The sequence below is a fragment of the Acinetobacter sp. 766875 genome (assembly GCF_000582055.1).
Taxonomy (GTDB): Bacteria; Pseudomonadota; Gammaproteobacteria; order Pseudomonadales; family Moraxellaceae; genus Acinetobacter; species Acinetobacter nosocomialis.
Genome location: NZ_JEXX01000012.1, coordinates 1 through 57,671, shown reverse-complemented (window position 1 = coordinate 57,671; position 57,671 = coordinate 1). Strand labels below are relative to the sequence as shown.

Annotated in this window: 52 protein-coding genes and 5 tRNA genes (1 of these 57 running past the window's edge); 18 read left to right on the top strand and 39 right to left on the bottom strand. The window is 39.4% G+C overall.

What is annotated here, in order from left to right; all coding sequences use genetic code 11:
- From J576_RS11725 to ispH, 6 genes are all read right to left on the bottom strand, one after another.
- On the bottom strand, positions 1 to 448 hold the start of the coding sequence (locus tag J576_RS11725) for a pilus assembly protein (protein WP_002051641.1). It extends 3,230 nt beyond the left edge of the window; 448 of the gene's 3,678 nt are visible here — the first part of the coding sequence; it begins with the start codon at positions 446 to 448; the stop codon falls past the left edge of the window.
- Positions 449 to 463: 15 nt separating this feature from the next.
- Positions 464 to 1,246 carry a pilus assembly PilX family protein gene (locus tag J576_RS11720; protein WP_002051645.1) on the bottom strand — a complete coding sequence of 261 codons (783 nt, stop codon included), beginning with the start codon at positions 1,244 to 1,246 and terminating at the stop codon, positions 464 to 466.
- Positions 1,243 to 2,280, bottom strand: a complete 1,038-nt coding sequence (locus J576_RS11715; protein ID WP_002051737.1) for a PilW family protein — start codon at positions 2,278 to 2,280, stop codon at positions 1,243 to 1,245. Before J576_RS11715 ends, J576_RS11720 begins: the two co-directional genes overlap by 4 nt.
- 1 nt (position 2,281) lies before the next feature.
- Positions 2,282 to 2,782, bottom strand: a complete 501-nt coding sequence (gene pilV, locus J576_RS11710) for a type IV pilus modification protein PilV (protein WP_002051742.1) — start codon at positions 2,780 to 2,782, stop codon at positions 2,282 to 2,284.
- Positions 2,779 to 3,228, bottom strand: coding sequence for a GspH/FimT family pseudopilin (locus tag J576_RS11705; protein ID WP_025467929.1), 450 nt, complete (start codon positions 3,226 to 3,228; stop codon positions 2,779 to 2,781). The genes pilV and J576_RS11705 overlap by 4 nt, the downstream gene beginning before the upstream one ends.
- Positions 3,229 to 3,396: 168 nt before the next feature.
- Positions 3,397 to 4,347: a 4-hydroxy-3-methylbut-2-enyl diphosphate reductase gene (gene ispH, locus J576_RS11700; protein ID WP_002051768.1), complete on the bottom strand. Its 951-nt coding sequence runs from the start codon at positions 4,345 to 4,347 to the stop codon at positions 3,397 to 3,399.
- Positions 4,348 to 4,469: 122 nt separating this feature from the next.
- Between ispH and gmk the strand changes: the two genes are divergently transcribed.
- From gmk to bfr, 7 genes are all read left to right on the top strand, one after another.
- Complete coding sequence (gene gmk / locus J576_RS11695) at positions 4,470 to 5,099, top strand: guanylate kinase (RefSeq protein WP_002051739.1); 630 nt, start codon at positions 4,470 to 4,472, stop codon at positions 5,097 to 5,099.
- A 72-nt stretch (positions 5,100 to 5,171) separates the two neighbouring features.
- Positions 5,172 to 5,450 carry a DNA-directed RNA polymerase subunit omega gene (gene rpoZ / locus J576_RS11690; protein ID WP_000135049.1) on the top strand — a complete coding sequence of 93 codons (279 nt, stop codon included), beginning with the start codon at positions 5,172 to 5,174 and terminating at the stop codon, positions 5,448 to 5,450.
- Positions 5,451 to 5,488: 38 nt separating this feature from the next.
- Entirely contained in the window at positions 5,489 to 5,620 is a 132-nt protein-coding gene (locus J576_RS20080) for a hypothetical protein (protein ID WP_102990545.1), read from the top strand.
- Between the two features lie 39 nt (positions 5,621 to 5,659).
- Entirely contained in the window at positions 5,660 to 7,765 is a 2,106-nt protein-coding gene (locus J576_RS11685) for a RelA/SpoT family protein (protein WP_002051757.1), read from the top strand.
- A 121-nt stretch (positions 7,766 to 7,886) separates the two neighbouring features.
- The gene (ridA, locus tag J576_RS11680) at positions 7,887 to 8,270 is read left to right on the top strand and encodes a deaminase RidA (protein WP_002051728.1); all 384 of its coding nucleotides are present in this window, start codon (positions 7,887 to 7,889) and stop codon (positions 8,268 to 8,270) included.
- Positions 8,271 to 8,489: 219 nt separating this feature from the next.
- Positions 8,490 to 8,684, top strand: a complete 195-nt coding sequence (locus J576_RS11675; protein WP_000289091.1) for a bacterioferritin-associated ferredoxin — start codon at positions 8,490 to 8,492, stop codon at positions 8,682 to 8,684.
- A gap of 244 nt (positions 8,685 to 8,928) precedes the next feature.
- Positions 8,929 to 9,393 (top strand): heteropolymeric bacterioferritin subunit Bfr, encoded by a 465-nt coding sequence (gene bfr / locus J576_RS11670; protein WP_000678123.1) that lies wholly within the window; start codon positions 8,929 to 8,931, stop codon positions 9,391 to 9,393.
- A gap of 42 nt (positions 9,394 to 9,435) precedes the next feature.
- Here bfr and J576_RS11665 read toward each other — a convergent pair whose 3' ends face one another.
- The 18 genes from J576_RS11665 to J576_RS11580 all read right to left on the bottom strand — a co-directional run bounded on the left by J576_RS11665 (position 9,436) and on the right by J576_RS11580 (position 30,683).
- Positions 9,436 to 11,064, bottom strand: a complete 1,629-nt coding sequence (locus J576_RS11665; RefSeq protein ID WP_002051695.1) for a PglL family O-oligosaccharyltransferase — start codon at positions 11,062 to 11,064, stop codon at positions 9,436 to 9,438.
- 98 nt (positions 11,065 to 11,162) lie between these two features.
- The gene (gene tfpZ / locus J576_RS11660) at positions 11,163 to 11,897 is read right to left on the bottom strand and encodes a TfpX/TfpZ family type IV pilin accessory protein (protein WP_002051776.1); all 735 of its coding nucleotides are present in this window, start codon (positions 11,895 to 11,897) and stop codon (positions 11,163 to 11,165) included.
- 28 nt (positions 11,898 to 11,925) lie between these two features.
- Positions 11,926 to 12,150 (bottom strand): hypothetical protein, encoded by a 225-nt coding sequence (locus tag J576_RS11655; protein ID WP_002051650.1) that lies wholly within the window; start codon positions 12,148 to 12,150, stop codon positions 11,926 to 11,928.
- A 101-nt stretch (positions 12,151 to 12,251) separates the two neighbouring features.
- A complete protein-coding gene (locus J576_RS11650; RefSeq protein WP_002051636.1) occupies positions 12,252 to 12,725 on the bottom strand; it encodes a pilin in 474 nt (157 codons plus the stop codon).
- A 339-nt stretch (positions 12,726 to 13,064) separates the two neighbouring features.
- On the bottom strand, positions 13,065 to 13,625 hold the full coding sequence (locus J576_RS11645) for a TPM domain-containing protein (RefSeq protein WP_002051657.1): 561 nt from the start codon (positions 13,623 to 13,625) through the stop codon (positions 13,065 to 13,067).
- Complete coding sequence (locus tag J576_RS11640; RefSeq protein WP_002051721.1) at positions 13,619 to 14,701, bottom strand: TPM domain-containing protein; 1,083 nt, start codon at positions 14,699 to 14,701, stop codon at positions 13,619 to 13,621. The genes J576_RS11645 and J576_RS11640 overlap by 7 nt, the downstream gene beginning before the upstream one ends.
- 21 nt (positions 14,702 to 14,722) lie before the next feature.
- Positions 14,723 to 15,313 carry a LemA family protein gene (locus tag J576_RS11635; protein WP_002051712.1) on the bottom strand — a complete coding sequence of 197 codons (591 nt, stop codon included), beginning with the start codon at positions 15,311 to 15,313 and terminating at the stop codon, positions 14,723 to 14,725.
- 133 nt (positions 15,314 to 15,446) lie between these two features.
- Complete coding sequence (locus J576_RS11630) at positions 15,447 to 16,334, bottom strand: metal-dependent hydrolase (protein WP_002051771.1); 888 nt, start codon at positions 16,332 to 16,334, stop codon at positions 15,447 to 15,449.
- 173 nt (positions 16,335 to 16,507) lie between these two features.
- On the bottom strand, positions 16,508 to 17,929 hold the full coding sequence (locus tag J576_RS11625; RefSeq protein ID WP_002051782.1) for a glutamate synthase subunit beta: 1,422 nt from the start codon (positions 17,927 to 17,929) through the stop codon (positions 16,508 to 16,510).
- Between the two features lie 69 nt (positions 17,930 to 17,998).
- Positions 17,999 to 22,474, bottom strand: a complete 4,476-nt coding sequence (gltB, locus tag J576_RS11620) for a glutamate synthase large subunit (RefSeq protein ID WP_002051753.1) — start codon at positions 22,472 to 22,474, stop codon at positions 17,999 to 18,001.
- Between the two features lie 462 nt (positions 22,475 to 22,936).
- Entirely contained in the window at positions 22,937 to 23,812 is an 876-nt protein-coding gene (locus J576_RS11615) for a hypothetical protein (protein ID WP_002051731.1), read from the bottom strand.
- Between the two features lie 15 nt (positions 23,813 to 23,827).
- Positions 23,828 to 24,910 (bottom strand): 3-dehydroquinate synthase, encoded by a 1,083-nt coding sequence (aroB, locus tag J576_RS11610; protein ID WP_002051763.1) that lies wholly within the window; start codon positions 24,908 to 24,910, stop codon positions 23,828 to 23,830.
- A 28-nt stretch (positions 24,911 to 24,938) separates the two neighbouring features.
- On the bottom strand, positions 24,939 to 25,508 hold the full coding sequence (gene aroK / locus J576_RS11605) for a shikimate kinase AroK (protein ID WP_002051689.1): 570 nt from the start codon (positions 25,506 to 25,508) through the stop codon (positions 24,939 to 24,941).
- Between the two features lie 11 nt (positions 25,509 to 25,519).
- Entirely contained in the window at positions 25,520 to 27,643 is a 2,124-nt protein-coding gene (locus tag J576_RS11600) for a type IV pilus secretin PilQ (RefSeq protein WP_002051690.1), read from the bottom strand.
- Between the two features lie 62 nt (positions 27,644 to 27,705).
- The gene (locus J576_RS11595) at positions 27,706 to 28,233 is read right to left on the bottom strand and encodes a pilus assembly protein PilP (protein WP_006582542.1); all 528 of its coding nucleotides are present in this window, start codon (positions 28,231 to 28,233) and stop codon (positions 27,706 to 27,708) included.
- A gap of 10 nt (positions 28,234 to 28,243) precedes the next feature.
- Positions 28,244 to 28,984 carry a type IV pilus inner membrane component PilO gene (locus tag J576_RS11590; protein WP_002051671.1) on the bottom strand — a complete coding sequence of 247 codons (741 nt, stop codon included), beginning with the start codon at positions 28,982 to 28,984 and terminating at the stop codon, positions 28,244 to 28,246.
- Positions 28,981 to 29,625: a PilN domain-containing protein gene (locus tag J576_RS11585; protein ID WP_002051643.1), complete on the bottom strand. Its 645-nt coding sequence runs from the start codon at positions 29,623 to 29,625 to the stop codon at positions 28,981 to 28,983. The genes J576_RS11590 and J576_RS11585 overlap by 4 nt, the downstream gene beginning before the upstream one ends.
- Positions 29,625 to 30,683, bottom strand: coding sequence for a pilus assembly protein PilM (locus J576_RS11580; protein WP_004711654.1), 1,059 nt, complete (start codon positions 30,681 to 30,683; stop codon positions 29,625 to 29,627). The genes J576_RS11585 and J576_RS11580 overlap by 1 nt, the downstream gene beginning before the upstream one ends.
- A gap of 162 nt (positions 30,684 to 30,845) precedes the next feature.
- On the opposite strand from J576_RS11580, the gene ponA reads away from it, so the two are divergent.
- Positions 30,846 to 33,404, top strand: coding sequence for a penicillin-binding protein PBP1a (gene ponA / locus J576_RS11575; protein ID WP_025467931.1), 2,559 nt, complete (start codon positions 30,846 to 30,848; stop codon positions 33,402 to 33,404).
- Positions 33,405 to 33,421: 17 nt separating this feature from the next.
- On the opposite strand, the gene J576_RS11570 is transcribed toward ponA, so the two are convergent.
- The 9 genes from J576_RS11570 to J576_RS11530 all read right to left on the bottom strand — a co-directional run bounded on the left by J576_RS11570 (position 33,422) and on the right by J576_RS11530 (position 42,995).
- Positions 33,422 to 34,246 (bottom strand): putative RNA methyltransferase, encoded by an 825-nt coding sequence (locus tag J576_RS11570; RefSeq protein ID WP_147520483.1) that lies wholly within the window; start codon positions 34,244 to 34,246, stop codon positions 33,422 to 33,424.
- A gap of 2 nt (positions 34,247 to 34,248) precedes the next feature.
- Positions 34,249 to 34,581 carry a DUF7709 family protein gene (locus J576_RS11565; RefSeq protein WP_002051722.1) on the bottom strand — a complete coding sequence of 111 codons (333 nt, stop codon included), beginning with the start codon at positions 34,579 to 34,581 and terminating at the stop codon, positions 34,249 to 34,251.
- A gap of 60 nt (positions 34,582 to 34,641) precedes the next feature.
- A complete protein-coding gene (mraY, locus tag J576_RS11560; protein ID WP_002051726.1) occupies positions 34,642 to 35,760 on the bottom strand; it encodes a phospho-N-acetylmuramoyl-pentapeptide-transferase in 1,119 nt (372 codons plus the stop codon).
- Positions 35,761 to 37,161 carry a UDP-N-acetylmuramoyl-tripeptide--D-alanyl-D-alanine ligase gene (locus tag J576_RS11555; RefSeq protein WP_002051714.1) on the bottom strand — a complete coding sequence of 467 codons (1,401 nt, stop codon included), beginning with the start codon at positions 37,159 to 37,161 and terminating at the stop codon, positions 35,761 to 35,763.
- Between the two features lie 8 nt (positions 37,162 to 37,169).
- Complete coding sequence (locus tag J576_RS11550) at positions 37,170 to 38,669, bottom strand: UDP-N-acetylmuramoyl-L-alanyl-D-glutamate--2,6-diaminopimelate ligase (RefSeq protein WP_002051729.1); 1,500 nt, start codon at positions 38,667 to 38,669, stop codon at positions 37,170 to 37,172.
- 3 nt (positions 38,670 to 38,672) lie between these two features.
- The gene (gene ftsI, locus J576_RS11545) at positions 38,673 to 40,505 is read right to left on the bottom strand and encodes a penicillin-binding protein PBP3 (RefSeq protein WP_002051677.1); all 1,833 of its coding nucleotides are present in this window, start codon (positions 40,503 to 40,505) and stop codon (positions 38,673 to 38,675) included.
- A gap of 11 nt (positions 40,506 to 40,516) precedes the next feature.
- Entirely contained in the window at positions 40,517 to 40,849 is a 333-nt protein-coding gene (gene ftsL / locus J576_RS11540; protein ID WP_002051754.1) for a cell division protein FtsL, read from the bottom strand.
- On the bottom strand, positions 40,849 to 41,772 hold the full coding sequence (rsmH, locus tag J576_RS11535; protein WP_002051672.1) for a 16S rRNA (cytosine(1402)-N(4))-methyltransferase RsmH: 924 nt from the start codon (positions 41,770 to 41,772) through the stop codon (positions 40,849 to 40,851). The genes ftsL and rsmH overlap by 1 nt, the downstream gene beginning before the upstream one ends.
- Before the next feature lie 221 nt (positions 41,773 to 41,993).
- Positions 41,994 to 42,995 (bottom strand): sulfate ABC transporter substrate-binding protein, encoded by a 1,002-nt coding sequence (locus tag J576_RS11530; RefSeq protein WP_002051662.1) that lies wholly within the window; start codon positions 42,993 to 42,995, stop codon positions 41,994 to 41,996.
- Positions 42,996 to 43,395: 400 nt separating this feature from the next.
- Between J576_RS11530 and J576_RS11525 the strand changes: the two genes are divergently transcribed.
- The 9 genes from J576_RS11525 to J576_RS11485 all read left to right on the top strand — a co-directional run bounded on the left by J576_RS11525 (position 43,396) and on the right by J576_RS11485 (position 48,644).
- Positions 43,396 to 43,695, top strand: a complete 300-nt coding sequence (locus tag J576_RS11525; RefSeq protein WP_002051642.1) for a hypothetical protein — start codon at positions 43,396 to 43,398, stop codon at positions 43,693 to 43,695.
- Positions 43,696 to 43,812: 117 nt separating this feature from the next.
- Entirely contained in the window at positions 43,813 to 45,321 is a 1,509-nt protein-coding gene (gene gltX / locus J576_RS11520; RefSeq protein ID WP_002051704.1) for a glutamate--tRNA ligase, read from the top strand.
- A 57-nt stretch (positions 45,322 to 45,378) separates the two neighbouring features.
- Positions 45,379 to 45,454, top strand: a tRNA-Ala gene (locus tag J576_RS11515).
- 25 nt (positions 45,455 to 45,479) lie between these two features.
- Positions 45,480 to 45,555, top strand: a tRNA-Glu gene (locus J576_RS11510).
- A gap of 131 nt (positions 45,556 to 45,686) precedes the next feature.
- A complete protein-coding gene (locus tag J576_RS11505) occupies positions 45,687 to 47,105 on the top strand; it encodes an amino acid permease (protein WP_002051693.1) in 1,419 nt (472 codons plus the stop codon).
- Positions 47,106 to 47,221: 116 nt separating this feature from the next.
- Positions 47,222 to 48,106 carry a lipase family protein gene (locus tag J576_RS11500; protein ID WP_081400986.1) on the top strand — a complete coding sequence of 295 codons (885 nt, stop codon included), beginning with the start codon at positions 47,222 to 47,224 and terminating at the stop codon, positions 48,104 to 48,106.
- 134 nt (positions 48,107 to 48,240) lie between these two features.
- Positions 48,241 to 48,316 (top strand) — tRNA-Glu (locus tag J576_RS11495).
- An 88-nt stretch (positions 48,317 to 48,404) separates the two neighbouring features.
- Positions 48,405 to 48,480: transfer RNA gene (locus J576_RS11490), tRNA-Glu, on the top strand.
- 88 nt (positions 48,481 to 48,568) lie between these two features.
- Positions 48,569 to 48,644 (top strand) — tRNA-Glu (locus J576_RS11485).
- Positions 48,645 to 48,736: 92 nt separating this feature from the next.
- Here J576_RS11485 and J576_RS11480 read toward each other — a convergent pair.
- Positions 48,737 to 49,684, bottom strand: a complete 948-nt coding sequence (locus tag J576_RS11480; RefSeq protein ID WP_033855603.1) for a hypothetical protein — start codon at positions 49,682 to 49,684, stop codon at positions 48,737 to 48,739.
- Positions 49,685 to 49,957: 273 nt separating this feature from the next.
- Between J576_RS11480 and J576_RS11475 the strand changes: the two genes are divergently transcribed.
- Entirely contained in the window at positions 49,958 to 50,296 is a 339-nt protein-coding gene (locus tag J576_RS11475; protein WP_002051673.1) for a zinc-ribbon domain-containing protein, read from the top strand.
- A 19-nt stretch (positions 50,297 to 50,315) separates the two neighbouring features.
- Here J576_RS11475 and J576_RS11470 read toward each other — a convergent pair whose 3' ends face one another.
- The 5 genes from J576_RS11470 to J576_RS11450 all read right to left on the bottom strand — a co-directional run bounded on the left by J576_RS11470 (position 50,316) and on the right by J576_RS11450 (position 57,622).
- Positions 50,316 to 51,272: a cation diffusion facilitator family transporter gene (locus J576_RS11470; protein ID WP_002051646.1), complete on the bottom strand. Its 957-nt coding sequence runs from the start codon at positions 51,270 to 51,272 to the stop codon at positions 50,316 to 50,318.
- Between the two features lie 131 nt (positions 51,273 to 51,403).
- Positions 51,404 to 54,562, bottom strand: a complete 3,159-nt coding sequence (locus J576_RS11465) for an efflux RND transporter permease subunit (RefSeq protein WP_002051755.1) — start codon at positions 54,560 to 54,562, stop codon at positions 51,404 to 51,406.
- The gene (locus tag J576_RS11460) at positions 54,552 to 55,760 is read right to left on the bottom strand and encodes an efflux RND transporter periplasmic adaptor subunit (protein ID WP_002051734.1); all 1,209 of its coding nucleotides are present in this window, start codon (positions 55,758 to 55,760) and stop codon (positions 54,552 to 54,554) included. Before J576_RS11460 ends, J576_RS11465 begins: the two co-directional genes overlap by 11 nt.
- Entirely contained in the window at positions 55,760 to 57,169 is a 1,410-nt protein-coding gene (locus tag J576_RS11455) for a TolC family protein (protein WP_002051750.1), read from the bottom strand. The genes J576_RS11460 and J576_RS11455 overlap by 1 nt, the downstream gene beginning before the upstream one ends.
- 57 nt (positions 57,170 to 57,226) lie before the next feature.
- Entirely contained in the window at positions 57,227 to 57,622 is a 396-nt protein-coding gene (locus J576_RS11450) for a cation efflux protein, CzcI-like (RefSeq protein ID WP_002050593.1), read from the bottom strand.
- Positions 57,623 to 57,671 lie beyond the last annotated feature (49 nt).

The following is a 57,671-nucleotide window of genomic DNA, read 5'->3' as shown; positions in this document are numbered from 1 at the left end:
TACTATAGTTTGCAGACATTGAGGTCAAACCACTAGTAGAAGGTGCGCTCTTTAACCTAGTTGTACAATCACTTTGCGAACTCGAATTACCACAGCTATACCAAGATGACCCATACTTCATATAATAATAAGTTGGAGCAGTTGCAGTGCAATAATAGCGCTTATATTCGGCAACACCATTACTAGACAACACATTACTATAACCTGTCTGCACAACATTACTGGGGATATCACAGGCACTAGCATCATTTTGAAGCTGTGGATATCCCATAGAACCTGAAATATCCAATACAAACATTAAAGTAATATCACCAGCTTTTGCTTTTTGATAAATATCAATATCACTGGCCTGACTTACACTACTCGCTACTAACCCAGTGCATAAAGCAGCTACTGCACTTGTTAGAAGTTTTGAATTATATGAAAAAATTAAGTCTTTCTTATCCATTATTATTTTCCCCAATTAATTAAAATCTTGTGCAATAGTGTATTCAGTAACGTTCGTAGTAAATGGGACATTTAAGCTGGTTAAGCACTCTGCTACTGATTTTAAAGGATTATCTAAGACGGATTTATTAGTAACATCTGGCGCTGCCGTTCCATCTGGGAGTGTCACTTCACTCATGTGTTGTTGTAGACACTTATTAATATCAGCACGATTAACACTACTTAAACTTGGCATTAATGACACAGCAAATACTTTAACTCGTTTCGCCTCTTGGACTTGTCCTTCTTTTTCATCAAGGCCACGAGTTCGAGCATAAAAAGGGTCATCTTCCCCCACAGTGGAGAATTTGACTGCAACCTGGGTCATGACTGCCTTACGACCACTGGTAAACCAGTTATTCTTTGTATCAACTGCATCACAGTATCCATCTGTACCTAAAGCATTATTAGTAGGTGCACTATTTCCATCCACCCACTGCATTAAACTTGCACGACCAATATTGAAAAAGTCACTTTGATCTCCGCGATAACAAAAAACTAATTCTTTATTTTTGTCATTTGCATTGCTGATATAACCAAATAAACCTGTCGCACTTAAGCTTTGAATTAGGTTGGTTGGATTCTCGAGCTGAAAAAAAGAAGCATCCGAATTTTGCAATATCAATTGTTGCACTTGACTATTTGTTGCTATATTTAGATTAATCAATCCCTTACGAATTGCTATTGTTCCAATAATCATAATTGCGACTAAAAAAATAAGTACAACAATTAAGGCTGAACCACCCTGCTTCAGTTTCATTCACCACGCTCCCCGATTACATTACGTAAAGCGATGGTTTGTGATATCACTTGCCGCACATATTTTTTTGTAGAATTTGTAGGCTTTTTAACTATAATCGTTTGATCCAATACTGAAAATTTTTGATCATCTTTAATTGCTACTTCTGCACCGACTGGTTGCAATGAACGAGTTAATAATCCAATTTGTACCGAAACAATACGTGGACGAGGAGCTGTTAAACTCAAATAATCATGTATTGAAATATAACGTCGCCCTGAACTCCCCTGAACATTCAGTAAAACTCGGAAATAATCTACGCGTTTCATTATAATTTCACCCGCATCCCCATAACGTGTGATAGCAGTTGGATTACCCGTTAATGGGTAATAACCGGCATCACAAGCTAGTGCTAAGGGTTGATTGGGTTCATCAGTAGTGTTATTAGCATCTTTACGTAGAAAATATCGTTCAACTATAACTTGGCGTCCACTTGCAAGAGGAAAATTCAAATTGTTTCCTTCGCAATCTGTACCACCTATATATTCATCGTCAGCTTGAGTTGCTGTACCTTTTGTATCAATTGTATATTGCGGTACATATTGAATAACGAGTTGATCACTGGCAATATCACTTCCATTACTTTGGACGTTTGATGCTCCAGTCCAAGTATTACCACTACCAACACTATCGCCTTGACTGCGTGAAAGTAAATTAGTACTGGCTGTTACACCAACAATGGTTTTATAAAGATTACTAAGAGGCTCATTAGCAGCATCTTTAGCTGAGTTAACTGCAGAGGTTAAGACAATACCGCCGTACGCAGTTTGATCATTAATAACTGCTTTAGGATTATTTAAATTCGCAAGGCGAATATCTTGGGTTAAATAGTTAAGCCCAAAATTAGCATTATCCTGTACATCGGAAACACCTATCTGCATTGATAAACTTTTTTGACTAGACAAAAACAATAATATTGCAGCGGCTGTAATTATCAGACCTAAAGCTAACGAAAGTATGAGTTCGATTAATGTAAACCCCTGATTTTTTTTCATTTTAATAGGCCTCCATAATCACACATGTTGAATTATTGTTATATGAAGTATCTTGAGTACAATCTCCTACACCAGGACCATTCGTTGCACTAGTATCTCCCCATGCAATATAAATACATTGACGATTGTTAGTTTGGGGACAGGCAATCATATTCATAGTCATACCATAAGAAGATGCACTTTTTACAACCTGAGCAACATCAAAATCAGCTAGCTCTGTATCAGTACAATTGTTTTGAAAGCAATTTTTAGCGTAGTCTGTTTGTTTACTGGCATCTTGAAGTTGCTGGTTATATATAGTTAAAGAATTACGATTAACTCTCATACGCTCGGCAAGATCGCGCGCTAATGTAATTGCTTGTACCCGTGATGTACTTTCTGCACTTGCTTCTAACGCTCTATACTGCAGAGCAATAAAGCCTAAAATACCAATTGCCAAAATCAGCAAAGCAACTAGAATTTCAATCATCCCCATACCACGCTGGTGTCCAAGGCTCTTCATGAACATGTCCCCATTGTGATTGACTGAATTGATCCCATTCTTGAAACATTAATAATTTTTGATTTATTACCAGATGCCGTATTACAAATTTCAAAAGTTGTATCTCCGGTTGCATCTTTTACCAAACCGGACATTAAAAATACTATAGAAGTATTAGATCCCGTTTTTAATTGAGCTTTTCCGCTTGGTACCCAATTAATTTGATTATCACTATCTGCCACATACGTAGAATTTAATTGCACTTTTACTTGTCTACGCTCGACTATAGCTTTCATACGTGCCTGATTTATACTTGAAACTAGATCTTCTGAACTTCTATTCAAATTTTGATTATTCAACATATCCCCAAACATTGGTACAGCCATCACAGCAATAATAGCCATGACTGCAATTGTTACGATGAGTTCCACTAAGGTGAACCCTTCTTGCGGAGTAATTCCCCTCATCCCCATAACCCCAAATAAATTTAAAACTTTTTATTTCTATATAAATTTTACGTTCTACTTTTACAAAACGAATACAAACCAGATAAAGGGTATAAAAAAACAGATAACCGTCATTTGACAATCATCTGTTTAAATTTTTTAAAATCAGTATGTTAAACAAGTCACATTTTATGCTTGAGTCACATGAATACGTAACTCTTTAGGAAGACTAAAAGTAATATTTTCTTCACGCCCTTCTAACTCTTTAGGTGCTTGGGCTCCCCAATCCTGTAAACGTTGAATCACTTGTTTAATTAAAATTTCTGGAGCAGAAGCGCCTGCTGTAACGCCAATTTTACAAGTATCATTGAACCATGATTGTTCAAGTTGATCAGCATTATCAACAAGATAAGCTGCCTTACCCATACGTTCAGCAAGCTCACGTAAACGATTTGAATTTGATGAATTAGGTGAACCAACAACCAGTACAACATCGCATTTTTCAGCTAAGTCACGTACCGCATCTTGTCTGTTTTGAGTTGCGTAGCAAATATCATCTTTACGTGGCCCTTGAATTTTTGGGAATTTTGCACGCAAAGCATCAATGACTTTCGCTGTATCATCAATAGATAAAGTTGTTTGAGTAACAAAAGCTAATTTTTCTGGATGTCTGACTTCAAGCGCTGCTACATCGGCTTCATCTTCGACCAAATAAATGTCACCGCCTTTTAATTTGTCATATTGCCCCATTGTTCCTTCCACTTCTGGGTGCCCTTCATGACCAATTAAAATCGCTTCTGTACCTTCACGGGCATATTTAGTCACTTCAATATGCACTTTCGTAACAAGCGGACAAGTCGCATCAAAAACTTTGAGACCTCGACGCTCTGCTTCTTGCTGGACCGCTTTTGAAACTCCGTGCGCACTGAAAATTACAATAGAATCATCTGGCACTTGATCCAGCTCATCAACGAAAACAGCCCCTCTTTGACGTAAGTCATCTACCACAAATTTATTGTGTACAACTTCATGACGCACATAAATAGGTGGATTAAAACATTCCAAAGCCCGATTGACGATTGCTATGGCTCGATCAACACCGGCACAAAAACCACGCGGATTAGCTAACACAATTTCCATAACAGCCTCAAAATTAATAAAACAGGGGAAGTTCTCGTAAATATTTGCAGTTAAAACTATTCAGTTTAAACGCACGGTACACTACAATAGCGAAGATATTTTATCATATCAGGAAAAATATCATGTCGGGTCTATTGTTTGTCGTTTCTGCTGCATCAGGAACGGGCAAAACATCTTTGGTGAAAGCCCTACTTGACCGTGTGAGCAATTTACATGTTTCAGTTTCGCATACTACCCGAGGTCAACGACCAGGTGAGTTAGATGGTGTTCACTATCATTTCACAACAAAAGATGTCTTTTTAGACCAAGTAAATCAAGGTGGATTTATTGAATACGCTGAAGTATTTGGTAACTACTACGGCACTTCTCAAGCAACTGTTAAACAACAATTAGCTCAAGGGCATGATGTCTTGCTTGAAATTGACTGGCAAGGTGCTGAGCAAGTACGTAAACTCTTTCCTGAATCTAAACAGATCTTTATTTTACCACCTACTCAATTCGATTTACGTCAACGGTTATCTAACCGTGGCACAGACTCTGTGGAAGTTATCGAACATCGCTTAAGCTGTGCTGTGGAAGACATGCAACACTATGTAAATTTTGATTACATTATTATTAATGATGACTTTAATAAAGCACTTCATGAGCTTGAAGCAGTAATTACTGCAAACCGATTAGTGTTATCTCAACAAGCAAATAGACACCAAGCATTAATTCAGGACTTGATTACTCCTCAACCAAAACAGGAATAACTTGAGTCTAGAACGAAAGCCTTTTATACTATTTAGTCTGTTCAAATTTACCATTCCAAAACGAGAACTTTTATGGCACGCGTCACCGTTGAAGATTGTTTAGATCATGTAGACAACCGTTTTGAGCTTGTGCTCGTTGCAAGTAAACGTGCTCGTCAATTGGCACGTCAAGGCATGGAGCCAACTGTAGAATGGGATAACGACAAACCAACAGTTGTTGCTTTACGTGAAATCGCTGTAGGTCATGTAACGAAAGAAATTCTTAAACAACGTGAGCAAGATTATCAAACTTCTAGTCTTGATCTTGCTCTTTCTACAAACAGTTTAAATTTAGAAGGTTTTTCTTTCTAATTACTCCTGTTTCTATAAAAAACCATCGTTTCTTTGCGATGGTTTTTTATTTGGCTTCTTTATATTTAAAAACATATTGGCAAAAGCAATTATTTTCATTGAAAAAAAAATACACTTTTTCAAACGAAAAAATTGACAAGTTCCGCAATATGCTTTTCATTAAGAAGTAGATAGATTTAGTTTTTTAAGTAACAGAAAAAGGGTGGTCTATGCCAGGCGAAGAGGTCAGCCAAGCCAAGCAACAGCTCAAATTAATTATCGAACCTTACTTATCAGTAAGTGAAGTCGAGAAAGTGCTTGCTGCCTGTGATTTTGGAGATCTGGCACACACTGGTATTACCCGTAAAAGTGGTGAACCTTATATTCTGCATCCTATTGCTGTCAGCTGTATTTTAGCTAATATGCGTTTAGATCCGGAAACTTTAATGGCAGCGCTCTTACATGACGTCATTGAAGATACTCAATATACCAAAGATGATATTATTGAGCGCTTCGGGCAAACAGTTGCAGAACTCGTTGATGGCGTAACTAAGCTAAGCCAGTCAAGCGATAAAGAATATAATAAAGCCGCATCTTTCAGAAAAATTCTGCAAGCAACCTTACAAGATCCACGCGTTATTATTATTAAATTAGCTGATCGCTATCATAATATGACCACATTGGGTGCTCTGCGTCCCGATAAACGTGCTCGTATCGCGCAAGAAACTTTTGATATTTTTGTACCTATGGCAAGATTAGTCGGCATGAATGAGATGGCTGATAATCTTGAAAATTTATGTTATCAAAATCTTGATTTAGATATGTTTGATAACGTTCAAAATGCTTTACTTCAAACTAAACCCGAACGATGTAAATATCAAAGTATTTGGGAACAAAATCTTGCAGAGCTTCTGCACAACTATCACATTCAAGGTCGTATTAAAAAGAAAAATAATAATATCGAGTTATTACGCCATTTCGTTAAAAACGAAATGGATTTACAAGAGCTGACTCATAGTCATGCTTTTGAAATCGTTTTACAGTCTATTGCTGACTGCGACCGCTTAGTGGCAGCATTAAAAGAAAATTTCCAAGTCATCCAGTATCAAGATCATATCCGCCGCCCACTACCTGGCGGGAATCAGTCTTTACTGATCAAGCTCAAAGGCGAAAAAACTACGCTATCACTCACCATCCAAACTGAATTGATGCGTAAAGCTGCCCGTTTTGGTGTGGTATTAGGTGAAAATGCTCCACAAACTTGTCGCTCTGCCATTCAGGCATCAATGCAAAATTTAAATACACTCATTGATAGTGAATGCGCTAAGACAACTTTTAACGATTTACTTGATTATCTACATCAAGAAAAAATTTGGGTCTATACCCCACATGGTCAATTACATGAATTACCACAAGGTGCAACAGTAGTTGATTTTGCCTATTCAGCTAGTCTTTTCTTGGGTAACCATGCGGTAGGTGCGAAAGTTGATGGTGAAATTAAGCCACTTTCAACCCCCCTAGTCAGTGGACAAGTTATTGAGATTATTACTGATGTTTTAGCAACACCAAATCCAGATTGGCTTAGCTTTATTAATACTCAGAAAGCTCGTCGTGCTTTACAACACGTGCTCAAAGATCAAGATATTGAAGAACAACGCTTAGTGGGTGCCCAAGCACTTTCACGCGCTTTGAAACTCTTTAATCGTTCAATCAACGACCTTTCAGATGCAGATTGGCTAGATCTTTTACAATGGCGTCATATTGACAATAAAAATGCATTATTTGAGCAAATTGCAGTTGGAGATTTACTTCCTCAACTTGTAGCCAACCACTTGTTTGCAAATGATAAACATCCACAAGTAGAAAATTCGGACCGATTAATTCAAGGTACTGAAGGTATCGATGTTAAATATGCTCACTGCTGTAACCCAATTTTAGGCGATTTAATTCAAGGTCATTTAACACGTCGTGGCCTAATTGTGCATCGTATTCGTTGTCATAATTTACTTCATGAACAACATCTACACCCAGAAAATATTATGCCACTTCAATGGAAAGCAGATGATGTAGATGATGTACGATTTACGGCCTACCTTGCGATTTATATGGCAATGAATGATGAACAGGTATCAGATCTCATCTATCAATGCCGTAAAAATAATGCGGGGGTGGAAATGGTGCATTCCAATGAGCAACGTACTTTCGTCAATATTGTAGTCAACAATCGTAAACATATTGCGAAAGTCATTCGTGATTTACGAATGCACTATGGATTCCCACGTATTGAGCGTTTGGATACCCCTGCTCCACAAGCAGAAGTTTCTAAAGTCAGCTAAAAATTGTTCTACTTTACTAAAATCTAACTTTCCATAAGCACCTAATTAATTAAATCGATGATACTTTTGTCAAAACCTATCATCGATTATGATGGAAAAAGATTTAATCAAGGAGAACCAAATGTCCCGCCAAGTCATTCATACTGAAAATGCCCCTGCTGCTATCGGCACATATTCTCAAGCTATTTTAGTAGGTAACACACTCTATCTATCAGGGCAAATTGGTTTAGACCCTTACAGTATGGAACTTGTAGACGGTATTGAAGCTCAAATCCGCCGTGTATTCGATAATCTCAAAGCTGTATGTGAAGCTGCGGGTGGCTCACTTGCAGATATTGCAAAGCTCAACATTTTCCTTACTGATTTATCTAATTTCCAGCTTGTAAACCAAATTATGGGCGAATATTTTGCTCAGCCATACCCAGCTCGTGCAGCACTTGGGGTAGCAAGTCTACCTAAAGGCGCATTAGTAGAAATGGATGGAATTGTAATTATTAATCAATAAGATAAAGATTTCGCTACAGATTAATCCTTAAATATTTAGTTCTAAAATTAGATACCGCTATGCTGAGAAATCTAAACAACCATTAGATTTCCGCTTAGGCGGTATTTTTTTATCCAAAATCCCAATAAAGATAAATGAGATTTTAAATGAATTTCATTGACAAACGATAATAATTATCAATAATATCAATTATCGCATTTATATTTGGGGATTACTCCCATGTACGTTTGCTTGTGTCGTGGCATTACCGATCAGGATATTAAAGACGCTATTGAAAATGGCGCTGAAAGCTATCGTGAAATTCGCGATTTGCTTGACCTCGGTACTTGCTGTGGACGCTGTGCACCAGAAGCACGTGCCATTATTAGTGAAGAATTAGCAGAAATTGCTGCGCGCATTTCTGTAGCTGCATAATAAAAATTAGTATTTAACAGTAAATTATTGACTCCTCCACCGCTTTTTGCGGAACGTTAATTGTTCCTCATTCAAGCGGTTTTTTTTGGAAGGAAATTCAGCTTTACCAATATTGTGTTGTTTTTGATTGCGATTTTCATTTGCTGTTCTATAAATTACTCGCCATATCTGTGAATGTTCACTAAAATGAATTCATAGATTGCCTTAATTGGATTAAGGCAGAAATTGTTTTGGAGTAGCTACAATGAAAGGCAATCGTGATGTAATCAATCAGCTTAACCAAGTGCTGTATCATCATTTAACTGCAATTAACCAATACTTTTTACACTCTCGCATGTTTAATGACTGGGGAATTGAACAACTCGGTTCTGCTGAATATAAAGAATCAATTCGTCAAATGAAACATGCCGACAAGATTATTGAGCGTATCTTATTTTTAGAAGGTCTCCCTAATCTTCAACACTTAGGTAAATTGTATATCGGTCAACATACAGAAGAAGTTCTGCAATGCGACATCCGTAAAGTAAAAGAAAATATTGAAGCAATTCAAAAAGCGGTCGCTTTAGCCGAAACCGAACAAGACTATGTAACGCGTGATTTGGTACAAGAAATCTTAGAAAAAGAGGAAGAATATTGGGATTGGTTAGATACTCAAATTGATCTTATTGGCAGTGTTGGTATCGAAAATTATATTCAAAGCCAAATGTAGTTTCTCATAAAAAAAATCCCCTTGTACTCAAGGGGATTTTTTTTATTTATTTTTTAACAACTCTGCCAAAGTTATTTGTTGTCGATAAAGATGCTGCAAAATAAATATTTGCTGCTCGGCTTGTTCTACTTTTCCATTATAGGCAAGTAGCTGAGCATATTTACGCAAGTTATAAGGCGACGCTTTATTCTTTACAAAATTTCCCCATTGAACTAACTCTGCTTCAGATAAAGTTACATGAGGATTAAGCGCAATCCACTTTAAACGCTGCTCAAATTGGGTTAGAACAAAAATCTGGTCACTTCCCATAAGCTCGGCATTTGGCTGCTTATTTTTAAATAGTAAATTACTATTCATGACATATACGTTGTAATCACGCCAAATTGCGATCATAAGTATTAAGCTAACACCCCAAATTAAACGCAGAAGATGTTTACCTAGTACAAAACCTTTCAGTATTGGAGTCTGTGCTTGAATTACACCCAATAAAAAGCCACAAGTCAGTAAGAAATAAGCATAACGCTGCGGAAATTCTAACATGGCATGAATAAGTACTGTACAGACCATCATCACTGCAATAATCGATATTGTTTCTTTCGCTTGTTGATTTAACCAAAATAACCAACATGTAAAGTAGGCAATAATCACGATACCAATTGGAATACCATTCCAAATAATAAGATCTAGCAACACATTGTGAGCGCTAGTCGTCCATTCTGTCGTTGGGAAAAGAGCATAAGCGGACATTTGAGCAACACTAGTTTGATTCCACCCATATCCCAACCAAGGATGCTGCTGTACAGCGAGTAACATTTGCGTCCAGATATTAAAACGCAAATAACCCGAGCTTGCCCGTTCAGCCAAGCTACTCGCCTGAGTTATATCTGTATGCGACCATGCATCAATTAAGCTTGTAAGAAACGGTAAAACTAAGCCCGCCATGAGGAAAAAGCCAGCACACCATAATAAGCCTTGAAAAAGTCCAAAACGCTTCGGTTTGTTAAATTGCTTAATAGCCCAATAGGTGAGTAAAAATGGAAAAACAATCCAAGAAGTGCGTGATTGACTTAGGACAACTGCAAATAAAATAGTTAGTGCTGATGGCAAGAGTAACCAAACTGAAGCCTTGTTCTTTTCATATAAATATAAGCATCCTAATAACCCCATAATGAGAAAGGTTGCCATATTATTGGGTTGGCCAAAGTTACCGTAAGGTCGATTACCAATTAAATGCAACATATGTGCAAAATGCGTATCAATATTTAACCACTGGCAAACCGCAATAAAGCTAGTTGCAACTGAAACAATAACGGTAAGCAGGCTAAACCCTGTAAAAATTTGGTCCCGCTGCCGGTAATCTAATGATAGGTTATAGCCAGCTACAACCATAAACCAAAAGCCTAATAAGTAAAGTGAACTTAACAAAGCTGTACTAAAATCAAAAACTAGACCAAAAGCCCACTGCACCACTGGAATTAAAATAAATGGCAATAGTAATAATTGTGCCCGCGGAATTTTTATATTTTGATAAAAAAGTGCAGCTACGACACTTAGACCTGCCGCAAAGGTACTCATTTCGCTAGAAAACATCACCCAAGGGTTATAGTGAAATGGAGATAGCCATGCAAAACCTAACAGGATTGCTGCGAGGAATAAAAAGAATACTTGCATAGTGACAGGTTACAGACCAAAAACTTGAGAAGAATTATACATGGAAGAAGGTAAGAAGAATTAGGTTCTATATGTATCTTCTCACAAGAGTTCCTAATTTATTTCCATGGTCGTAGGTCTACAATTTTAACCACTTGAGCTGAGTTTTTATCCATTAAAACAACCATATCTACAGCATTTGCTTTTAAAGGAACCCATGCATTCGTTTCTGGATATTTTCTTAAAATATTTTCTACTTGCTGTTTAGAGTTAAATTTTTCCAGTTCATTCAAATTTTGAACTTTATTTCGTATAAGTGGCTTAACTTGTACCAAATCAACATAAAGTTCTGGTCGTTGAGCAGAAGAAATACCACTAAATATTTCTTCAAATATACTTTTACTACGTTGTTCCTTATTTTCTGGTATTTTAACAGCGGCAAATTGCGGATTAAACCAAGAAGGATATCGGAATTGTGGCTGAATTATTTGAATATTGGTGTCAGTAATTTCATTATTACGCACAAGTTCAAAACGATCTACATTATAAACTAACCAAGCAGGGCGACCTTGAGCAATGCTATATAAACCATAGACTAATGCAGAAAGTTGAATCAGGATAATAATGGTCAGGTCGAACTTAAGTGTTTTCTTACCCTCTTTATAGACCAATAAGCCTAAAATGGGTCCCAAAATAACATCAATAGCGACCATCATTAAGAAAATATGGGTAACACCTACTGCTTTTGCTAATGGTTGTGGATACCAAACTAGAAATATCCAAGTGACAATAAATGAGGCTATTCCGAATGAAACAACTAAATGCCCAAAGAAAAATTTAAGACGTTTTGACATATATTTAAAAAATTTATTAAGATATATCTTAATTATTGCCAATTACAACAATTTCATTATTAACTTCCAGACAATCAGCAACAGTTCTTTTTAAATTGTCTAAACTATGAAAATCTGTATTATCCACCAACCCATCATGATCAGTTTCTTTTCCTTGATCATCTTCCAATATAACAGAACCTATACGGAAAACTCCATTCATATATTCTGGAATATCTTCATCAAGATATACCGTAACCAATACAATTGACATAATAATTATCCTATCCAAATATATTTATTGAAAATTATTAGTGAGTAAGTTTATTTAATAAAAAGCGCATCTTAGAAAAGATGCGCTTTTTATAGTATGTATTAACTTGCCTTTTGACAATTAGTTGGTAAGAATGGATATAGTTCTGTGTCTGCACCTGCTTTCGTTGTACTTGTAAATGTACTACATGACCATGAAACTGTTCCATCAGCCTGACCAGTACCAGTCAAACCAATAAATTTACCATCAACCTTTGTATTGTTTGTACCACCAAGAGTCGCAACAATTGTGATTGGACCATTAGCTGTTCCAGTATAAGTTAATGCCGTAACATATTTAGCATTAGCACCTAAAGGTGGGATAGGACTATTTGCTGTTAATGGAAATTGATTATCATTTGTAGAGTAAGCTTCTGCAACAGCTACTTTTGCAGCATCTAAATCAGTTGTTGCCTCTACCAACTTAGATTTGACCATATAAGTTTGATAAGCTGGTAAAGCAATCGCAGCCAAAATACCAATAATCGCTACAACGATCATGAGTTCGATTAATGTAAAACCTTTTTGTGCATTCATAGCCTTTTCCCCAAAGATTGTATGTATGTTTTTATATAAGCTTTTTGAGCTATAGAATATATTGCAGCAACCATGCCAACTTTTATTTTTATTAAAAAACAAAGATTTATAAATACTTTAAACTTATTCGAAATGCTAAAGCAGTAAATAAGTGACAAAAATTGTCACTATAATTTTTTTAGAATTAAATCACTAATAAAAATTTCTTCACAGTCTATTTCTTTTTTTTACTTTTTAATGTGACAAAAATCTCTTTAAAAATACATGATTAGATGACATTTTTTGTCAGTCAGTTTATTGTCCAAATTTTTTAAAACAGCTAGATTTTGTGTAGATAATTTAATTAATAATGATAGGCGCATTACCCAATTCATTATTTTGATCTGGCATATTTTCATCGTAAAAGTGTGACATCACATCACCAATTTGCTGAACTCCAATCACTACAGCATGTAGATACTGTTTTTGCTTAAGCTGGTGCACAATAGATTCGCAAATCTGTTGCCACACCTGCTCAGTCGTCGCGCTTCGAATACCACGATCAAATATAATTTCTACTGTGCGTTCACATAAATTTAAATAGAGCAGTACACCGCTATTAAGTTCAGTATCCCAAACCCCAAGTTCTGCAAATAATTGTTGCGCCCTTAAGCGCGTGTTCTGCCTATATGCTTGTGAACAAGGAATATGCCCTTCTATAACAACCTGTATTTCACCAATATGACCAAGTTCTGCTTTTTGAACCGCTTCAGTAATAGCTTGTTTATCCCTTTTACTAAAATAGCGGCTACTAGCAGGAAAATAGCAAAGATGCTTAAACCAACGTTTTAAGCTTGGCTCTACATATTCCTCAATTTTTGGTTGAGTAATAATTTGTGTTGTTTCTGATGTTGTTACCATGACCCTGAAGCACCTCCACCACCAAAACGACCTCCGCCGCCGCCATAACCGCCGCCTCCACCACCGAAGCCGCCTCCACGTCCACCCCCACCAGAACCACTTAAAATAGCCTGTAAAATAAGTTGGGCAATTGAAGTAATGAGTAAAAAGAAAATACCAAATCCAAGTAGTAAACTAGTAACCAAGCCAGCACCGTTTACAAAACCTGCTACCGCGGCAGCAACACCTGCTGTAGAAGCACTAAGAGGTCGGCCAACAATAAACGAGCCTACAATTCCGGCAATAAGAATAAACAACGCCATTGTCAAAGTAGTTTGTTTGGCTTGTTGTTCTTCGGCAGCCTGATGTTGGCGCTCTTTTAAATCTTGAGCAGCTTGCTGAGCAACTTCCGGATCTAGATTTAAAATCCTTCCAATTTCATCAATACCAGCGTTTAAGCCTTCGGCATATTGGGCTTGTTTAAAATAAGGTGTAATTTGATTTCGAATAATTCGACTTGCAACGATATCAGGCAATACACCTTCTAAACCATATCCAGTCAAAATTTGTATTCTATGATCGTTAATTGCAACTGCGATAAGTAAACCATTATCTCGTTTACTCGAACCAAGTTGCCATTTTTCACCGATCCGTAAAGCGTAATCAAATATATCTTCTTGGCCTGTAGTCGGTACAATCACAATACCTATTTGTGCCTTACCTTGCTGGTATAGATTTAAAATTTTCTGATTGAGTTGCTGCTTTTCAGCTTCACTCAAAATATTGGCTTGATCAATAACAGGCTGATTTAATGTAGGTAAACCACGAATTGATTCACCATCAGCCATGTCATTCGCAACCTGAGCTTGAGGCGCGGCACTTGAAGCAGCCTGCTCATTGATTTTAGGTTTCGATGCTTGAGCTTGCTGCTGTTGAATAATTTTACCTGCCACCACAGTATCAGTTTCATCTGTAGCAGTGGCAATATTATTCTCACTCCAAGCCGCACTCTGAAACAGAACACTGCAGCAGAGCACCATTAAGGTAATAACAAACACCTTAATTTGCTTAAACTGAAGCAATATAGTATTTCTCATGCGGCTCTTCCCTGATTTAAATTAATCGAAAGAAACTTTTGGAGCCTGCTGAGCCGATGCTTCTGCAGAGAAATTAGCTTTTGGATGCATACCAATCACTTTCGCTGTTACAGCTTGTGGGAACTGACGGACATAAGAGTTATAGTCTTGAACAGTTGTAATATAACGATTACGTGCCACAGCAATTCGGTTTTCTGTACCCTCAAGCTGAACCTGTAATTCTTGGAATTGGGTATTGGCTTTTAAGTCTGGGTAATTTTCTGAAACAGCAATCAGTCGAGATAATGCACCAGTTAACTGGCTTTGCGCTTGTTGATATTTTTCAAGTAATGCTGGGTCTTCCAATACTTCTTTATCGACCTTCAAGCCTGCTACATTTGCGCGTGCCTGAGTTACTTCAGTTAATACTTGCTCTTCGTGCTTAGCATAACCTTTAACTACGTTTACAAGATTTGGTACTAAATCTGATCGACGTTGATATTGGTTCTGTACCTCAGACCAAGCCGCTGTTACAGCCTCATCTTTGACCTGTAAAGTATTATAGCCACAGCCGGAAAATAGTAAGGTGCTTGCAAGTGTTGTCGCGATTACAAGTTGTTTAAACGTTTTCATCGTCACTTTATCCTCAAGTTTTTCTTTATATTTTTAACCTCTTGTCTCGATTGTATGATGAATTTGGCATTATTGTGTTGCTTTTATTTTATAGATTTAAAAAAAACCGGATCTTTAAATCCGGTTTTTTATTCTAGCTTGGCCTTAACTTTGTTTCCTCTTGGAAACTTGTCATTTGATATTCATCCGCCAAATAACTCTTCCAGTAATCGACCATCTGGCCATAGTTTTTTTGACTCGGATGAAAGTCTTTTCTGTAATAAGCAAAATATTCAGGTGTCAGTTGTATAATCATTTTAACAAGCAAATACACACCAAAAATATTTCCGCCTATTTTAGGCAAGCTTTTCCATTTATCTTGCCAAAATAATCGTGTCGTACCATAGAAAGCAAGACTCGCAAATCCCGTAGTAACACTACGCATTAGTAAACGGCGAATACGATCATCTCCATATACATGTTGGTATACATCAAATGCAACTGAACGATGCTCGATTTCCTCAATAGCATGCCAGACCCAAAGCTTTAGCGCATCTTGGTCCAAAGTTTTTAATAATTCAGGATGCTGTAAAATATACCCTCCAAGCAAAGCCGTAAAATGCTCAAATGCACATGTCAATGCCAGCTGTAGCTTAGGAGAAATTGTTCTTAAATATTTATCACGCTCATTCAACCAAGCTTGAAAACGATCCAGATTATAATCATCACGGCGCCAAGCCTCATTAAATTCACCATGCGCTTTCGAGTGCATCGCTTCTTGTCCAATAAAAGCTGCAATTTGTGCCTGCAATTGGGGATCGGAAACTTTGTCACGTACATTACGCACGCTATTTACAAAAAACTGTTCTCCTACGGGAAATGTTGAAGAGAGTGCAGTTAAAAAATGGGACATTAAAGGCGAATTTGCAAAATAATAGCGCTTGATTGCTTGAGGATTAAACTCAAGGCGACGCACTGTAATACCCAACGCTTTTCGACGATTTAAATATGATTTTTCTGCCGTCATACCTGCGATGTTCATGCTCAACACCTACTGTAGTGAAGAAGGAAGCTTTGAGTATCTCTTGCAACTAAGGGGCCAAAAAGGGCAAAAAAGCTTATTGTATTTGCCAAAAACGTCAAACTGATTAACGGTAAAAAATAAAGCCTGCATATAGCAGGCTTTATCAAAAACTTTAGTAATGATTTTTTAGATTAAACACCAAGATAATCTAAAATACCTTCAGCAGCTTGGCGACCTTCCCAAATAGCTGTAACTACAAGATCTGAACCACGCACCATATCACCACCAGCAAAGATTTTCGGGTTTGATGTCTGGAATTTAAATTCTTGGTGCTCTGGTGCAACTACACGACCTGAACCATCAAGATTAATATTCACATTACCAAACCAGTCTGCTGGACTTGGACGGAAACCAAACGCGAGTAAAACTGCATCTGCCGGTAAAATTTCTTCCGAACCTGGAATTGGCTCAGGGCTACGGCGGCCACGACTATCTGGTTCACCCATCTGCGTCGTTACCACTTTTACGCCTGTCACTTTGCCATTCTCACCAACAATTTCGATTGGTTGGCGGTTAAACAAGAACTTTACGCCTTCTTCATACGCATTTTTTACTTCACGTGCAGAACCTGGCATATTGCTTTCATCACGGCGATATGCACAAGTTACATCATGAGCACCTTGACGCAATGAAGTACGGTTACAGTCCATAGCGGTATCACCACCACCAAGAACAATAACTTTTTTACCGTCTAAGCTAATGTATTCACTTGGATCTTTTTCCCAACCTTGGCAACGGTTCACGTTAGAGATCAAGAAATCAAGCGCATCATAAACACCATCAAGATCTTCACCCGGGAAACCACCTTTCATGTAGGTATAAGTTCCCATTCCCATGAATACTGCATCATATTCAGCAAGTAATTCATCAATCGTGACATCTTTACCAATTTCAGTATTTAAGCGGAATTCAATACCCATGCCAGTGAAAATTTCACGGCGGCGCTTCATCACATCCTTTTCCATTTTGAATTCTGGAATACCAAATGTCAGTAAGCCACCAATTTCAGGACGCTTATCGAATACAACTGGCTTAACACCACCGCGGGCTAAAATGTCGGCACAGCCTAGACCTGCTGGACCTGCACCAATAATTGCAACTTTTTTACCTGTCCACTTCACATGTGACATATCTGGGCGCCAACCCAAAGCAAAAGCTGTGTCATTGATATATTTTTCAGCATTACCAATAGTGACCGCACCGAACCCATCATTTAAGGTACAAGCGCCTTCACACAAACGGTCTTGCGGACATACACGACCACATACCTCAGGTAAAGTATTTGTTTGATGGCAAAGCTCAGCAGCTTGGAAAATTTGACCTTCAGCAATCAGTTTTAACCAGTTTGGAATGTAGTTATGTACAGGACATTTCCATTCGCAATATGGGTTACCACAACCTAAACAACGGTGTGTCTGATTAGTGACAGTTTCCGAAGTAAAAGGTTTATAAATTTCCACAAATTCTGCTTTGCGGACAGTAATATCTTTTTTCTCTGGATCTTGACGTGGTACATCCAGAAATTGAAAGTCATTATTTAGGCGTTCTGCCATGTCTCTCTCCGTGGGTAGGCGCGGATTTCCCTGTTGCCCGCACCTGCCTATGTCTTTGCAGTCGTGGAATTATTGTGGATCAGCTTGTGTAGTTTTCAAAAGCGATTGCAAGTTAGCAGCTTTTGGTTTTACAAGCCAGAATTTACGGCTGTAGAAATCGAACTCATTGCGAATTTTATAAGCCCAAGCACTACCAGTTTCTTTAATATGCTCGTCAATAATACGCAACAAGAACTCTTTATGATCTTCCATAGATTCTGTTGAAATACGGGTTAAGTCAATTAACTCGTGGTTGTAGTAATCTACAAAGTCATTATCGAGGTCAAGCACATAAGCAAAACCGCCTGTCATACCTGCACCGAAGTTATGACCCACTTTTCCAAGCACAGTCACAACACCACCAGTCATATATTCACAGCAGTGGTCACCTGCACCTTCAATAACAGCAAACGCACCAGAGTTACGAACGGCGAAACGCTCACCTGCCGTACCAGCTGCAAATAACTTACCGCCAGTTGCGCCATATAAACAAGTATTACCAATAATTGCTGTATTTTGTGTTTGGAAAGGCGAACCTTTTGGTGGGAAGATCGAGATACGACCACCCGCCATGCCTTTACCTACATAGTCGTTTGCATCACCTTCAAGACGGATATGTAAACCACCAGCATTCCAAACACCAAGTGACTGACCAGCAGTACCTGTTAGGTTCATTACAACCGGATGTGCTTCCATACCCAAGTTGCCATAGCGACGAGCAATCTCACCCGATACACGTGCACCAATTGAACGGTCACAGTTCACGACATTAAAGTTGAACTGACCGCCTGCACTTGACTCAATTGCAGGAAGCATTTCTGCAACCATTTTCTCAGCCAATACACCTTTATCAAATGGTGCATTACCTTGTACTTCACAGTACTGCGCTTTACCTTCAGCAGCAGGATGAGAAGTTAACAATGCACTTAAATCAAGGTGAGCATGTTTTTCAGTTTCACCCGGTAATACTTCAAGTAAGTCCACACGACCAATTAAGTCTTTAAGTGAAGCTACACCAAGAGCCGCTAACCATTCACGTGTTTCTTCTGCAATAAAGTGGAAGAAGTTAATGAGCATTTGTGGTTCGCCAATATAGTGCTCTTGACGTAAATGGTCTTGTTGAGTTGCAACACCTGTTGCACAGTTGTTTAAGTGGCAAATACGTAGATATTTACAACCTAATGCAATCATTGGTGTTGAACCAAAACCGAAACTTTCAGCACCTAAAATTGCTGCCTTAATAACATCAAGACCAGTCTTTAAACCACCATCAGTTTGTACACGTACTTTGCCACGTAAGTCATTTACACGAAGTGCCTGATGCGCTTCACTCAAGCCAAGCTCCCATGGAGAACCTGCGTGGTGAATTGAAGAAAGCGGAGATGCAGCAGTACCACCGTCATAACCAGAAATGGTAATAAAGTCTGCATATGCTTTAGCAACACCAGCAGCAATCGTACCTACACCCGGTTCAGATACCAACTTCACAGATACCATCGCTTTGGGGTTAACTTGTTTCAAGTCAAAAATCAGTTGCGACAAATCTTCAATTGAGTAAATGTCGTGATGTGGCGGAGGTGAAATAAGTGTCACACCCGGTACTGAGTAACGTAAACGCGCAATTAAGCCATTCACTTTACCACCTGGTAACTGACCACCTTCACCTGGTTTTGCACCTTGAGCAACTTTAATTTGCAAAACTTCAGCAGAAGTTAAGTAAGCAGGTGTTACACCGAAACGACCAGATGCAATTTGCTTAATTTTCGAATTACGAATTGTGCCGTAACGTGCAGGGTCTTCACCACCCTCACCAGAGTTTGAACGACCACCAATGGTGTTCATCGCAATTGCAATAGCTTCATGTGCTTCTGGAGAAAGCGCACCTAAAGACATCCCTGCCGAGTCGAAACGAGGCAAGATATCTTCAACCGATTCAACTTGCTCAACCGGAATTGGATTGGTTGTTTTTAACTTAAACAAGTCACGAATAGTCGCGATCGGACGGTTATTCACTAACTCGGCATATTCTTTAAAGTCTTCGTATTTACCAGAGCGAACCGCTTTATGTAGTGAGTTAATCACATCTGGGTTAAACGCATGGTACTCTTTACCAAATACGAATTTAAGCAAACCACCCTGATCAATTGGCTTACGACTAGACCAAGCTGTCGCCGCTAATTTTTTCTGGTCATTTTCAAGATCAACAAATGTTGCACCTTGGATACGACTTGGAACGCCTAAAAAACACTGATCTACAACTTCAGAAGATAAACCTACTGCTTCAAAAAGCTGACCACCACGGTAAGAAGCTACTGTCGAGATACCCATTTTCGAAAGAACTTTTAACAAGCCTTTCTCAATACCTTTACGGAAGTTTGCTTGTGCATGAATCGGATCACCTAAAAGCTCACCTTTCGCAATCAAGTCATTGATTACGTCATATGCAAGGTATGGGTAAACAGCAGTCGCACCAAAACCAAGTAATACCGCAAATTGGTGTGGATCACGTGCAAAACCAGTTTCAACCATAATGTTTGCATCAGTACGCAAACCAGTTTTAATGAGATAATGGTGTACCGCACCCGTTGCAAGTGCAGCGTTTGCAGGTAAGTAACCTTCACGAATGTTTTTATCAGTTAAAACAATTAGGGTTTTACCATCACGAACAGCTTGTGCAGATTCTTCACAAATACGCGTAATTGCCGCTTGCAAACCTTCTGTTTCAGCATAGTTCAAATCAATATCAACTGCCTCATAACCCGCACGCTCAATTGTACGGATTTGCTGCATTTTTGAATTTGACAATACAGGGCTAGAGATGATGATACGATCAGCATGCTCAGGACCTTGTTCGAATACGTTCTGCTCACGCCCCAAACAGGTTTCAAGTGACATAACAATTGATTCACGCAGTGGGTCAATTGGTGGGTTTGTCACCTGTGCAAACTGTTGACGGAAGTAGTCGGTCACATGACGTACTTGACGAGACAATACAGCCATTGGCGTATCGTCACCCATAGAACCAACAGCTTCCTGACCGCTCTCAGCGATTGGACGTAACAACTGGTCGCGCTCTTCAAATGTCACCATAAACATTTTTTGAGCTGCTTTTAATGCTTCACCAGTTAAACCTTTATCAACAAGTTGCTCTTCAAGTTCTGGGTTTGCATTTAAGCGAATCGCGTGATCACGTAACCACTCACGGTACGGGCGCATGTTTTTCAAATGAGTACTAACATCTTTAGTATCAAGTACTTTACCTGTTAAAGTATCGACTACCAAGATTTGACCAGGACCTACACGACCTTTGGAAACTACATCTTCAGGTTCATAGCCCCAAACACCAATTTCAGATGCTAAGGTAATATAATCATTTTTAGTAATTACCCAACGTGCAGGGCGCAGGCCATTACGGTCAAGCATACAAATCGCATGGCGGCCATCTTGAATAACAAGACCAGCAGGACCATCCCAAGCTTCCATATGTTTTGAGTTGAATTCATAGAATGCACGCAAGTCCGTATCTAGAGTTTCAACGTTTTGCCATGCTGGCGGTACGAGCATACGTAAAGCACGGAATAAATCCATACCACCACCCACCAAGATCTCAAGCATATTATCCAAGCTTGAAGAATCCGAACCTGTACGGTTTACAATTGGGTTAAGCTCAGTAAGTCCTGGTAATAATGGGTTTTCAAATTTAGGAGTACGCGCTAACGCCCAGTTACGGTTTGCTGTAATCGTGTTGATTTCACCATTATGCGCAAGGTAACGGAATGGCTGAGCCAAAGGCCAACGCGGTAATGTATTTGTAGAGAAACGTTGGTGGAATACCACGATATGCGATTTTAAGCGCTCATCTGCCAAATCTGTATAGAACTCAGCAATTGCAGCAGGCATCATCAAGCCTTTATAGCTAATAACTGTCGAGCAAAGCGTAGTCACGTAAAATGACGGATCTTTTTGAAGTTGTTGTTCCGCACGGCGACGCGCCAAGAATAACTTACGGTTAAATTCAACCTCAGTTACACCCATTGGACAGTTCACAATGACTTGTTCAAAAGCTGGTAAAGATTGAAGCGCAATTTCACCTAATGCATCGTTATTTGTAGGGACGATACGCCAAGCGAGTACACGTAAACCTTCTGACTCAATTTCTTTTGTTAAAATATTTTTAGAGTGCTGTGCTAATGCAGGATCAATATTTAAAAATACCGTACCCACAGCAAAAATTTCACTTAGTGTAATATCACTTAGTTTTTTTGCTTCATCACGGAAAAATTGCTTTGGCATCGCCAATAATAAGCCGCAACCATCTCCCGTCTTGCCATCTGCGGCAATACCACCACGGTGCGTCATGCAACTTAAACTGTGAATCGCGGTTTCTACTAGATGATGACTTGATTCACCCTTCATATGGGCAATCAGTCCAAAACCACAGTTATCCTTAAACTCATCAGGCTGATATAAACCTTGAGCGGGAGCTACAGTATTAGGCGATGGCATGTGCATAGCGTACCCTTCTTTCAATAAGGCTCTTTCGAGCGTCAAACAAACAACTTCTTTTTGCGATAGTGCCTACGGATGACAGTTAGCTCAATGTTTCGCAAACAAAAAATTTTGGGCTGATAAGCCAATATACGCTGTTCCATTTTTACGTACACTGGTTTTTGCTAGAAAAATGTTTTGACTTATTTCGCACTCTTTTAAAGCAGTTGGACCCCACGCCTCTGCATAGAATTCACTTCTTAGAGGGCTAAAATAGTTTGCAGCACATTAATAAGCACAACAATAAAGCAAAAAGTGTGCCATATTGAAAAAATGAGACTAAATCCTTATATTTATTATAAATATAGTTATTTTATTCGCGTTATCATGTTAAAAAATGTCTAAATATGCACCACATCTGATCAAAAAATATTATCATACAATCAGTTTGCACCATTTTTGCGCATATTATTAGATAAATTAATTCCCTTTTATGCCCTCATTTGTGGCATTTTTCTGTTGTCCCTCATTGATTCGTGTTTGAGGTGTTCTATTAGGCTGATCAATATTAGAATTTGATTGCTGTACATCAACCACATTTCCTTCTGCATCACGACGAATAATAGTAGTTTTTGTAGCTGAATTAGTTGCAGGAGCTTTAGGCTGAGCATTGGCAGTTCCCGTAGCTACTCCTGACATCAATAATGACTCATCAATTGTAGGTAAAGCAGCCGGACGCAGACGTACTTCATAAAGCTGATTATTGCCACCTTTCATCTCATCTGCCCCTAAGTCATTTACCAGTGAGGCATAACTTGAGAACTGTTGTGGCTGAGGTTTAACTGACTCAGGTAATTGCAGGTTAATTTGTGTTAATTGCTGAATTGCATCTTCTGAGCGTTTAAACGTGCCATAAACCAACACATACTGCTCTGCTTGTTGTTCCCCACTTAAACGGAAATAAATAAATTTATTACGGTCGGTACGATTTTTTAAAAAGTTTTTAATAATATCTTCATCAGAGGCACGAAATAACTCAAGCGTCCATTGTTTTTTATTTTCATTAATAAACTTTGTACCGCGAAACTCAGGTTCATGCTCACCCGAAGCCACAGTACGTGTAGTTAAATCGAGTGGACGAACCTCATCAGCCAAAGCACCTAGGTTAGGTGTTGTAGCAACTTTCTCTGGTTGAATTTGTACAGGCGCCTCAGAGTCAGCGGACTTTTCAACTTCAACCAGTTTTTTGCTATCTGTAATTACCCAAAAAATAAAAGCAAGCAATAAGCAGACAATACCACCAACCAACCAGATATATTGTTGAACATTCTGCCAAAGTGTACGTGATACAGTCATGCTTTACCTTATTTGTTATCCGTGTTGATTCGCCAAAATAGCTTGTTTCATCAATTCGACATCAAAGTCCTTGGTAATTACTGCTTGTCCAAGTTGCTTTAACAACACCAAACGTAATTGTCCATTAAGAACTTTTTTGTCATGAGCCATATATCCAAGGAAATCATCCAATGGAATTTGTGGACATGATATCGGCAAATTCGCACGTTGAATGATTTTTTTTGTACGAGCTACATCTTCATTTGAGATCCAGCCCAAACGCTGTGATAAATCTGCTGCCATCACCATACCAGTTGCAACAGCCTCACCATGCAACCAAGTACCATAACCTAGATACGACTCAATCGCATGGCCAAAAGTATGGCCTAAATTAAGTAAAGCGCGTTCACCTTGTTCTTTCTCATCATTCGCAACAATACGCGCTTTATGAGCACATGAACGATAGACAGCTTCTGCAAGTAAATCAGCATCTCTAGCAACAAGGCCATCCATATTTTCTTCAAGCCAAACCAAGAAATCAGCATCACCTAAAAGTGCATATTTGATCACTTCAGCTAAACCGGCCGAAAGCTCACGTTCTGGCAATGTATTCAATTGTGCCATATCAGCTAAAACGACTTGTGGTTGCTGAAAAGCACCTAACATATTCTTGCCAAGCGGATGATTGATTCCTGTTTTTCCGCCAACACTCGAATCGACTTGTGAAAGCAATGTTGTAGGAACCTGCACAAAATAAACGCCACGTTGGAAACAAGCAGAAGCAAACCCCGCCATATCCCCAATCACGCCACCACCTAAAGCTAAAACTGTACAATCGCGATTAAAGCCGGCTTCAAGCAATGCATCAAAAATTAAATTTAAATGTTGAATATCTTTATATTTTTCGCCGTCAGGTAAAATACAAGTCGCAACCGTTTTACCCAGACTTTTTAATGCTTCTTGATAGTGGCTTAAATATAATGGTGCAACCGTAACATTGCTCACAATCATGACCTGTTGACCATGTATATATGGCTCGAGTAACTGTTTCGGGTCAAGTTGACTACCAATAAAAATAGGATAACGGCGTTCGCCTAATTCAACATGTAAAGTTTGCATGAATTTATAAAACCACTAGTCAGTTCGTCTATTTTAACTTGTTCGCTAGAATAAGTTGCAAAATCTTTTGTGCGAGATCACGTGCAGCACCTTGATTTGTTTCAATCGTATAATGTGCAACTTCTCTATACAGGGGGTCTCTAATCTTTAATAAATCCCGTAATTTTTGTTCAGGATTTTCAACTTGTAATAACGGTCTGTTTTTATCTCGATAAGTTCTTTGTAGTTGTAATTCAACAGGAGTATATAAATAAATAACGATTCCACGTTGCTTTAAAAATTCTCGGTTAGGTGCTTGAGTAATCGCCCCACCACCCGTAGCAAGCACTAATGCTTTACGTGAAGTAAGCTCATTTAAGACGACAGTTTCACGGGTACGAAATCCAACTTCTCCTTCTTTTTCAAAAATCCAGGGAATAGTTGCCCCTGTCTTGCGCTCAATTTCATGATCACTATCTAAGAATTCACGCCCTAATAGTTCTGCTAAATGACGTCCAACGGTTGTTTTTCCTGCCCCCATGGGCCCTACCAAATAAATATTTGGTAGGGTTTCAAACGCTTTGCTTGGCAAGGCGCCACCTATTTCAATTGCTTTCATTAAAAAATATATTAATGATTTCTCGCTAAAGTGTCATTAACAATTCGTGGTGTTACGAAAATCAATAATTCTTGTTTATCATCAGACTTTACATCTTTTCTAAATAAACGCCCAACCAAAGGAATATCCCCAAAGAAAGGAACTTTGGTCTGGGTATTCGTCGTTGTTTGTTCAAATACACCACCCAAAATAACGGTTTCTCCATTATCAACTAGCACATTGGTATTGATATTATTCTTATTCAGAATTAGCTCACCATTTGGTGCTTCACCCGCTACAGAGTCCTTAGAAATATCCAATTTCATTTGAATTTTGCCATCAGGTGTAATACTCGGTGTAACATCCAAGCTTAGCAATGCATCTTTAAATGATGTTGTTGCAGTAGAACCAGCACCAGAAGTGGTCGTCATTAAATAAGGAACCTGTTGACCCGTTGCAACTTTCGCAGTTTGCTTATCGGCGGTCATCACTTTAGGTGTTGAAATCACCTCACCATAACCATCAGCTTGTAAAGCAGATAACTCAAGATCCAACATGAAGTCCGACATACTAATAAGACCAAAAGCAATGCTTCCTGCCGGATTAGAAACCCCCAAGTCAACGTTTAAGTTATCAGGACGCTCAATCGTATATTTATAGCCACCCGTAGTTTCATCTTTTTTAGGTTCACGCAAATTCCATAAAGTTGTTTCACTACCACCAACCAACAAATTTTTATTATTGGTGATACCTTGCGAAAGAATGCCCCACTTCACACCAAGTTCTTTGGTAAATGATGTAGATGCTCTTACAATGCGCGCCTCAACCATGACCTGTTTAACTTGTATATCGAGCAGTTCAATCATTTTACGAACTTTATCAATATTTTGTGCTGTATCATTTACAATCAAAGTATTAGTTCGTGTATCAGCAACCGCACTACCACGGGAGCTCAATAAACTCTCTAAAGCAAGAGCATCTGAATTGGCAGTACGATTTGCAACCGCACCTTTACCATCACGAGAATCTTCGATTAACTTTAATACATCAATCGCTTTCGCATAACTCAAACGAATATAATCTGTTTGGATCGGTGCTAACTTGATCGTTTGCGCCAAGGCTTTTGCCTCATCATCTTCTGCTTTAATCAACTCTGCAACAGGAGCAATCCAAATCACATTCCCATTACGACGTTTATCAAGATTTTTAGTTTTTAAAATAATATCCAGAGCCTGATCCCAAGGTACGTCTTTCAAACGTAACGTGATATTGCCTTGTACACTATCAGCCGTCACCATGTTGATGCCCGTAAAATCAGCCAGCAATTGTAGAACACGGCGTACTTCAATATCTTGGAAATCTAGCGAAAGCTTATTTCCAGAATAAGTTGGAGTTTTTGAAGAAGGTGTACTTTTATCTTGTGGTCGTTTCAAACTGATTGTGAGCTTATTTTCAGCCTGATATGCCATGTATTCGTAGCTACCAGATGACTGAATAGTAATTACACCAGCACCTTTATCATTATAAGCATCAATACTTGAGACTGGTGTTGCAAAATCATTTACATTTAGACGACGCGCCAAATGTGCCGGAATTTTTGTACCTAAAGTTCTTATAACAACTTTACTGCCTTGTTGTTGAACATCTACAGGTGTATTACTTCCCAAAAGATCCACAACAACTAAACCTTCTCCCTGACTACCACGCTGAAATCCAATGTTTGAAATACCTTGTGGTTGTGCAGTAACTACTGGTACAGGTTTATTATTCGGTTGGACCGAATTAATTTTTAAAATGAAAGTATTACCTTCCACACGTGTTGTAAACGCTCCAGCATCTTTTAAATTTACAGTTAAACGTGAACGTTGATCATCTGAAGTTACATCTACAGAGCTTGCTTCATTGGTTGCAACAGCAATTTTAGACTGTTTTAAACTTTGTTGAGCTTTATCAAAATCTAATATTAAACGTGACGGATTTTCAAGTTGGTAAGCCTGTGGCTGTGGTGGCAATCCATTAAACATAACTCTAATTTCTGTGCCCTGACCTGCAACTTGCGTTGGTACTATATTGGTCATGCTGACCTGTGCAGATGCAGCCTGCATAATTGCAACAGCTACAGCCCCCATAGAAAACTGACGGAATACCTGATTCATTGTCTGACCATCCCCAATTAAATAATCTTTAAAAATACTTTTTCGTTTTTATTCCCTAAGTTTTAGGGTGCAGGCCCAATCAAGACCAAAGTTCTCGGTCTCTCGACATAGCCTTCTCGACCATCTGGCACAATCTCGACCAGATCAATCTGGGTTGGACTAATATGAGTAATACGGCCCTGATTCATGCCCATATAATTACCCACTTGTACCCGTTCAATTTGATGATCCGGTGTCTGAATCAAAGCCAATATTTGACCACGATTATTACGCATGCTTCCTTTCATATTTAAGGCTTCAAGTGCATAGTTTTCTAATGGTTGCGGTGCACGTGAGAAATTTGGATACACTCGCTTCCCGGCCATAATTTTAAGCTCAGCTGCCAGTGAGCTTGGCATAAACGGGCTTTTTAATTGATGAGCAGCATAATTAAATTGTGGTACAGGGGTAAAAATCGGCGCTGGCTCAATAGGGAGCGGTGGCTGATTACGAATACTTGCCATTTGCTGATTGACTGCGTCAATTCTTGAATCACATCCTACAAGAGCGGCACAGGCCAAAACATAAAGAGTAATTTGCTTAATTTTCATCATAACTCTCCTATTTCGGCTGAGCATTAGGGCTAGTTGGTGCAGTTGCCGCTGCAGCCTTAGCTGGTTGTGCCGATGCCTCTGTTGCTCCTATATATCGATAGGTTTTGGCTTTAATAGAGTAATTAAGCACAGGAATATCTGACTTACTATCTTTAGCTGGAGCAGCCTCTATAACAAAGTCATGCATCGTCACAATACGTGGCAAAGCAGAGATACTACTTACGAAAGCACCGAAAGCGTGATAGTCGCCTGTTGCTTCGATGGCAATTGGTTGTTCAATAAAAATTTCCTGCTTTACTTCATCCTCTAAACGAATATTTTTAAATTTCAATCCAGAGTTCACACCAGTTAAGTTAATATCCTCAACTAAACTTGGAATCTCTGTTTCTTTCGGCAATTGTTCTAGTTGCTGGTTGAAATTTGCCTGCATCTCTTGAAGCTGCACTTGATACTGCTGAAGGTTACGTAATTTGGAGTCTTTTTCTCGAAATTCATTTAATAAATTACCTTCCTGAGCTTGAGCATTATCAATTGCTTGTAGCTTTGGCTGAATAGCAACAAAATAACCCAAAGCCAATACAGCAAAGAAAATAAAAATCCAGCACGTAATTTTTACAGATATTGGCCAACTACCATAGTTGTTCATATCAAGCGTATTAAATTGCTGAAGGAATTTATCGAGATTAAATTTCTTTTTCTTTGAAGCTGTTTGCTCTAATGATAATTCTTGCAGTTCATCTTGACTCATTTGGCTGCCCCCGTGTCTTTCGCTACGGCTGGCTTATCAGCATCGTTATTCGTTGTGGTCACGCCCATTTCCCCCAAATCGACAGTCACAACAAAACTGCCATAGTTATCTTCCACCCTAGGAAGAAGAGAACTCGCAGTCTTATCTTTTTTATCTTCATTAGCCAAGAAAGAATTCATAAAAGCATTACGATACCAAGGAGACGATTCAAGGTTACGAAGCAATTCAGCTACTGTATTTGGACTCTCAGCTTTACCCTCGATCGTAAATTTATCCCCCACTCGACTGAATTTTGTTAGATACATTGCTGGTGGCGTGACTCGAACGAGCTCATCAACTAATCGCACCACTACTGGCCGTTGACTCTGCAAATTTTGAATCAACTTCATACGCTCAATAATGGCATCACGCTGCTCTTGTAAACCGTTTAATGCTTTTAATTGCTGATCAAGGTTTTGATTTGTACTTTTAATAAGTTGGTTTGCTTGTTCTTGATCATCTAATTTATGATCAAAATAGAACCATCCACTAAATACGGTTGTAATCCCCAAAACAACCACACCAAAGCATAAAGTTATAAATTGTTTTTTTCGTTGTTCCCTTAGCTCTTCACGCCAAGGTAGTAAGTTAATTGTTGCCATTAATCAAAACTCCTTAAAGCCAAGCCGCATGCCACCATTAAAGATGAAGCATCATTTTCAATTTTTTGAACGTCGACTTGAGGAGAAAAACCCATTTGTAAAAATGGGTTGGCAATAGTGACACGGTAGCCTAATTTTTGCTGCAAAAGCTTGGCAAGACCTGGAATATTCGCATTGCCACCTGCAAGCAAAATATGGTCTATTTCGTTAAACTGAGATGAAGAAAAGAAGAATTGTAATGAGCGGGCCGCCTGCTGAACCACAGCATCTAGAAATGGATCTAGTACCTCAATTTCATAATCATCTGGCAAAGTACGGTCTTTTTTAGCTCGGCTTGCTTCTTCTAGAGAGAGGCCATAACGACTTTGAATTTCAAGCGTAAGTTGCTTACCACCAAAAACCTGCTCACGAGTATAAATAATCTTGCCATTTTGCATGACCGATAGTGTTGTCATGGTATGGCCGATATCTAAAATTCCTATCGTATTTGCGCCCATCGGCAAGCTATCAGCAAACACACTAAAAGCACGTTCGACTGCATAACTCTCGACATCTGCCAGTTTAGGATTCAAATCTGCCAATTCAAGAACTTCAACACGTGTTTCAACGTTTTCCGTTCTTGTTGCGACCAAAAGAACATTTACTCGATTTGGATTCAGCAAGCGATCAGGCAAAACCTCAAAATCAAGGCTCACCTCATCCAGCGGGAACGGTATGTACTGCTCCGCATCTACACGAATCTGAACTTCACGTTCGTCATCGCTCATATCTGCATCCATTTCGATAGTTTTATGAATAACCGTCGATGTTGGAACAGCAATTGCAGCATTAGTGGTTTGGGGATTTGCTAAATTCATCGCCCGTTCCAAAGCTTCTGCTACCGCTTCTGGATTTAAGATATTTTTTTCAACTACACTGTTTTCAGGTAAAGGCATCAAAGCATAGCTTTCTACCCAATATTTACCGTTCTTGACAGAGAGCTCTAACAACTTAACAGAAGTCGAACTAATATCGACGCCCATTAACCCCTTATTAGGTTTACGATATAACCTGAGCACACTATTGTCCTATTATTTTTTTATCCCCAAAAAAAAATTACAAACCAATAATCTCGGTCTTTATTTTTACACGGATACAATATCTCATCTAACAATCCGCATGTCTAAAGGCTATACTGACCACAATTAGTTTGTATTCGATCTTATTAAAGCTTACTTATCATGAAAAAGCTATCCAGTTTGGGCTTCGTGCGTCCAATTTTTTTGATCATTATTATTATCTTAGTCTCACTTCCGATGGGATTTTATGGCATGTATCTCTATATTGCCCCAACCCTCCCGGAAATGAGTTCACTAAAAAAAGCACCGCTTTTAAAGCCCTTGCAAGTCTATACAGCCGACAACCAACTTATTGCTGAGTACGGTGGTAAACTTTCTATTCCTGTTGAATACAAACAAATTCCTCCTACGTTTATTCATGCATTCCTAGCAGCAGAAGATTCTTCTTTCTTCGAACACAGCGGCATTAGCTTTAAAGGTTTAGGCCGTGCTTTAAGTGAAAGTGTTACTGGGTCTGATGTGCAAACAGGTGGTTCTACCATCACAATGCAGGTTGCAAAAAACTATTATTTAAGCCCAGAAAGAACTTTAAAACGCAAACTAACCGAAATCTTTTTGGCCCGAAAAATTGAACAAAACTTATCTAAAGAAGACATATTAAGTCTTTATGTGAATAAGATTTTCTTGGGTAAAAATGCTTACGGTATCGCAGCTGCTGCAAAAATTTACTATAACGAGAGTATTAATGAGCTCAGCATTGCTCAAATGGCTATGATTTCTGGCTTACCGAAAGCACCATCTAAATACAACCCAGTGGTTAACCCAGAACGGGCACTTGAACGCCGCAACTGGATTTTAGGCCGTATGTTGCAGCTCGGTTATATTTCTCAAGCAGAGTATCAAAAGGCAGTTGCAGAGCCGATCAACTTGAATATGCCCAACCGCGACCTAAATAATATTCACCCATATGCAGGTGAAATGGTCCGCTCAGAGCTTGTAAAACACTTTGGTGAACAAGCAATTGACTCAGGCTATAAGGTTTACACGACCATTAACGCCCAACGTCAGGCTATTGCAGAAAAATCTGTACAAGATGGTTTAGAGGCTTATGACCGTCGTCATGGCTGGCGTGGAGCAGAAGCACATGACAAACCATTAAGCCAATTTAGAGCTTATGCCAATACCTACCCTGCAGAAGTGACTAAAGTAAATAACAACTCTTTTGAAGCGTTAATGCAAGATGGCTCAACAGTCACTGTGCAATGGTCTGGCATGTCTTGGGCCCGCCCCTATCGCAATGCAAATAGCGTAGGTGGAGCACCTTCACGTGCATCTCAGATTGTTAAGGTTAAGGATATTGTTCGTTTACGTCCAAATGAAGCTAAAACTGCATGGTCGTTAGTTCAAGTACCTAAAGTTCAAGGTCAGCTTATCGCAATTAATCCAAATGATGGCTCCATTGAAGCAATTGTTGGTGGTTATAATTTCTATCAATCAAAATTTAACCGTGCTTTACAAGGCTGGCGTCAGCCGGGTTCGACCATCAAACCATTCCTTTATGCTTTAGCATTAGAACGTGGTATGACACCTTATAGCATGGTCAACGATAGCCCGATCACCATTGGTAAGTGGACACCAAAGAACTCTGATGGCCGTTACCTAGGTATGATTCCATTACGCCGTGCTTTGTATTTGTCTCGTAATACCGTCTCTGTAAGACTTTTACAAACTGTAGGGATTGAACGTACTCGTCAGTTATTCATGGATTTTGGTTTACAAGAAGATCAGATTCCACGTAACTACACCATTGCTTTAGGTACACCTCAAGTATTGCCAATTCAAATGGCAACAGGTTATGCAACGTTTGCAAACGGTGGCTACCGTGTCCAACCACATTTCATTCAACGTATTGAAGATGCATACGGTAAAGTGATTTACGAAGCTAAGCCAGAATATGCATGTATTCCATGTATTAATTCACCTGAAACAACTGAAGATGCACAGGCAACTACACCAGATGATCAAGTTGTTGAAGTGACCAATAAAGAGTTGGAACAGAAAGAAAAGGCGGCCAAACAGCTCAACCTAAAACAAACTGATAAGAATAATAGTCAATATCGTCAAGCTCAGCGTATTTTAAAATCAAGCTCTGCTTATGATATGGCAAATATCTTACGTGACGTAATTGAGCATGGTACAGGTCGTGCCGCACTTAAAATTGGCCGTAGTGACTTGGGTGGTAAAACAGGTACAACGAACGACGCAAAAGATGCATGGTTTGCAGGTTTCAACGGCAAGTTAGTCGCAATTACATGGGTCGGCTTTGACCAACCAACAACACTTGGCCGTCGTGAGTATGGTGGTATTGCCGCATTACCAATCTGGATTAACTTTATGGATCAATCTTTAAAAGGTACTCCAGCTTCTTGGGTTCGTTTAGAAAAAGATGCTCAGGCACCTATTTCTCGTGACAAACAAGCTGTCGTTACAGAAATAGGCGATAAGAAAACATATCGTGCTGCACCACCATTAGCACGTCCACTCTATCGTCCTGCACCACCGCAACCGAAAGCTAACACCAATAATGACTTTGATGACCTACCTGGTGAGGAAATTGTAATTCCATCTAAGGCAGCACCTCCAGCAATGAAGCCTTCACAAGGAACAGCGCCGAAGCGTGACAAAGATGAATTAGAAAACTTGATTAACCAAATTGAGTAAAAATAAAAAAGCCATCGTTAGATGGCTTTTTTATTACGCTTTTGAAAAAGATAGATTTGAAAAGATGCTGTCACTTTTAGGTGTGATTGCTGTTCTAATTGCATCCGGCGCTCTGGAGATGCCTTATACGCATAAGGCGTCATAGCGATTAGATTCTTTAAAGCTTCTTGGTCAAGTAATAAAGGAGCATCTATAACTTGCTGTTCTTTCAACTCAAATAAATCTTGTAGTTGCTCTACAAACTTTTCTGGTGTGTGAGGATTAACTTGCTCAAATAAAGCCTCACGCATGGCATACAAATGTTCAGAAGCAGGCGTAACAACAATTAAATAACCATCATCTTTTAAAACACGCGCAATTTCTGCTTGTGGAATCGGGCTAAAAAGACTCGTACACACATCTATACTTTGATCAATTACGGGTAAAGTTGCTCCTGTACCGACAACCCAAGTCACGTTGGCATTTAACTTTGCAGCACGTTGTACTGCATTTTTTGCAATATCTACACCTATACACTGCTCAACAACCTGTTGCATCGTACTAGTGTAATATCCCTCACCACAGCCAATATCAAGTACAGCTTTAGCTTTAAGATGCTTTAGCAAATGAACTACTGCTTGCTGTAAAGGCTGATAATAGCCGCCCTGTAAAAAGGCACGGCGTGCATCTACAGACTCAGGAGTATCCCCGGGATTTTTACTGTGTTTATGCTGTACGACATGTAAGTTCACATAACCTTGCTTTGCAATGTCATAGCTATGACCCTGTTCACACCGCCATGTTTTGTTTACCAGCTCAAGTCGCTGACGACATACGGGGCACATTAAATTTTGCGTAGTCACGTTTAATTGTTCTCTTGTTCTTTTTGTTGCAAATAAGCCTTAGCGTGCATTCCAACAAATGTGCGGCCTGCATTTGTTCCAGAAACCCATTCATCTACTTCAAACAAATCAAACAATCCCACTTTAATTAAAGTTGGAATTGCGATCTTCAACTCTTCTTCAATTTGCCCTCTTTGTCCCGCATTATAGAGTTCAATATTATGCAGCATTGTCGCGACAGTTCCCGTTTGTACCTGACTACCATCTTTAAGTACAACTTGAGGTAATACTTCCCCATCACTAACCACTTTTTGGTTAATTACAGATAATTGGTCTAGCCCAACAACCTTTGTCATTTACCTCTCCAATAAAAAAAGCCAGTAGAAACTGGCTTTATATTGACACCAAAATAAGTTCTAGCGCAATTTTAAGGTCATTAGGCCTAAAACAACTAGCATAATCGTAATAATCCAGAATCGAATTACAACTTGAGTTTCTTTCCAGCCTTGTTTTTCATAGTGATGGTGTAAAGGTGCCATCAAGAATACGCGCTTATTTCGCATTCGCAACGACCCGATTTGCAGGAATACTGATACAGCCTCCATCACAAAAACACCGCCCATAATCGCAAATACGATTTCTTGGCGTACCATCACGGCAATTGTTCCAAGCATTGCGCCTAAAGCTAAAGCGCCCACATCACCCATAAAGACTTGTGCTGGATGTGCGTTATACCAAAGGAATGCTAAGCCTGCACCAATCATCGCAGAACAGATCACCACAAGCTCAGAGGTATATTTCACATATGGAATATGTAAATAGTTAGCGAAACGGATGTCACCAGATAAATAAGCAAATACTCCTAAACCTGAAGCCACCATAACCACCGGCATAATAGCTAAACCATCTAAACCGTCAGTTAAGTTAACCGCATTAGAAGCACCATTAATTACTAAATAGGTGAATACAATAAATGCCAAGCCTAATGGAACAATAGAAAGTGGAATTGAAAGATTCTTAAAGAAAGGAATCAATAAATCCAGCATATTTGCTGTGTATTCTGAATTAGATTGTTCAGTTGCAATTAAATATAACGCAATACCAGCACCAAGTGAGGCAATAGAAGTCCAGAAGAATTTCTTACGTGCAGGTAAGCCCGCATTATCTTTATAGCGAATCTTAATCCAGTCATCTGCCCAGCCAACCGCACCGAACACAACCATTACACCAAGTACAATCCAAACATAAGGGTTAGATAAATCAGCCCACAATAAAGTACTAATACCAATTGAGAGTAGAATTAAAATCCCTCCCATTGTCGGTGTACCCATTTTTTTGGCATGATTTTCAGGAGCAAACGAACTTACTGCCTGACCGTATTTTAACGCTTGTAATTTACGAATCATGATTGGTCCGAGAACCAAACCAATGGTCAGTGACGTTAATACACTGAGTAAAGAACGTAATGTTAAATAACGAACAACCTGAAACGAACTGTGATAGCCCGCAAGTTGTTCAAACAACCATAACAGCATTTAAAGTTTCTCCATCAAATCAGCCATCAACGTTTCCATATGAGTAAAGCGAGAACCTTTAAACAGGAAACTCATGGACTGGGGTTGATGTGTTTGGATTAGATTGATTAAAAATGGAAGCGCCTCAGCTTGAGTCTGAAATGCTTTCAATTTAGTAGAATGAAGGCCCGCACCTTCGAGAGCTGCTGAGGCAAACTGCCCAACTGCAATAATATGATCTAAAGGAAGCTGAGCGAGATCGCGACCTAAATCATGATGTTCTTGCCAACTACTATCGCCAAGTTCCCCAATATCCCCCATCACCATGACTTTAATGCCATTTTGTTGAAGTAATACTTGCGCCGCAGCTCGCATAGATGTTGGATTAGCGTTATAAGTATCATCAATAAATAAATGAGGCGCTTTTTGAATAAAGTTCAAACGGCCTTTCGCACCTTGTGCTTGCTCTAATCCTTTTACAATATCGTCTAGGCTAACACCTAATGCCAAAGCAAATGCTACTGCAGCAGTTGCATTTTGCACATTATGCTCACCTGCAAATGGCAGCCTTACAAAACTTGAACCTTGAGGTGTATGTAACTGGAAATTGGCAGATTGTGGCAACAATTCAATCTCTGTAGCAAAGACATCACCACCAGTACCAAAACTCATAATTTGATGACTTTTTGCTGCTTCACGAATCTCGGTAGTAAAGTCATCTTGTTGCGGAACAATAGCAACACCGTGAGGTAGAATATGACGATAAATTTCTGATTTAGCACGGCAAATACCATCGCGACCACCGAACTCACCTAAGTGAGCAGTCCCAATATTTAAAATGCCAGCGACATGCGGTTGAACAAGTTTTGATGTGTAATCAATTTCACCTTGATGATTTGCCCCAAGTTCCATCACTGCATATTGATGTTCCTTGCGAAGCTCAAGAAGCATCATCGGCACACCAAGGTCATTATTTAAATTGCCTCGGGTAATCAATGTAGGGGCTAAACGAGATAAGATGCTTCCTAGCATTTCTTTAGTAGTGGTTTTACCGCTACTTCCCGTTAAAGCAATAACTTTCAATTGAGCATTTTGTTCACGGCGATATGCACCAAGTTGCCCCAAAGCCAAGCGAGTATCAGCAACTACAAGTTGAGCAATGTTGGCATCTATAGGTTGCTCAACAATAGCGACTTGGCAACCATTTGCAGCGACTTGCGCGACAAAATTATGCGCATCGAAACGTTCACCTTTTAATGCTAAAAAGGCATCCCCACTTTCTGCATGACGCGAGTCAGTCAAAATACGTTTAATTTCAGTTTGAGGGATCTGGTCTTTATGCCAGTAACCCTGTGTTGCCTGTTGTAATTGTTGAGCTGTCCACGGTTCCAAAGGCACGGTACTGGTGGTTGAAGTATGCATAATTTTTCCTATTGTGCAGGGTAAGCAGCATCTACCGTATGATGTTGTGCATCAATCGCAGAACGCACTTCAACCACATCATCAAACCAGTGACGCACACCATTAATTTCTTGATAATTTTCATGACCTTTTCCGGCAATTACCACAATGTCACCAGCTTGAGCGTGCTGTGTAACAAATTTAATTGCTTCACGACGGTCATGAATTTCATGCATACGATGCCCTGAAAAATCTATTCCTTGCTTCATATCAGCAAAGATTTGTTCGGGGTCTTCTGTTCTTGGGTTATCTGAAGTCAAAATAACCGGATTTGCACCATCTAAAGCTGCTTGAGTCATGAGTGGGCGCTTACCACGGTCACGGTCACCACCACATCCAAATACAGCCCAAAGCTGATTCGAAACGTGACGTTTTAATGTTTTAAGCACTTGAATCAATGCATCCGGTGTATGCGCATAATCCACCACAAAAAGTCGCTCATCATCACGAATGACCTGCATTCGGCCTGGTGCGCCAATCAGTTTAGGAACAAAATTAACTAATGCTTGTAAATCGAAACCAGCTTGCTCAGCAGCGATCAGCGCCGCAATCAAGTTTTCAACATTAAAATGACCTAATAATGGACTTTCTACAGCAAATGAACCTTGCTGCCCCACTAAATTAAAGGTTGCACCTGCCAAGCTATAACTCAAATCGGTAATATAATAATCGGCCGTATTTTGAGTAAGCGAATAAGTCAAAATTTTAGGCTGTGCAGGATTATTCTGTGCAGATTTAATCATTAAATCTGCATGTGCATCATCTAGATTAATCACAGCAACTTTTAACGAATTAAACTTGAATAAACGAGCCTTTGCTTCTGCATAAGCTTCTAGCGTGCCATGATAATCGAGGTGATCACGACTTAAGTTACTATAAACAGCAATTTCAATATCACAACCATTTAATCGGCCCTGCTCAAGACCATGCGAACTCGCTTCTAAAGAAGCAAAAGTTGCGCCGTGCTTAGCATAAGCATGTAATTCATTTTGTAACTGCAAAGCATCAAGAGTAGTATGTGTAGAAGGCGTTAAATCCGGCAAAATACCATTACCAGTCGTTCCCATCACCGCACAGCGCTGCTGTTGCGAACTAATTAACTCAGCAATTAGGCGAGAAATAGTCGTTTTACCATTCGTACCTGTTACAGCAATAATTCGTAATGGTTTAACCGTATCAGTTTGTTGTAAATAACGTTTTTGCCACTCACCCATACGCTGACGCACATCAGAACATACCCACTCATTCGCTACACCTAATTCAGTTTCACTAATTACAGCAAGTGCCCCATTTGTTAAAGCTGCTTCAGCAAATGTGCGTGTTTTTTCAGGTTGGCTATAACTGGTCAAGGCAATAAAAATTTGGCCAGCTTCTACTTTACGACTATCTAAATTAAAGCCATGAAATGGCTGTTGAGGCCATTGTGCATCAATCTCGATTGGATTAATTTCTTGAAAAGAAACAGTCATAGCTTACCTGCGAATAGGATTTTGTGGAGTGTTAAGTGGCTTATCAAGCGGCACGTTCATTAAACGTAGTGACTCTTGCATAATACGAGCGAAAACTGGGGCAGCAACCAAACCACCGTAGTAACGACCTTGTGGATTTTCCACAACCACAATAACAGCTAAACGCGGATCACTAATTGGTGCAACGCCAGCAAATAAAGCACGATATTCACTATTTGAATAACCTTTACCATCAGCACGCAATTTATGAGCAGTACCTGTTTTACCGCCTACTCGATAGCCTGGAATATTGGCTTGTGTCGCTGTACCACCCGGCATAGTCACTTGCTCAAGCATTAACAAGACTTGATCAGCAATTTTTGGGTTAAGAACTTGCTCCCCTTTAGGTGCCTGATCTAATTTATGCAAGCTTAATGGCATTTTGACGCCATGATTTGCAAGCATGGCGTAGCCTTGTGCCAGCTGAAGAATAGTTGCGTTTAGACCATAACCATAAGCCATGGTACCAATTTGAGAAGAGTTTAATTTATTTACAGGAAGTACTAAACCAGAACTTTCCCCTGGGAACTTCACAGCAGAACGCTTACCAAAACCAACACGATTAAAGAAGGTCGGTAAAGTCTCTTTTGGAAGTGATAATGCAATTTTTGCAGAACCCACGTTTGAAGACTTAATAATCACACCTGTTACGGTCAAAGCCCCATAGTTATGGGTATCACGAATAGTATGCCAACCTAAACGCATTGAACCAGGAGAGGTATTTACAATCGTATTTGGTGTGTATTGACCAGTTTCTAATGCAGCAGAAATAGTAAATGGCTTCATGGTTGAACCCGGTTCGAACATATCGATCGCACCACGGTTACGCATAGCATCTTTATTAGACAAGCCATTCTTATCATTCGGGTTATAAGATGGCCAACTGGTCATTGCCAAAATCTCACCCGTTTTAACATCAACCGCAATAGCCGTTGCTGAACGTGCATTATTCGCAACACCCGCTGCGGTCAATTCGCGATACATAATGTACTGTAAACGAGAGTCGATACTTAAAGTGATATTCTCACCCGGCTCGCCCTCACGAATCACTTCAGAAACTTTTAAACGATTACCACGCTTATCACGAATAATTTTTTGTTCGCCATCTACTCCAGAAAGCTGCTTATTCAACTGCATTTCTAGGCCTTCAACACCTTGCCCCTCACTATTAGTCAAACCAATAATTTGGGCATTTGGTTGTGGCTGCGGATAATAGCGTTTGTAAGTTTTTTCTGCATAAACCCCTTGGAAGTTACCTTTCATAATGAGGTCAGCTTGTTGCGGCGGTACTTCTTTTTTCAAAACTAAATAACGAGAACGCGGACGCGCATTCATCTGTTTCTTAAGGTCAGCACGATCAACACCGACCACATCGGCAAGCTCATCTAAGTTTAAATTTTTATCTGGTAATTGGCGTTTTAATTTACGATTTTTTGGATCTTGTTTTAGTTCAGCCGAAATTTGATCATATAAATGTTTAGTTTCAAAATAATCACGTGGGTCCATCACAATTTTCATGATTGGACTACTGATCGCTAAAGGTACACCGTGGCGATCACTAATTACGCCACGCATAGCTTCTACACGTTCAGTACGCAAAATATTGGCATTGGCCTTATTTTGTAAAAAGTCCTTATTAATGATCTGAACATAAAATGCACGTGCAATTAATACCACAAAACACAGGAGCACCACTGCCCAGAGCAGATAAAACCGCCACATATCAAAGGCAAGACTTGGTTTTTCCGAAATAGACTGCTGTTTTTTTCGTGTTTGCTTTGTTCGCTTATCTACCATACAGCAAGGCCTTACTTATTTTGCTCTGAGGTCATCGGTAAAGAAATTACCACCGTTTCTGCAGCCGGTGGCGAAAACATTCGTAATTGTGTCACAGCACGCGTACCAATTTGAGCAGTCGCACCAAATGTTTGTTGCTCAATCAATAAACGTCCCCATTCAGCATTGAGGTCATCACGTTCACGCATATAAGAGCTTAACTCTCTATAATCATGACGGTATTCAAATACTTGCAATACCACCATCATGGCACTGATGAAAACCAACGCCACCATGACTGTATATATCACAACTTTTTTGACCACTTTATTTTCTGTGGTTTCGATTTCATCACTGCTTTTCATTACGCGCCTTTTTGTTCCAAGCGTTCAGCAACCCGAAGCCATGCACTACGTGAACGTGGATTCGCTTTTACTTCTTCTTCACTCGCACGAACCCGTGAAATTTTCTTTAATCTTCTCGTATCAACCTGCTGTTGAGGCATTCCCCAACCAGAATCTTCTGCTAGCGTTGATTCTTTTTGAATAAACTGTTTGATCAACCTGTCTTCAAGCGAATGGAAGCTGATCACAGACAAACGCCCCTTTGGTTTAAGCAAGTCTACAGCTTGCGGTAAAAACACTTCAATATCATCTAGTTCTTTGTTAATAGCAATACGAATAGCCTGAAAAGTACGTGTCGCCGGATGCTTATGTTTTTCCCATTTTGGATGAGCTGTTTTTACAAGTTCAGCCAGTTGTGCTGTCGTATCTAATTTTCCAGCTTGTTTAATTGCTTTAGCAATACGTCGACTATATCGTTCTTCACCATATTGATAAATGATATTCGCCAACTGTTCCTCTTCAATTTCAAGTAACCATTCAGCAGCAGTCAAACCTTTAGAGTTATCCATACGCATATCTAAAGGGCCATCTTGCATAAAACTAAAGCCGCGTTCTGCCTGATCTAATTGAGGAGAAGATACGCCTAAGTCTGCCATAATTCCATCGACACTTTGCACCCCAATTTCCTGCATTTTTTCTTTTATATCAGCAAAACTTGCATGAATAATGGTAAATCTCGGGTCTTCTTGTGCTAAAGCGGCTGCAACTTCCAGAGCCTGAGGATCTTTATCAAAGGCATATACTCGAGCGTTTTCATCGAGTTTCGACAATAATAAGCGTGTATGCCCACCTCGTCCAAAGGTTGCATCGATATACACCCCAGTTGTGCGATCTGCCAATAAGCTTTCAACGGTCTCAAAAAGTAAGACAGAAATATGCGACATAGGAGTTAAATCATAGCGTAAAAATGTAACTGCACATTATCACCTTGTTTACGATGAACACCAAACGGCTTTTTGTAGGAAAATATTAATTTTTCATAGAGAAAACCGTTTTCTTTGCATTTTTTAAGCAAAATAAAAAGCAAGCTCACCTTTTCAGGTTCACTTGCTTCAATATGAAAAGTTTAATTAGTTTTTAAACTAGGGAGCTGCCCATATTTTATTTACTGTTTCCCATCATAAATCTGATCAAAGATAGCCCCATTGGCAAAGTGAGTTTGCTGGGCTTTTGCCCAGCCACCAAAAACATCATTAATCGTAAATAATTTAATTTTTGGAAATTGTGCTGCATATTTAGCAGCGACTTGAGGATTACGTGGACGAAAATAATGTTTCGCAGCCAACTCTTGCCCTAACGGTGAATATAAAAAGTTGAGATAGCCTTTTGCTAAAGTACGGTTACCGTCCTTATCGACTGTCTTATCTACAATCGCAACAGAAGGCTCTGCCAAAATTGAAATTGATGGGTACACAATTTCATATTTATCTTTATCGAGACCTTTCGTTGCCAATAATGCTTCATTTTCCCAAGAAAGTAGAACATCTCCAATTCCACGCTCAGCAAATGTAGTAAGCGAACCACGGGCTCCCGAATCTAGCACCTTAACATTGTGATAAAGTTTTTTAACTAGCTCTTTTGCTTTGGCGTCATTGCCACCAGGCTGTTTTAAAGCATATCCCCACGCAGAAAGATAAATCCAGCGCGGTGCTCCACCCGTTTTCGGATTAGGTGTAATAATTTCAACACCTGGTTTAGTTAAATCATTCCAATCACGGATATTCTTTGGATTACCTTTTCTAACCAGAAACACCACTGTAGAGGTATAAGGCGCAGAGTTATTAGGAAACTCTTTTTGCCAGTTTGGATGGATATATCCAGCTTTAACAATCTCATCAATATCATTTGCTAAAGCCAAGGTTACTACATCGGCTTGAAGACCAGTTGCTACAGCTCGCGCCTGTTTTCCGGAGCCCCCATGGGATTGTTTAAAATCGACATCCTGACCGGTGCGTTGTTTCCAGAATTTTCCAAATGCCTGATTATATTCTTGATAAAATTCACGCGTTGGATCATAAGAAACATTTAAAAATGTAGTCGCAGCCTGTACTGCACTTACTGCTAACCCCATATATGTAGCGACCGCAATTTTTACTATTCTTTTCATTTATAAATACCAATTTTACTTTTAAACTATATTACATTTTTATATTTTAATTTTTCTATCAAACACTTATAACAATTCAAGGTTTATTAATCACTTTAAACGATATCATTCACGCTTACTTTTTATTCATAATTTCGAAAAGTTTTGTAATTATTCTTATAGTTTATTTATAGTCTTCACTTTATCTACACATTAATTTGTTAAATAATGAGACGTAATGGATACAGATAGGCTACATTTGAAAGATACCAACGTAAAATAAAGGTATTTTTTGTAAAAAGTGTGACATGGTTCTACTTTTTTATTAAAATTTATGTTTGAATCGTAGCGTTACCGTAATTTTACATTTGGTTAAACTCAAAAAATAGACGAAATGTACGTACTGAGGGGATGAGTAAAAATGAAAATTAAGTATGGAAAAGCTTTGAGTTTGGGTTTGGTGCTCAGTTTTGCATCACAATTATCAGTTGCCGCAGCACTCAAAGATACACCAACCAAAAGCGTTTCTGACCGCCAGTCTTCGCTTATTGAAAAAGCACTCGACCAGCAAAAACGCAATACTATAGCTCTACCATCTACAGATGATGAGTTAAAAGTACTTAACACTATTCGTGTAACACCTACTCAAAACTTTCTTGCAGCACAGCATGAGCGTTTCTCACGTTTTGTTCAGGCCATCTTCCAGCCACATACTTCTTAATATTTGAAACGACCCCTCATCGTTTCAACTTAAGCCCAGTCTGCCGTTAAATAAAAACGTCAGAATACTGGGCTTTTTCGTTATAATAGTTTCAATTTTTATTTTGACCCATTATCTATGAAAGTTCGTACTCGTATTGCACCTTCTCCTACTGGTTTCCCACATGTTGGTACTGCCTACATTGCTTTATTCAATATGTGTTTTGCGAAACAACATGGTGGGGAATTTATTTTAAGAATTGAAGATACCGACCAACTTCGCTCTACACCAGAATCTGAAAAAATGATTTTAGATTCTTTACGCTGGTTAGGTTTAAATTGGTCTGAAGGTCCAGATGTGGGTGGCCCACACGCGCCTTATCGCCAATCAGAGCGTATGGGAATTTATAAGCAATACGCGTTAGAACTTGTTGAAAAAGGCCATGCTTTTTACTGTTTCGCGACAGCAGAAGAACTTGATCAAATGCGTGCCGAACAGCAGGCTCGCGGTGAAACACCAAAATATGATGGCCGCGGTTTAAAGCTTTCTCAAGAAGAAGTAACTCGCCGCCTAGAAGCAGGCGAACCTCATGTCATCCGTATGAAAGTTCCAGAAGAAGGTGTATGTAAATTTAACGACTTACTCCGTGGGGAAGTAGAAATTCCTTGGGCACAAGTCGACATGCAAGTCCTTCTTAAGACTGATGGTTTACCAACTTACCATTTAGCGAATGTCGTTGATGACCATTTAATGGAAATCACTCATGTATTGCGTGGTGAAGAATGGCTTCCTTCTGCACCGAAGCATCAGTTGCTTTACCAATACTTTGGTTGGGAAATGCCAACACTTTGCCATATGCCATTGCTACGTAATCCAGATAAGTCGAAGTTATCTAAACGTAAAAATCCAACATCAATTAACTACTACCGCGATATCGGCGTTCTGCCAGAAGCCTTACTCAACTATTTAGGCCGTATGGGCTGGTCAATGCCAGATGAGCGTGAAGTATTTACCCTGCAAGACATGATGGATCATTTTGATATTCAACGTGTATCTTTAGGCGGCCCAATTTTCGATGTTGAAAAACTCAATTGGTTGAATGGTCAATGGATTAAAGGTTTAACACCAGGCCAGCTACTAGACCGTTTACTTACTTGGAAGAGTGACCGCAATACATTAGAAGATATTGCTGCTGCAATTCAACCGCGTATTAATTTACTTTCTGAAGCAGTAAATTGGGCTGGTTTCTACTTTAACCATATGCCACAAATTACAGCCGAAATGTTTGAAAGTAAAAAATTGACTCAAGAACAAGTTCGCCAAAGCTTACAATTTGCTATTTGGCGTCTTGAAAGTCAGTTTACTTGGAATAATGACACGGTTAGCCAAACCTTAATGGACTTGGCAAATCAAATGGGTATTAAACTACGTGATTTTATGCCTGCTTTCTTTATCGCAATTGCTGGCTCAACCAGTTCAACACCAGTTATGCAATCAATGGTTACGCTTGGTCCAGATTTAACCTTTGCTCGCTTACGACATGCATTAGAAATTGTTGGTGCACCGAGTAAAAAAGAGGTGAAAAACTGGGAAAAGCTCAATGAAAGCTTAAAACTGCCGAAAAATGAAGCAACTAGCGAAGCTTAATTCATTTTTTTGTTGACGTGTGGGCGCATTCACCCTAATATTGCGCTCACACAAACTGGGGCCATAGCTCAGTTGGTAGAGCGCTACAATGGCATTGTAGAGGTCAGCGGTTCGATCCCGCTTGGCTCCACCAAGATCCTTTGTGTTTGCCTCATCAAGTCCCTATCGTCTAGAGGCCTAGGACATCGCCCTTTCACGGCGGTAACCGGGGTTCGAATCCCCGTAGGGACGCCATTTTCTATTTTAAAAATTCCTTTTAAAGACTCTATCGTCACCTTCCTGTCTATTCTTTGACACCTTCTTGATTGCACATTTGTCTATTTTATCTAAAATAGCGTCTTTCTTAAATTCTCTCAATGTGTAATATGCAGCCATCTGACAATCAACTAGATGCTCAGCATCAGAACAGTACTGCACCTTTAAAAAGAGCCATGAGTACTCGCCACCTTGTGATGTTATCGCTAGGCGGTGCAATCGGTACTGGTTTATTTTTGGGTTCAGGGGAAGTCATTTCACAAACTGGACCTATTGGCGCAATTATTGCCTACATTCTTGGGGGTGCAATTGCTTACATGGTTATGCTCTGTTTAGGCGAGCTGGCTGTGCACATGCCTGTTTCTGGCTCTTTTGGTGCATATGCCCAAAAGTACATTAGTCCAAGTACAGGTTACATGATTTCATGGATGTATTGGTTAACATGGACAGCAACGTTAGGGACCGAGTTTACCGCCGCTGCCCTACTCATGCAGGAATGGTTTCCGCAAATTTCAATGTGGATCTGGACACTTATTTTTGCAGTGACGATTTTTGGACTAAATATTAGTTCAACTCGAGTATTTGCTGAATCTGAGTTCTGGTTAGCGCTTGTTAAGGTTGTTACCGTTATTGCCTTTATTGTGCTTGGGTTATTAGCCATTTTTGGTTTAATTCCTTTTCATGGTGCTCAAACTGCTCCTCTGTTTAGTAATTTAACAGCCCAAGGCTGGTTCCCACACGGTTTCCTCCCTATCTTTACTACCATGCTGATTGTGAATTTTGCGTTCTCTGGGACAGAACTAATTGGTGTGGCTGCTGGTGAAACTAAAGATCCTGCACAAAACGTCCCTAAAGCGATTAATGCTGCAATCTGGCGCCTTCTTATTTTCTTTGTCGGCACCATTATTGTGATCAGTGCATTACTCCCTTTCCAGCTTGCAGGCTTAAGCAGTGAAAGTGTAAGTAGCAGTCCTTTCGTTACTGTATTTAATTACATTGGTATTCCATATGCAGATGATATCATTCGTTTTGTAATTATTACTGCACTGCTCTCAGCCGCCAATTCAGGTTTGTATGCCGCTTCACGCATGATGTGGTCTTTATCAGAACAAAAGCTTCTTCCAAGTGTATTTGCCAAGCTTTCAAAAAGTGGGACACCTATTGTTGCTTTAGTAGTTACCATGTTTGGCGCAATCCCAGGTTTGCTATCGGAACAGTTTGCACCTGAAACCATCTTTAAAAACTTACTCGGCGTTGCAGCTTTCACCATGGTTATTGTCTGGATGAGTATCTGTTTAAGTCAGTTCAATTTCCGTAGACACTGGTACCGAGCTGGACATACGGTTAAAGATTTAAAATATGCTGCACCATTATTTCCTATTGTCCCAATTTTAGGTTTTCTATTCTGCTTTATTACCTGTTTAAGTATGGCAGCAGAACCTCAAATGCGAGCAGGTTTTGTAGGTTGCTTAATTTTTACGGCTCTTTGCTATATCAGTTATTTTATTTTTTATCGCCATAAGGCCTAAGTGCTTGTAATTAAAAAGTGTAGCAAAAAGCTACACTTTTTTTTGTTTAGATACTGGCTTTATAGAATCTACCGTTGTAGATTAAAATTTATATTAAAAACAATTCCTTGTATACAATGAAAATTATATTTATCCATGGGATGAATCAACAAAATTACACAGCACATCGTTTAAAAGAGCACTGGCTAAGAGTCTTTAAACTGGGCTTAAAACAATTGCACTGTAGAGTTAATTTAAGAGATTTACATATACACATGCCTTTTTATGGCGATTTAATGGCGAAATATCAACTCTCTAATCAATTAGATTTAAACACCTTACTTCCAAAATCCTTTAACTTTCATTTGCCTATCCATTTACACTCACAAGCCAACACACCTAAGGAACATACTCCTTTTGTGCCACATCTTCCTCTTTCCCCCGATCAACCCGCAGAAAGCTTATCAGAACGTTTATATCTGACTTCACAGTTAGTAAAAGATCGCGTTCTTAAAGAAATGGTGGTTCTTTTAAATAATTTTCCTAAATTACATGAGAGCTTAATTCAACAATTCTTGATTGAAACTTACATGTACTTATCTAATCCTGATTTTATGTACGAAGTTCATCAAAGAATTTTAAAACAAATGCATGATGATGAAGATTGTATTGTAGTCGCCCACTCTTTAGGTTCCGTGATCGCATTTCACTTGTTATCAGACCCGGCTTATCACTTTTCAGTACAACGCTTTGTTACCTTAGCTTCACCACTTTCTTTTCGGGTGATCCAAAGTAAACTCCCTATTCCGATTGAACGACCAAAATGCCTCAATGGCGATTGGTATAATTTCTACTCAAAAGATGATTTTTTAACAGCTTTCCCATTAAGTGAAGCACCTTTTAATTTCACTCCACCAATTATCAATCAAGAAATTTTTACTTTTGCGAACCAACCCCATGAAATTGTAGGGTACTTACAACACCATGCAGTCATCAAAGCAATTATTGAACCTTTTCAATAAAAATTAGCCATAAATGCCTATATTTTCTACAATTTGAGTTATTTTTAAGCGCTTGAATGTTTTTTTTAATATTTCTTTAGAAAACTATTTGACACTTTTATTAAATCGACCTAATATACGCCCACCTCTGAAACGTCCCTATCGTCTAGAGGCCTAGGACATCGCCCTTTCACGGCGGTAACCGGGGTTCGAATCCCCGTAGGGACGCCACTAAATTCGAGGAAAAGCAAAGATTAATTATCTTTGCCGAGAATTTAGGCAAGCAGTTTACTGCGCGCAGGTAACTAGCCTCATATAAGTCCCTATCGTCTAGAGGCCTAGGACATCGCCCTTTCACGGCGGTAACCGGGGTTCGAATCCCCGTAGGGACGCCACTAAATTCGAGGAAAAGCAAAGATTAATTATCTTTGCCGAGAATTTAGGCAAGCAGTTTACTGCGCGCAGGTAACTAGCCTCATATAAGTCCCTATCGTCTAGAGGCCTAGGACATCGCCCTTTCACGGCGGTAACCGGGGTTCGAATCCCCGTAGGGACGCCAAATTCTAAAAAGCCACTGCATGAAGACAGTGGCTTTTTTCTTACCTACGCAATAAAAAAGCTGATCATCAATCAGCTTCTCATTTATGTAATTTAATTCGCAATTCCAACTTGGACTTCAAGACGACCTGATTGAACCCGTAGTCCTTTTATTTCGAATTGATCTACCAGTTGCTGCACAAGCTCCCGGCTTTCCCTCAAAATATTGAGTCCCGGTAAAATACTAAAGTCTGTCAAGCTTAAAAGTTTTTCTACCATCCATGAACGGTTGTTAATGAAATCAATAAACCCTGCCTGTTCAAGGTCAATAAACCACATACGGTGACCATCACGTTGAATACCCGGAATATCACGAATCAAATGATTAATCAGTGATGGTATAGGCAACATGTTAATGACTTCGAAACCTACTCGGCCGATACGACGGACTGCCCAATTCGACAATGTTCCACCATGACGTATTTGCACATCCAGACTTTCATCCATTTGACGTAAACGTAAGAATTTTTCTTGCCCAATACGGCATTCCAATACCCGAAAATCTAAACTCAGCCGATATAGGAAACGGTGATAGTGCCCATCGATTTCAACCTGAAAACGATCATTGCCACATTGAACTTTAATATCATCAATTTCTGAACGATCTATACGTTTACGAATTTGACTGTTTAACAACATCTCAGGCAAATATAAATTCGGCTTCTTTTTCCCAAAAAAAGTAGGAGCCATAATTAAGGCAACCTGACGCGCAGTTTCACTCGTTTCAGACACCATATCTCTAACAGTTCCTGCTGCCAGATTGGTCATGCCAACGACCCCACGCTTTGTATGAGTTGTTACATGATCTAAAGCATCCAAGGCTGCATCTGCAACCTCTGCAAGATTACGTGTCGTATCACTAGCAAACCCAACGGCATCATGAGCATGTTGCAAAGTCTTATGCAGCAAACGGCGTGAGAATGACAGTTTTATAGGGTCAGGGTTCCCTGAAACTGTTGATGTCGTTATAGGCTCCGACTTATTGTCATCTTCTTGACCCAAGTCCCTCTCCTTTTTATATTTCTTTCGCATCCCATTAATCAGCTTTTCAGCTCATTTCCAGTGTTGAACACACTTGTTTTTATCTAGATTAGCATGCTCTACGGTACTATTTTAACTTTTATGTGTACGCATAAATCATCATTTTTTCATATATGCTTGTTTCAAAAAAGTATTTTTATATCTAACTTTCATAGCACTTTTTAAAAGCCCTACAATTTTTTTCCTTTCTTTGCATTTCCGTTAGAATAGATTCAAATTTAATGTGGAGCTGTCATGCAATATCGTTGCCCTCAATGTCAAAGTGTTAAAATTATGCCAGTAAGCCAAGGTGTTAACAGTGCCAAACCTGTTGTGCCTAAGAGCTTAGTGATTTTAGTTCCTGCAATTTTTGTACTATTACTCTTGGTTGTAATTAGTATTTTTATGTGGATTTTTGGCAATGGTGCAGGCACTTCTCTACAAATTGCAACGGTCGTTGTTTTTGTTGTGACTCTAGGGGCGGGTTTTATGTTCTGGCGTGATTTGCCGGACTTTAAATTGTCTATGCAAGCATTTATGCAGTCACAAAAACATTGGAAATGTCGTGACTGCAATCACGAATGGGAAATTTAAAAAAAGTATTCACATCAGCTTAGTGCTGATGTGAATGTTCTTTATCAGTCTCATCATGTTCATGTGAAGCATGTTGAGCGATATGCTGACAATTGATCTCGGCATCATCTTCAATTTGCAATGTCACTTCGCCAATACCATGCTCATGAGAAAGCATTTCAACAGCATCTTGATAGAGTTTAGTACGGTCAGCTTCAGGCGCAAATAAGTGCACAGTTAAATGAATGTTTTTAGAAGTAATCGCCCATACCTTGAGTTGGTGAATACTTTCAACACCATTTAAAGACAATAAATCTGCACGTAACTTTTCGATATCGACTTCTTCAGGTACACCTTCGAGCAAAATATTGATACTTTGTTTCAGTAAAACCCAAGTTCTTGGTAATACCCAAAAACCAATCAATACCGCAATAATCGTATCGACCCAGTACCAGTTGGTGAAGTAAATCACAACTGCACCAATAATAACGCCAACCGAGCCTAGTGCATCACTCAACACCTCTAAATAAGCACCTTTCACGTTTAAGCTGTTATTGGCACTCGACATGAGGATTTTCATTGAGATAAGGTTAATCACTAAACCAATGGTTGCCACAATGAGCATACCCACACTTTGAATTTCAGGCGGCTTAGAGAAGCGAATATAAGCTTCATATAAAATATAAATTGCCACTACGAACAGCATGAGCGCATTAAATAATGCAGCCAAAATTTCAAAGCGCTGATAACCAAAAGTACGTTTATTATCGGCTGGACGCTTCGCAATCTGAATTGCAATCAGAGCAATTGCCAGAGCAGCGGCATCGGTAAACATATGCGCAGCGTCGGAGAGTAATGCCAAACTTTGTGTAATTAATCCAGCAACGACCTCAACAATTAAAAATGTTGAAGTCAGTGCTAAAGCAATCATTAATTTCTTAGCATTACCTTCAGTCACTACAGCATGACTATGATCATGACCATGTTGTCCACCCATTTTGCGGACTCCTTATTATTTATCTTTATGGTGAGGTAAAGATAACGATGGAAACATTACTACCTTTACCTCTTTCAAACACTTTTTTGAATTGACGCTGTCATCAAAAAAGATATCTCAAAACGATGACATTATGAATGCTCAGCGCTTTTCGCTTTGCTTTCATTCATCCATCGATAAATGACCGGTAATAAAACCAAAGTTAATATCGTAGATGAAATAATGCCACCGATTACGACCGTTGCCAAAGGTCGTTGCACTTCGGCTCCAGTTCCTGTTGCCAAAGCCATCGGAATAAAACCAAGTGAAGCAACAAATGCTGTCATTAATACTGGACGTAATCGTAATACCGCTCCTTTCCAGGTTGCCGCATGAACATCTAAAGTTGTTCTCAGCTCTTTAATAAACGTGAGCATGACCAAACCATTTAATACTGCAACACCCGATAAAGCGATAAAACCGACCCCAGCAGACATCGAAAGTGGTATATCTCTCAGCCATAAAGCCACTAATCCACCAGATAAAGCGAAAGGAACTCCACTAAATACCAGTAAGCTGTCTTTAAAATTACTGAATACGGCCATGAGCAACACAAAGATCATGATGAGCGCCATCGGCACGACGATTTGCATTCTTGCTGTAGCAGAAGCAAGATTCTCAAACTGTCCTCCATAACCTAACCAGTAGCCGCTAGGTAGCTTTTGCTGTGCCAGTTTGCTTTGCATCTCTTGTACAAAAGACCCAAGATCACGATCACGCACATTTGCTGTCACAATGACACGGCGCTTACCATTTTCACGACTTACTTGAGCTAAGCCTAGAATATTCTCAACCTTAGCGACGTCTTGTAACTGAATCAGACCACCATTTGGTAAGCGAATCGGTAACTGAGCTAACTGCTGAGGCGTACGCATGTTTTCCTGCAAACGAATCACAAAATCGAAACGTCTATCACCTTGTAAAATTTGCCCTACACTCTGTCCTCCAATACTGGCAGCCACAATATCTTGAATAGATTTGACTGATAGACCGTATTGGGCAGCCAATGCATGATCAACATCTACATTCAGTAATGGCAAACCGTCAGTCTGTTCAACTTTGACTTCACTGGCACCCGGAATGCTACGTAGCTGTTGAGCTATTTTTTCCGCTTCCTGATTGAGAACCTGCATATCGTCCCCAAAAATTTTCACCCCAATATCACTACGTACACCTGAAATAAGCTCATTAAAACGTAGTTCAATCGGTTGTGAAAATTCACTGTTATTACCAGGAATCTGGTTCACGAACTGCAGCATTCTGGCACGCAGTTCATCTATCGTTTCTTTAGGGTTTGGCCATTGATCGTGTGGTTTTAATAAAACAATACCATCGGAAATATTAGGAGGCATGACATCTGTAGCAACCTCGGCTGTTCCTGTTCTTGCAAAAATGGCTTTAATTTCGGGAAAAGCTTTCAATAACTGCTTTTCCACATTCTCCTGAATCTTAAGCGACTCTTCTATGCCAGTGCTCGGTGCACGCATGAGTTGCAGTGCAAAATCACCTTCACTTAACTGAGGTGCGAACTCACTACCCACTCGTGTTGCAATTGCACTTGTCAAAATCAAGATGCTGACTGCTGCTGTGACAACAACATATCGGAAGGCATAAGCCTTATCGAGTAAGCCTGCATAACCTTTTTTCAAGGTCATCATCCAGCGGCTTTCTTTTTCCTTCACCTCACCCGTAACAAACAAAGCAACAGCTGCCGGCACAAAGGTCACAGATAAAATAATTGCTCCCAATAACGCTAAAACAACGGTCATTGCCATAGGATGGAACATTTTTGCTTCTACGCCTGCTAAAGCAAAAATTGGTAAGTACACGACCATAATGATGATCTGACCAAATATTAATGGACGTCGTGCTTGTTTAGCGGCTAGAAAGACCTCTGTAAAGCGTTCTGAACGTGTTAGTAAGCGACCTTTTAAATGCTGCGCTTCAGCTAAACGCCGAATACAGTTTTCAACAATAACAACTGCTCCATCGACAATGATCCCGAAGTCTAAAGCTCCCAAACTCATCAGGTTGGCACTGATTTTTTGTTCTGCCATGCCCGTTAAGGTAAAAAGCATTGCCAATGGAATAATACAAGCAGTAATTAAAGCGGCACGAAAGTTTCCTAAAAAGATGAACAGGATAACGATGACTAAAATCGCTCCTTCAATCAAATTTTTAGCTACTGTTTTAATTGCTTTATCTACGAGGCTACTACGATCATAGACTGTTTCAATCACCACACCCTGAGGGAGTGATCTTTGGATTTCCTGAACTTTTTGATCAATCGCTTTGGCAATGGTTTTACTGTTTTCACCCATCATCATCATGGCGATACCTAAAACAGTTTCCTGTCCATTATAGGTAGCACCACCAGTACGCAAATCATGACCAATCGATACTGAGGCCACATCAGCAACCCGTATAGGCAAACCGTTTTTCGTGGCGACCGTAACGTTCTGGATATCTTGTATCGACGTCAGCATACCCGGAACACGAACTGTGAGTTGCTGACCATTCTCTTCAATAAATCCGGCACCGCGGTTTTCATTGTTATTTTGAAGCGCATCTTGTAAATCGGTGAGGGGAATCTGCAACTGCTGTAACCGCGTCAGATCTGGTGAAACCACATAGGTTTTGTTGTATCCACCAATGCTATTAACCTCGGCTACCCCTTGTACGCGTTGTAACTGAGGACGAATAATCCAGTCTTGAATTTCACGCAGATCCATTGCGCTATAGGCTGAACCATCTGCTTTTTTAGCATTTGGTTCCGCTTTTACCACCCATTGATAAATCTCACCAAGTCCAGTTGAAATTGGAGACATTTGCGGATCAATACTATCGGGTAAAGCGCTCTTAGCTTCTTGTAAACGTTGATTAATGAGTTGCCTTGCCCAATAAATATCAGTGCCATCTTTAAAGATAATGGTGACCTGAGAAAGACCATATCTGGAAATTGAACGAGTCTGTTCCAGATTTGGAATACCGGACATGGCATTTTCAATCGGATAAGTAATCCTTTGCTCAACTTCCGGTGCTGTAAAACCATTAGCCTGACTATTGATTTGTACCTGTACGTTGGTGATATCTGGCACGGCATCAATTGAAAGTTTCTGGTAGCTATAAATTCCGACACCAATCCAAGCAATGACAAACATCATGACCCAAATGGCGTTATTAATTGAAAACTGAATGATCCGATCAAACAAACCTTCAGCCTTTGGCAAATCAGGTTTATTAATGTCCATGCTCAGCCTCCCCTTTTTCTAGTTCGGACTTGAGCAAGAAACTACCTTGAGTCACATATTGCTGCTTTTCAGTAATTCCGGATTTAACCTCAACCCATTGCGCATCTGAAGAATAATTGCCTAACTCTACAGCAACAGGAGCAAAATGAATTTTGTCCTTCTCCGGTTTTGCAACAAAGATTACATTCTTTCCATCAATCTGTTGTACCGCTGCCTTGTTAACCCGTAATACAGTCGCTGCATTATTTTGTTTCAGTAACACGTTAACCATTAAATTAGGACGTAATTCTTTTGAAGGTGTCAGCACCTTGGCACGAACCTGTAAACGACCAGTTTGACTATCCGCTTCTGACGTTAAACTTTGTACCTGTGCTTTAAAAATATTGTTCGTTTGCAGCGATTTAAATTCAATTTCCTGATTAGGCTGAATATTGGTATTTGTACTTGGCAATACAAACTCAACCCATAGCTGATCTAGGCGATCAATAACAAATAACTGTTTTTCAGGGCCAATTTGCTCACCAATAACAATATCTTTACTGCTGATTACACCGCTTAAAGGTGCAGTTAAAACATATCGACCTTTACTTGAGCGAGTCGCTCCCAAGGCACTTAAACGGCTATTTGCAGCTTGTACCTGAATTTGCGCTTGACGATAAGCATTGTAAGCACGCTGATAATCTTGACGTGCTGAAACACCTTGCTCCCACAATTGTTTTTCACGCTGATAATCTTGCTGAGCTAATGTTAGCGCTTCTTGCGCCATGCTTAAGTTAGCTTGTTGATCGACCAAATCTGGTACAAATAAAGTCGCAAGCGCCTGTCCCTTTTCAACTTGTTGTCCCAGCGCAACATTTACACTATCCACTCGGGCAGAAAATGTTGAAGAGACATGTGCTTGCTGGTCTGTATTTACAACAAGTTTGGCAGGGTATGAGAGATTCTGCTCAACTTCTCCGCGCCCTACTTGCTCTAACTTCACACCATATTCAACCAGTTGCTTGGAAGTGAGATTTAAACTTCCTTCCTCTTTTTCAGTCTCTCCATGATCCGCTTCACCTTCTGCATGCCCTTCTTCACTTTTTTCAGTAGTGGACTGCTTTTTCCCTGAGAAAAATAACCAAGCACTTAAAGCAAGACAAGCAATCAGCAGCGAAAGAGCAATAACCCATTGGTTTTTCATTTTTTTAACTGACATTACTCTGCCCCTCCAACTGTTGGCAACTTATAGGTGTCTTGCCATAAATTTTGATTAATTTGATTTAATGCATCTCCGGACATCACCATATTTGGATCGATCCCGAGAGCTAAACTTTCAGCCTCAATTGCTTTTTGCCAAGCAGATTTAAGGAGTTGAACTTTCTTCAATCTTTGTTCTTGTAATTGCAGGGTAGATTGCTGAACATCGGTAATTGCAAATTTACCGACTTTGAAGCCAAGCAACATTTTCTCCTGTACCGTCTCTGATAAAGGAATCTGTTGCTCATTCATCAAGTTATATTGCTGCTTTAAACCAGCCAACTCGTACTGTAGAGTACGAATAGAATCTAGGCTTTGCTTTTTATAAAAACTTTGCTGCTGGGCAATTAAATCAAGTTTGCTTTGGGCAATTTTCAGGGCATATTGCTGGCGATTAAAAATGTTTAAAGGAACCGCAATACCTACTCGAATCTGATTTTCGGTACTGCTCGTTTCTGCGGTTTTGCTACGAACCACACCCATATTTACGGTAGGTGTTGGACGATTTTTTGCTTTTAAATAATTAATTTCAGAATTTTGTTGGATGGCTTGAAGTCGCATGGACTGTTCTAACAAATTCTGTTTTAAATATTGATCGATGTCACCTTCATTTTTTAAAGGCCACGCACTTTTTATATCTGGACGTAAGGTGAAGTTATCTTCAGTCTCACCCCATAAGTTCGCCAATTTTCTTTTGGCACTACTTAGTGATAATTCAACTTCCTGATATAAACGTTGGTTTTCAACATGCGTCATTAAAGTCCGGTCTAAATCAACCTGAGCAATACTACCGGCCTGAAAGCGTAAACGAGTAGCATCTAAAAGGTTCTTACTCGTTCTTAACTGGGCTTTAGCAACTTCATGTTCAAGCTCCAAAATCGAAACTTGTGACCATAAATATTTGACAGCAAGCTTTAGCTGAGCATCATATAAAACCTGATTTAACTCAACTTGATTTTGCTGGACACTTGCCAGTTTTTTTGCTGCGGAACGTACACCAAAAACATCTAGTTTTTGCGATATACCAAGTTCTAGTTCCTGATCTTTTCCAGATTTAAAACCCGTTTGCTGTACAGAAACCGTCGGATTTTCCCATAACTGGCTCTGTCTGATATTGCTCTCTGCGATATCTTGTTGAGCTTGCCAAATTCCTGTTTGTGTCTGAAATTGCTTAACCTGCTCTAGTACTTGCTCAAACGTTAAAACATTCTGTATACGCTGCGGTTGAGTATTTTCAGCAAGGTTTTGATTTGAATTAGCCGCAGTTGTTACAACACTAGTTGAAAGCGCAACCGCAACAACTAATGATTTAAGTATCCAAGATGAGCTCAGACTAACGAAACGTTTTTCGTATAAAAAAATAGACATAAAGTAACCCTATGAAATAAATAATATTTCTGGTGGGTTATTTTTCGGCTACCCCACCTATAGCAGGGTTAAAACAGGAGGCGGGTCTTGTTTAGAAATATGAGGAGACTTATAAGAATTAGACCAATAATATTGTTGTTTTGGCTCAGATGACTGTATTAACGGTGAAACAATTTTTTCTTGTGCTTCTACAATCACAACATGAAAACATGAAGGTAAATGGTCATGATGATCGGACAAGCTTAGGGGAGATTTATGCGTAATCCCTTCAACCTCAGTCTTTTCAGTATGGCTATGCTGTGAAGATTCATAACTCAAAGCAGCATGATGTCCAAAATGATGTAATGCTTTTTCCTGATTTTCATGGGCGCAAAATGCCGCTGCCACATTCCATAAACTTTGGAATATAAGCAAACAGAATAAGACGGACATGAAAAGTGCAGAACGTGGCAACAGCACACCATTAAACTAAAAAGTTGAACAAAGCCACTATAGCAGGCTC

Bases quoted from the DNA above. Each gene is read 5' to 3' on its own strand.
- J576_RS11720 (WP_002051645.1), bottom strand. From the start codon at position 1,246: ATGAAACTGAAGCAGGGTGGTTCAGCCTTAATTGTTGTACTTATTTTT.
- J576_RS11715 (WP_002051737.1), bottom strand. From the start codon at position 2,280: ATGAAAAAAAATCAGGGGTTTACATTAATCGAACTCATACTTTCGTTA.
- pilV (WP_002051742.1), bottom strand. From the start codon at position 2,782: ATGAAGAGCCTTGGACACCAGCGTGGTATGGGGATGATTGAAATTCTA.
- J576_RS11705 (WP_025467929.1), bottom strand. From the start codon at position 3,228: ATGAGGGGAATTACTCCGCAAGAAGGGTTCACCTTAGTGGAACTCATC.
- ispH (WP_002051768.1), bottom strand. From the start codon at position 4,347: ATGGAAATTGTGTTAGCTAATCCGCGTGGTTTTTGTGCCGGTGTTGAT.
- gmk (WP_002051739.1), top strand. From the start codon at position 4,470: ATGTCGGGTCTATTGTTTGTCGTTTCTGCTGCATCAGGAACGGGCAAA.
- rpoZ (WP_000135049.1), top strand. From the start codon at position 5,172: ATGGCACGCGTCACCGTTGAAGATTGTTTAGATCATGTAGACAACCGT.
- J576_RS20080 (WP_102990545.1), top strand. From the start codon at position 5,489: ATGGTTTTTTATTTGGCTTCTTTATATTTAAAAACATATTGGCAAAAG.
- J576_RS11685 (WP_002051757.1), top strand. From the start codon at position 5,660: ATGCCAGGCGAAGAGGTCAGCCAAGCCAAGCAACAGCTCAAATTAATT.
- ridA (WP_002051728.1), top strand. From the start codon at position 7,887: ATGTCCCGCCAAGTCATTCATACTGAAAATGCCCCTGCTGCTATCGGC.
- J576_RS11675 (WP_000289091.1), top strand. From the start codon at position 8,490: ATGTACGTTTGCTTGTGTCGTGGCATTACCGATCAGGATATTAAAGAC.
- bfr (WP_000678123.1), top strand. From the start codon at position 8,929: ATGAAAGGCAATCGTGATGTAATCAATCAGCTTAACCAAGTGCTGTAT.
- J576_RS11665 (WP_002051695.1), bottom strand. From the start codon at position 11,064: ATGCAAGTATTCTTTTTATTCCTCGCAGCAATCCTGTTAGGTTTTGCA.
- tfpZ (WP_002051776.1), bottom strand. From the start codon at position 11,897: ATGTCAAAACGTCTTAAATTTTTCTTTGGGCATTTAGTTGTTTCATTC.
- J576_RS11655 (WP_002051650.1), bottom strand. From the start codon at position 12,150: ATGTCAATTGTATTGGTTACGGTATATCTTGATGAAGATATTCCAGAA.
- J576_RS11650 (WP_002051636.1), bottom strand. From the start codon at position 12,725: ATGAATGCACAAAAAGGTTTTACATTAATCGAACTCATGATCGTTGTA.
- J576_RS11645 (WP_002051657.1), bottom strand. From the start codon at position 13,625: ATGGTAACAACATCAGAAACAACACAAATTATTACTCAACCAAAAATT.
- J576_RS11640 (WP_002051721.1), bottom strand. From the start codon at position 14,701: ATGAGAAATACTATATTGCTTCAGTTTAAGCAAATTAAGGTGTTTGTT.
- J576_RS11635 (WP_002051712.1), bottom strand. From the start codon at position 15,313: ATGAAAACGTTTAAACAACTTGTAATCGCGACAACACTTGCAAGCACC.
- J576_RS11630 (WP_002051771.1), bottom strand. From the start codon at position 16,334: ATGAACATCGCAGGTATGACGGCAGAAAAATCATATTTAAATCGTCGA.
- J576_RS11625 (WP_002051782.1), bottom strand. From the start codon at position 17,929: ATGGCAGAACGCCTAAATAATGACTTTCAATTTCTGGATGTACCACGT.
- gltB (WP_002051753.1), bottom strand. From the start codon at position 22,474: ATGCCATCGCCTAATACTGTAGCTCCCGCTCAAGGTTTATATCAGCCT.
- J576_RS11615 (WP_002051731.1), bottom strand. From the start codon at position 23,812: ATGACTGTATCACGTACACTTTGGCAGAATGTTCAACAATATATCTGG.
- aroB (WP_002051763.1), bottom strand. From the start codon at position 24,910: ATGCAAACTTTACATGTTGAATTAGGCGAACGCCGTTATCCTATTTTT.
- aroK (WP_002051689.1), bottom strand. From the start codon at position 25,508: ATGAAAGCAATTGAAATAGGTGGCGCCTTGCCAAGCAAAGCGTTTGAA.
- J576_RS11600 (WP_002051690.1), bottom strand. From the start codon at position 27,643: ATGAATCAGGTATTCCGTCAGTTTTCTATGGGGGCTGTAGCTGTTGCA.
- J576_RS11595 (WP_006582542.1), bottom strand. From the start codon at position 28,233: ATGAAAATTAAGCAAATTACTCTTTATGTTTTGGCCTGTGCCGCTCTT.
- J576_RS11590 (WP_002051671.1), bottom strand. From the start codon at position 28,984: ATGAGTCAAGATGAACTGCAAGAATTATCATTAGAGCAAACAGCTTCA.
- J576_RS11585 (WP_002051643.1), bottom strand. From the start codon at position 29,625: ATGGCAACAATTAACTTACTACCTTGGCGTGAAGAGCTAAGGGAACAA.
- ponA (WP_025467931.1), top strand. From the start codon at position 30,846: ATGAAAAAGCTATCCAGTTTGGGCTTCGTGCGTCCAATTTTTTTGATC.
- J576_RS11565 (WP_002051722.1), bottom strand. From the start codon at position 34,581: ATGACAAAGGTTGTTGGGCTAGACCAATTATCTGTAATTAACCAAAAA.
- mraY (WP_002051726.1), bottom strand. From the start codon at position 35,760: ATGCTGTTATGGTTGTTTGAACAACTTGCGGGCTATCACAGTTCGTTT.
- J576_RS11555 (WP_002051714.1), bottom strand. From the start codon at position 37,161: ATGCATACTTCAACCACCAGTACCGTGCCTTTGGAACCGTGGACAGCT.
- J576_RS11550 (WP_002051729.1), bottom strand. From the start codon at position 38,669: ATGACTGTTTCTTTTCAAGAAATTAATCCAATCGAGATTGATGCACAA.
- ftsI (WP_002051677.1), bottom strand. From the start codon at position 40,505: ATGGTAGATAAGCGAACAAAGCAAACACGAAAAAAACAGCAGTCTATT.
- ftsL (WP_002051754.1), bottom strand. From the start codon at position 40,849: ATGAAAAGCAGTGATGAAATCGAAACCACAGAAAATAAAGTGGTCAAA.
- rsmH (WP_002051672.1), bottom strand. From the start codon at position 41,772: ATGTCGCATATTTCTGTCTTACTTTTTGAGACCGTTGAAAGCTTATTG.
- J576_RS11530 (WP_002051662.1), bottom strand. From the start codon at position 42,995: ATGAAAAGAATAGTAAAAATTGCGGTCGCTACATATATGGGGTTAGCA.
- J576_RS11525 (WP_002051642.1), top strand. From the start codon at position 43,396: ATGAAAATTAAGTATGGAAAAGCTTTGAGTTTGGGTTTGGTGCTCAGT.
- gltX (WP_002051704.1), top strand. From the start codon at position 43,813: ATGAAAGTTCGTACTCGTATTGCACCTTCTCCTACTGGTTTCCCACAT.
- J576_RS11505 (WP_002051693.1), top strand. From the start codon at position 45,687: ATGCAGCCATCTGACAATCAACTAGATGCTCAGCATCAGAACAGTACT.
- J576_RS11500 (WP_081400986.1), top strand. From the start codon at position 47,222: ATGAAAATTATATTTATCCATGGGATGAATCAACAAAATTACACAGCA.
- J576_RS11475 (WP_002051673.1), top strand. From the start codon at position 49,958: ATGCAATATCGTTGCCCTCAATGTCAAAGTGTTAAAATTATGCCAGTA.
- J576_RS11470 (WP_002051646.1), bottom strand. From the start codon at position 51,272: ATGGGTGGACAACATGGTCATGATCATAGTCATGCTGTAGTGACTGAA.
- J576_RS11465 (WP_002051755.1), bottom strand. From the start codon at position 54,562: ATGGACATTAATAAACCTGATTTGCCAAAGGCTGAAGGTTTGTTTGAT.
- J576_RS11460 (WP_002051734.1), bottom strand. From the start codon at position 55,760: ATGTCAGTTAAAAAAATGAAAAACCAATGGGTTATTGCTCTTTCGCTG.
- J576_RS11455 (WP_002051750.1), bottom strand. From the start codon at position 57,169: ATGTCTATTTTTTTATACGAAAAACGTTTCGTTAGTCTGAGCTCATCT.